We start from the raw sequence: 46,800 nt of genomic DNA on the forward strand, positions 1-46,800 counted from the left end.
AAATAAAAAAGTGGGAAGGCGTATTCAAAATTTTGTTGAATCCTGCAGATCATTTCTCAAATCATTTTTCCGGTCTGCTTATGGCTTTTTTCATTTTTTGACTACTTTTTCAAAGCATTCGAATATCGCGAATCAGTAACGCTTAAATATCGGAAACAGGATTAATTATTTATAGGGAAGGCAGGAAGATGAGGGATGTTGTTGGTAAAGCTCACTTCTTATTGTGTGGATTAACAGTATGTATGTTGTTATTTAGTATGATTATATTTGAAAATTATGGAAATTCTTCACAGAATTTGCAATCTGGTGAGTGGATTCCATCTAAAAATACTTCGTTTTCTGGTGGTCTTGGAGAAGCAGTAGTTGGTACAGGGGATTATATTTATGTCATGAGGAGTTATAGTAGTGGTTCTTCTGTTTTTTGGAGGTATCCCATAAACAATGATTGGGAAAAAGTTAAACAGTGGAGCGATTTAGTTGAAAGTGATTTACCGAGACCTAAGAGCGGAACAGCTCTCGCTTGGGATCACAACGACTATATTTACGTTATGTTTGGAAGCGCAGGAAGTGATATTAACAGGGAATACTTTTATCGCTACAACATTACAAATAATAGTTGGAAAAGATTAACAGACACTCCCCATACACAGGGAGCTGGAGATGCCATAACGTGGTGTGGGTATGATGGTTACGTTTATGCAATAATGGGCAGTAATTGGTCTAATCACGATGGGGCGATTTTTGCTAAGTATAATCCTAATACCAATATGTGGGGGAACATAGCCCTAAACCCCAATTGGGGAGATGTTACTGACGACGGAGTTTCTTTAGTATGGACAGGGGGAGAATACTTGTATGCTCTACATGGAGAATACGAAGAAACTATTCCAAACGGTGATTTTGCTAGATACCATATTCCCGCACAAACCTGGGAAGATTTAACCTCAATGCCTGAAGTTAACTATGGTGGAGTTGGGGATGGTGCCTCTTTACTTTGGATAGGGAATTGGTTGGATGAATATGAGAATTGCATTTTTGCTTTAGGCGGGGGCGGCTGTTATCCAGAGAATCCTGGCTATAATTTCTATTGCTATTATATTAACAACGATACATGGGAACCATTGGAAGATATCCCATATCCAGTAGGTTGTTGGGTTGGAAATAGATTGGGATTTGCAAATGGACATATCTATTACTGGCAAGGAGCACCATCTACATGGGAAGGGGAAGGAAATAGATTTTGTATGTATAAATTTTCAAACACCCCACCCATTGCAGACTTTACATACTCTCCATCATCTCCAACTACTCAAAATATAATTCATTTCACAGATTTATCAAGTGATGAAGATGGAAGCATTGTCTCGTGGTATTGGGAGTTTGGTGATGGGACAACATCAAGCTTGCAAAATCCACAGCATCAATACGAAGATGATAGAACATATTGCGTAAATCTCACAGTCTGGGATAATGATTTTGCAACTAATACAACATCAAAGCAGATAACTATACTTAAAAGCCAATACACTCTCACAACATCCGTTAATCCATCTGGAAGCGGGTATGTTACTTTGAATCCATCTGGTGGAACATATGATGAAGGAACTGTTGCGACTGTAAACGCTCATGCAAACAGTGGCTATGAATTTGATCATTGGTCTGGAGCTAAAACTGGAAGCATCAATCCTGTCCAAATCACAATGGATAGTGATAAAAGCATAACTGCTCATTTTGTTGCAAGTATTCCACCAGATCAACCTCCAACTGTCACAATAACCCATCCATCTAATAATGCAACCGTTTCTGGAACCGTAAGCATTGTAGGAACGGCAAGCGACGATATTTCTGTTGAAAAAGTGGAAATAAAAATAGACAGTGGAAACTGGATAACTACTACTGGAAATATATCATGGGGTTATTCATGGGATACCACCACTATTGCAAATGGAAATCATACCATATATGCAAGAAGTTATGATGGCGAGCTTTACTCAAATATTTCGTTTATAACGGTAAATATTTTTAACAACCATAAGCCAACAGTGGATATAATCTTTCCATCAGATGGGACAGAGGTAAAGAAAACATTTACTATTCACGGAATTGCAGATGATGTTGATGGAAATGAAACAATCCAAAAAGTAGAGATAAAAATTGGCGATGGAAACTGGACGGTCGTCAACGGAATAACAGCATGGAACCACACATGGAATACGACAAACGTTACAAATGGTGATTATGTTATACAGGTAAAGGCATATGATGGGTATGAATATTCAGGTATTGATTCAATAACGGTGAAAGTGAATAATAAAAAAGGTGATGGTACTCCTGGCTTTGAAATGATTGCTTTGATTGCTGCTTTGGCTGCTGTGCTGTTATTGAGGAAGAGGGAGCGCAGAAAATCCTAATCTTTACCTCTTGTACCCTATCTTTCTCAAGAATTCATTCCTTTCTTTTATGTCGTCTTCGCTTTCCACACCTTTTGGTATGTATCCGTCAATAACTCCTATTATTGCTCTTCCCTTTTCATTTTCTATGTTACTTTCAGCAATCAGAACTTTTACGGGATTTGCCGTTGCACAGTAGATACTGCAAACTTCTGGAACATTTTTGATGGCATTGAGCACATTAACAGGATAGCAATCTTCCATTAAAATTATGAATGAATGGCCCGCGCCTATGCTCGTCGCATTATTTATAGCCAATTTTTTCAACCCCTCGTCGTTTCCATCTGCCCTTACCAGGCATGGCCCTGAAGCTTCGCAGAAAGCAATACCAAATTTTGCATTCGGGACATTTATCATTGCTTCGTACAAATCCTCAACGCTTTTTATAAAATGAGTTTGCCCGAGAATAAAATTCATATCCTCCGGTTTTTCAATTTCCACTTCCTTTATTTCCATTTTATCACCATAAATGTATCTCTTTCAGGTTTTTAAAAGCGACGAAATCATGGTAGGTATTCTTCCATAATCTTTACAACCTCCCTGCTTGTTCCCGCATTTCTGTATCTCTCCAACGGTTCTCTATTCAATTCCAAAAAATGCGGCCCCCACTTAAATTTATTCATTAGCTCATTAGCTCCTTCAACGTCGTCCAATATGTAGAGGGCGGCAGCAAAAGCCTCGGCTGTTGATAGCTTGGCCGCCTTCCCATAATTTACGGGATTTGCCGCAAGCAGGAAAGGCAGTGCCCTGCTCATCATTTTTTTTCCAACTTTAAAGAATACCTCATCAGCCTTTTTCCATGAACAATCGATTGCAACGATGTCTTTAACACGGCTATCTTCCCTCGACAAGGCCTTTTCTGCTTCTGGGTTTAGCAAAACTGCATGTTGTGGCAATCTGTTCATTCTTTTTACTATTTTTACCAAGCTAAATTTTGCAAGCTTTTTTGCTGTGCATCTTTTTGGGTCATCTTGGGCAAGGTGGTAAACAACAAGGTTGTATCTCTTTTTCACGTTTTTTTTAATGGGCATGGCTTTATTAATCCTGCGAATCGTGCTTAAATATCCCCTAGAATTGGTAACGTAAAGAATTTTACTGCCGAGATGCGGATGTGTATTAAGAGAAAAAATTGACTAAGTTATCACATATCTGGGTAGATGTTGCAAATTTCGGGAACGTCATTGGACGAAAAAGTTTTAGTTATCGCAAATATTACAAAAAGGGATAACATGGGAAGTGTGTTTGTATTTAAAGTGGCTTTGAAGCATCGAAAGGGGATCTGGCGTCGTATCGAGATTAGAGGCAGCCAGATGCTTAAGGATTTTGATCAAATCATTCGTGAAACATTCAAGCATGATACAATGGATCATTTGGGCGAATTCTTTAGAGAACAGTGGCCACACGGGGGATTTGGAGAAATTGATCCTTTTGGGGGAGGGAATGGAGCCAGAAAACGAATAGAGCAACTCGGTTTAACTGAGGGCGATAAGCTGGGATACATTTATGACTTTGGTGACAATATCCAGCATATTGTTACTTTAGAAAAGGTTACAGAACCAGAAAGCGGAGTTGAATATCCTCGCATCGTTTCCCAAAACGATCCTAAATATCGCTACTGCGAGACATGCAAAAAGCGAGGAAAGAAGACAATTGCTACTTGGATTTGTATCACATGTTCAAATGAGAAGGGAAGAGAAGTGCTTTTATGTGAAGATTGCGTGAGTAAAGAGCACGATGACCACTATGCCGAGGAGATGGTTTACTGATATATCTTGAGAAAAATCCATTGAAGGGAGTTCTGGCGGTACAGTCCTGTAATCCATATTAAAGTTGTAAGATGGCAAAATCGTGCAATTTTGGCAACCGTTAGCTATACCTCATATCCCATCTCTGCAAGCTTTTCCGGCAGATATTTATCTGTTACGTAATCCAGGCCGTACTTCGCTAAAGCCTGCTGTTCCGACTTCTTTTTCATTTTAAGCTGCAGTTTTATCTCGCTCTCCCAGAAATCATCGCGGAAACGGGGATCGGAAAGTTCCGCCTTCAGGGCGGATACGTCTTCATTCGTAAGGTCATCTGTTGGCAGTTCGTAGTTAAGAATGTCTGATGGTGTTATCCCTAAAAATTCTGCAGAAGGTGTTGCAAGGTATTCTGAAATGTGTGCGGTTTTTATTGCCCCGTATGCAACCGAGGCAAATATGCGATATGACCATGGATCACCATCTGTAAATACGATAATGGGCAGCTTTTTTTCTTCATTGAGCCTTTTTATGAATCTTCTTGTTGAGCGTGCCGGTTGTCCCTTGAGATGGACGAGTATGGTGTTTTTGTTCTCATCAAACCCGTTTTCTACAAGTCGGTCAAACATACCGCCAGTTTCCACAGCCATTACAATTTTGGCGTTCGTTCCTTTGATCTTTAATTTTTCTTTTTCCACGTTATAAGGTATGGAGTAGCCGCTGTCACCAACATCATCCTGGCAATGTATTATCCTTTTTTCTCCCTTTCTGGTTATTTCTTCTATTACCAGATCGCCCATCACTCTTGCTCCGTCCTCCTCCGGCCTAAGACTCATGTCCTCTCTCAGTTTCTTTGTAAGTATTTCTAGGTCTTCTGCAAGTCGGTCGGAATCGCCCTGTGAAGAAAATTTTCCTTCGCCCCATCCTTCCGATATGTAGTACAGTTCTCTCAGAGTTGATGACTTATTTTGTTCTATCATCTTTTTAATAAAATCTATGGTATAAGTGGTTCTAAGAAGCATGTACGCCCCTGATAAAGATACGACAGAGCGGGTGGACATGTTATTTCCATATTTCCATACCCTGTATTTTCCATCAAATGCGATATTGGATTTTGTCCTTGAGGGAACTTTAAGCTCTGGTATCCTCGAGTTGTTAAAATCCTCATATATTTCCTCGGCTATTTTCATCATTTCTTTTACAGCAGCCTTCTTGCGTTCTGCCATCGTCATTTTAACTTCCCTCCCATTTCTCGGCACCTATTACATTCACGGGATTAATTCCCTTTACATACAAACTATTTTCATCAAAATCTCCTTTTTCCATACCCAATATCTGGAAAGATAACTCTCTCCTCTCCGCAGGCTTTATCCCGTCTATTTTCCACATTATGTACTCCTTATTTACTTCACTTACTTCGGGTTTTATTTCCCCAATTTTTCCTTCATCGGGAATGGCGGCATACAACTCAAAACTCTGCATTTTATTTTTGTAATTTGTAATCGAGATGGTACTGATTATTCTGCCATCCATGTACTGAACTTCATCGTCAATCCAGACGATATTCATTATTTTTATTATGACATCATCTATGGAAGGAACTGGTTTTCCAAGCATCTCTGAGGATTTCTTTGCAATTTCAGGCAAAATTTTGGAAATGAGCGTAAATTTATTCTTTATTTTCACCTTTTTCTCTTTCTTCGAGAGATGGCTTTTCATCTTTCTGGCACATTGTTGCAGCGATAGTTTTATCTCTTTCTCTATTTCTTCGACATGGGCAATTGCTTCCTTTGATTCCGACGTGAAAGGAATGTTTACTGATGAAACGTGAACCAGTATTATCGCTGGGCCGAATGGAATGCCTTTTCCCCCTCTCTGCTGAAGCCCGTACCTGCGCCACTCCATATTTTTTATTCCTTTCGTTATAACGCAGTCCCCCTCCTGGTACAGTAAGGGAACTCTGTTTGCAAATCGCAGAATTTCCACTCTCTCTTCCGATGGCAGGTTGCCGCCATAGACAATGCCCGTCTCGACCAGGAATGGAATGCCGGAATGCACGTCTGGATTTCTCTTATCCGTTGAAATGAATTCGGGCGATATCGCTTCCATCTCTTTTCTCAATCCTCTCTTTATCAAAATCTCTCCAATCGGGGATAGGCAGTCCGTTGGGGGTGCCATCAATTTTACTTTTTTGAAAGCGTTAACTACTTTTCTCGCATCTTCTAGGGAAAGGTTATTGGGATTAAGAGAAGGGCTGAGGCCTGCTAACCCGACAATTTTTTTTGCTTTCTGAAGGCTGACGGAGGAAAATTCATTTGAAAAGAAGGAGGTGAGTTTTCTTGCTTTTGTCTCTTTGGCCATTTTTATGAATGTCCCGAGCTCTATCCCATACGGGTGGGGTTTTATTTCTCTTGGCTGCGGCGGTAATTTATCTGTCACTCTTTCGAAAACAGTTCTATTGCCATTGGGTTCAACGAACGTTATTTTGGCATGGGGGTTCACTATGGCCGTACTCCTTATATATTCATAAACAGACTGCTTTCTGTTCCTTACATACGTTCCCTGTATTGCCATTTCTATTCTTGTCCCACTGCTTTTTTCCCAGTGCATCATATCATTGTATACCGTTTCGGGTCTGTTCGTTTTTGTATCAATAAGAAGACTGCACCGATGCGCCGGAAAACCGTCCCCGATTTTTGATATTACAACAGTTGGCTTGCCAGTAGTCAGTTGCGAATAAAGGACAGCAGCGGATATTCCTATGCCTTGCTGTCCTCTCGACTGTTTGAGTGAATGAAAGCGGGAGCCGTAGAGAAGGCGGGCAAAAACATGGGGTATCTGCTTTTTTACTATCCCCGGGCCGTTATCCTCAACGATTATAAGGTACTCGTTATTTTCAATCTCTCTTATCTCAACAAAGATATCGGGCAATATGCCCGCCTCCTCGCAAGCATCTAGTGAGTTATCAACCGCTTCCTTTACTGAAGTTATCAAAGCCCTGGTCGACGTATCAAAGCCCAGTATCTGTTTGTTGCGTTCAAAAAATTCTGCTATAGATATCTTCCTTTGCTTTTTGGCGAGTCCCTCTGCTATAGAATGCATCCGCTGATATAACCATATGTTTTATAAAATCTTTACTACTCTGTCAATCCTTCAGGGGGTTTAAGTTTGCTGAACGCATAAGACGCTTTTTCCATATAATCCCTGTTATTTCTGAACCACTCTTCCCAGCTCTCAAGTTTTTCTTTTGTTTCCTTCAGCTCTTTATCCAAATCTTCATATACCTTGTAAAGTTTTGCCAGCCTTTCCTGTTCTTTTTTATAGAGTTCTTCCATTTCATCATATTTTTTCTTGTATTCTACATAATTCTTTAGCGGTTTCAGTTCCTCCACTCTCCTCCTCAAATTCTCTGCTTCTTTTTTGTATGGCAAGTACTTACTCAAATTTTCAACTTCTTTTTCTAACTCCATTTTCGCCGCTTTTTCTCTCTCCAGTTCTATCTGCAATTTTTCCTTATTAGACTTATATTCCTTCAATTCCTCTTCAAGTCTCTCAACTTTTTCTCTGTCTTCTTCAAGTTCTTTCAACGTTTTTACCTTTTTCTTTAAATTCTCAATTACATTTTCCTGCTCTGATAACTTACTTTTCAACTCCCCTGCCTCTTTTTTTTCTTTTGATATATCATCTTCCTGTTTTTTGTAGGCATCCCACAATTTTTCAAGGCGTGCCCGTTCCATCTCCATCTCCTTTCTGTATTTTTCCATATCGCGAAAGGCGGTTATAGCCCTCTCATCTGCTTCTCTTGATATCTTTTCCATTGAATCCAGCATTTGGAAAAGCCGCTCTATCCTATCTATATCAATTAATTCCCTGAGCCTTTTAAAAACCTCTTTCTCTTTGTAAGAACTCTGAGCAATGGAATCGATTTCTGATAAAATCTCTTCAAAATTACTTTTCATCTTCTCTACATCCCTACTATGAATAATGCTTGCTTCAGTCATTTTATCAGTCACCTAAAGAATGATATTCTGCATATTTAAATCTTCCTTAGCCACTTTCTCTTATATACCTCTTTAAGCCCCTTTCTGCCCATCAGATACGGCCGAATTGCCTTTATTGTATAAATATAGATGAATGCTGAATAAATTATCGCTATTATCACTACATATCCAGACGATCTGAAAAAAATAATGGGCCAGACTGCAAGCCCCATTAAGGAAACGATGGCAAGGTATTTCATTCTTTGTTTTCTTTTAATGCCCACTCCTATCCACGTGCCGGTGGAGCAGCTTAAAAATAAAATTGATATCGCAAGTACAGCCACGTAAAATCCCTGCATCGAAAATAGAGACGGCACGTTTCTCATCAATACTGCTCCAGATGGCGAGGCAAAGCCAAGACCGATTGAGGCACCATACAATATAATGCCCTCCTCATGCTGGAACTTGGGCAGGTTAAGAACAACCAGTTTGGTGAGGTTTTCAAAAAAGGCGAAGATGAAAGAAACGATGAGGATAACGTCTATTGCCTGCAGCATTACATCATACTCAAAAATAGTGAGAAACCATATTTCCATAAAGTATACCAATGTCCCTATCGCTATTCCCCCAATGAATGTGAGGAAGATGTACGAGCCTTTGAATTTGTTTTCATATCCCCCGAGCGTGAAGTAAAGGATGAAAAGTGCAGGTATTATTCCAATCGGCAGTAAAGCCGAGCCGATATCCATGGTGTGGTAACATGCAATATTATTTAGTAATTTTTGGTGATTGCTTAATAATAAATATAAATAATACAAAATATATTACCCTATACGATGCATGATAAGGAATTGATAAAAGATTTGCAGAGAAAAGCTCTGCGCATAAGAAAATATGTTATTGATTCTGTTTATAGGGCTGGCTCAGGCCATCCGGGCGGGAGTTTATCAATAGCGGATATATTATCATGTCTCTATTTCCACGAGATGAGGCATGATCCAAAAAATCCCGGATGGCCTGATAGGGACAGGCTTGTTTTATCTAAAGGTCATGCCTCGCCAGCCCTATATGCTGCCCTTGCCATGGCAGGATACTTTCCTGTCAGCGAGTTAAAAAATTTGCGTAAGACCGGGCATTTTTTGCAGGGCCATCCTTGCATGAGAAAAGTTCCGGGAGTTGACATGTCCACAGGCTCATTAGGCCAGGGACTCAGCGTAGGAATAGGCATGGCGCTCGCGGGAAAACTGGATAAGAAAGATTATAGGGTTTTTGTGATAATGGGGGATGGGGAAATAGATGAAGGACAGGTATGGGAGGCTGCCGCATCTGCATCCCATCATTCTCTGGATAATATCATAGTTATTCTCGATAGAAACGGGTTACAAATAGATGGGCATACGGAGGAAATACTCAATCTGGAACCCATTCAGTGGAGGTGGAGATCTTTTGGATGGGACGTGATAGAAATAGATGGGCACGATATCGATGAAATTCTTAATGCACTTCACGAAGCAGATAAAAATGATAAACCAACACTTATAATCGCATGTACTATAAAGGGTAAGGGTGTTTCATTTATGGAAGGGACTTTATCCTTTCACGGGAAGCCGCCGTCTGATGATCAGTATGTAAAGGCTATGAGTGAACTTGGACAGGTAGAGGAGGAGTTAAATGGTTGATGCTAAAATTACGGATAAGATGAGAAATTTAAGGGATGGCTACAGCTCTGCATTGATAAAACTTGGATACGCTAATGAAAATGTTGTTGTTCTGGATGCAGACCTTGCTCTCTCAACAAAGACAAAGCGTTTCGGTACAATTTTTCCGGAAAGATTCTTTGACTGTGGCATATCGGAAGCAAATATGATGGGTATGGCTGCTGGCCTTGCTACCTGCGGGAAAATATCATTTGCATCATCATTTGCGGTATTTGCAACGGGAAGGTGTTACGACCAGATAAGGCAGTCCATAGCATATCCGGAATTGAACGTAAAAATTGTTGCGACACATGCAGGCATATCTGTTGGCGGCGACGGAGCAAGCCATCAAATGCTGGAAGATATAGCATTGATGCGCGCCCTGCCAAACATGCGCGTGATTGCCCCAGCAGATGCAGTAGAGGTGGAAGATGTCATACCTGCCATTGCAGCTGAGCCAGGACCATTTTATGTAAGGATGGGGAGGGCAGACACTCCCATAATTTTCAGAAGGCATATGAAATTCAGGGTGGGGAAAGCAAAATTGTTGAGGGGAGGAAATGATATCACCATAATATCGACTGGAACGATGACAGCCGAGGCTTTGAAAGCGTATGAATTGCTGAGGAAAGACGGTGTTGAGGCGAGAGTAATTCATATGCCCACTGTAAAACCCGTAGATAAAAGGGAGGTAATGAAGGCAGCTAAGGATACTGGTTGCATAATTACATGCGAGGAACATTCGGTAATTGGGGGGCTGGGGGGAGCTGTTGCAAGGGCTATGGGAGATAACCCCGTTCCAATGAAAAGAATAGGCATTCATGATGTATTCGGTGAATCGGGAGATGCATGGGAACTCATGGAAAAGTATGGCTTAACGGCAGAAAATATAGCAAAAACAGCAAAGAAGTTGATAAAGGAGAGAAAATGAAAATATTTATCGATACAGCAGACCTGAACGAGATAAAAGAGGCGTATTCATGGGGAATCGTTGATGGTGTAACGACCAATCCTTCCCTTATAAAAAAGGCGGTTGGTAAACTGAAGGGCAAAGGAAAGGCTGTTACGATGGAGGAATACATCAAAGAAATATGCCTTGCCGTCGACGGGCCTGTAAGCCTGGAAGTTAAGGGAACAGAGGCTAAAGGAATTATAAAAGAGGCTGAATTATTATATGAAAAATTTAACCCGGTAAATAACAACGTTGTCATCAAAGTGCCGGTCAATACCGCCATGGATAGGCAAGACGAAAACTTTGAGGGGGTAAAGGCGATAAAATGGCTTGAGAGCAGGAGAATTCCAACGAATGCAACCCTTGTAATGACGGCTGAACAGGCATTGATGGCAGCTAAAGCCGGAGCAAGTTATGCAAGCCCTTTTTTGGGAAGAGTAGACGATTATATAAGAAAAAATATGGGTATTGAATTTGAAAAAGGGGATTATCATAACGCCGCCATCATAAAAAAAATCGAGGAAAGAAGAATAGGCGAAAAGATGAAAAGCGGTACATCACAACTGTATCGAAAATTAAGCAGCCTTGAATGTAATGACAGGGGCATGTACAGCGGCGTAGAACTCGTGGAAAGCATCACAAAGATATACAGGGCATATGGATTCAAGACAAAAATCATCGCAGCGAGCATAAGAAATGCCCGCCAGGCGAGGGAGGGGGCGGAACTGGGCGTAGATATTGCCACGATTCCTTTCAACGTTATAAAGGATATGATGACGCATTACAAAACAACGGAAGGAATGAAAAAATTTACAGATGATGTTGTTCCAGAATACAGGGCATTGTTTGAATAGGCGCTCTATTCTGTTGAATCCGCGCCCTTTCTTATTTTTACTATTTCATCCCTGAGGATATCCTTACAATATTCAGCAACGCTGGTATACCCCAGCTCAGGATTTTCTTCAATTATTCTTTTTATTGCATCATGCATCCCTTTGGGTAGTGACACAGAGGTATGTTTTGTCATGTTAGACATAATTATGCAATAGGAATATATAAATTGTCATGCCAGAACAATTTTGTTCTCACAGAACAACAAAACCAGTCTTGTAAAGTTTGTAAAAAGTAATTTTAATATATATATATCATAAAATTGTTATAAGTAACATTTAAATAGCGATTTTGCATTAACATTATTGGTGAAAGAATGAATGGGAAATTGAAAATAAATAAAATGGCCGGGGCAATTCTTGTGGTAGGTATACTGATGGCGGCAGGTTTTGTTACTCCAGCTTTAGCAAAAGACCAAGACAATGGTGGCGAGGAAGAGAACACTTTAAAGGAAGCGAGAAGTTTACTGCAAGGATGGAGAGATAAGTTGGCAACAGAAGGTGCTACTGCAGAGGAAGTAAAAGAAGTTATAGGAAAAATGGAGGATTATAAACAAAGTCTGGAAAAAGAAGCAAAAAATATGGCAGAATTGGATAACATAAATTTTCAAGAAATGGGCAGGGCATGCGAAGTAGTAAATGAGCTAGACGCTCGAATAGAATGGGAAAAATATTTTTTGGAGGAGTGCAAAAAAGCACAGAAGGAATATAGAGAAGCGGGAGAAAAATTTAACGTGGAAAATTTAAATCCCTTATCGATCATGACTGTTTATCCCACTGGCGGATGGAAAAAAACGAAACGAACAAGCGGTACTGGGGGTGTATATGAAGCAGATTATAATGTAAATCAGAGGAAAGGATATGCATTTTCACGTTCTGATAACTACAACTCAGGATATGGTAAATCTGCACTTTACTGGGAAACTTGGTGGTCAGCCATACCGTTACACTGGCAGGTACAATATAATGGCCAGTATTGGGGATATAGTAGTGGACATATCACATTTGCAGGATGGCCCCCTCTAGGATGGAATATGGGAAAAGTTGATATAACCTATTATGTTTGGGATACTTATAATGGTATAAAAGTAAGGGAAACAAGATTTGACGGTTATATAGCCAATTCACTTAATATGCAGTATCACGGAAATAGTTTCCATCCAACAACAGACTTTTGGCTTGGGAACAACCGCATTGAAAAATGGGAGATAGGTGTTAATTTTAAGGCAGACAGCCTTGCATGGGGTTTAGCGGATATGACTGTTAACCACTACCTTCCTCCTAACATGTGCTGGCAGTTGAACTCTATACAGATTACAACACTTTAACTTTGATTACATCTCTTTCTCTCTTTTAATTTTTATAAATCTTTAAATTAGAACAAAGGTTTATTAAAACGATGAAAAAAATAACAGCTATTTGTGTTGTGGCAATATGTGTCTTTCCCTTGGTTAATGCATCTACCCTTGAAAAGCCAGAGTGGAAAGAGGGGGATTATTGGCAGTATGCAATGGGAATGGTTGGAACTGAAGGCGAAAAAATGGCATCGACGACCATTTTGGGGGTGGAAAATATTACAATTGGTAATACCACTTACCACTGCATAGTTGCAAGACAAAAGGATAATGCATCAGAAAATTTGGTGTATTATGATGAAGAAAGTTTGGCCTTTGTAAAAGAAACAATTTATAGTAATGAAACTAACAAAACCGAAGAAAAAATTTATGATCCGCCTCTCTCTCTTTTCCAATACCCAATATTTATCGGAAAGAAATGGAATACAACAATTGAATGGATGAATACTTCTACAACTATACAGCTTGAATGTAACGGAAAAAAGGAGATATCAACAAGAGCAGGTAAATTTGATTGTTATGTTATAAAAGCGAATTATGGCCCCAACGAGACCGTCAATCCTTATTTTTATCAAGTTCTTTATACCTCAGGCATGGTGGGAAATATTGCGAAGGCAGAAAGTTATGCAAATGGTACCCTTGTGGCCTATACAGAATTATTGTCTTTTCATTATAATGCCTGCCCTAAAGAGCAGCAGAATTATGCAATTATACTACTATTAATTGCCATTGTTATCTTTATTTCATTGCTTGTTTTATACAAATTTAAACGTAATAGGTAAGAGATATGTATAGTAATCCTTGCTCTTTGCCAAATATTAAAATGGAGGAAGTTAATTTGTAAAAACAATTATTTGACTAAACCAAAAATAGGAATACATATCTACATCTATCCCATTCTTTTTTATGCCTCTGCGTATATGTACCATTGACGAAATCGTTGAAAATACCCCAATTCACAAAACATTTTATTTTGAGGATGAGGAATGCAGGAAGGCAAAGCCTGGGCAGTTTGTAATGGTCTGGATTCCTGGGGTGGACGAAATGCCCGTGTCTCTTTCCTTTATACAAGAAAAACAGGCCGTCACCGTTGAAGTCAAAGGAGAGGGGACAAAAAAAATGCATGAAACGAAAGTGGGAGATAAAATAGGGATAAGAGGGCCGTATGGAAACGGCTTCTCCACCCATGGTAATAAACTTTTATTCGTTGCGGGAGGCACAGGCATTGCCCCTCTGCTTCCATTAATAAAAATGGTGGAGGGCGAGAAAACCGTGATTCTGGGTGCCCGCACCTCCTCGCTTTTACTTTTTGAGAAAGAACTGAAAGATATGGGCGTGAAATTGTACATATCCACGGATGACGGTTCCAAAGGGCATCAAGGTTTTGCCACGGATATATTTGAGAATTTAATTGAAGAGGATTTTGACACGGTTTATACATGTGGGCCAGAGACAATGATGAAAAAAGTGCTTGGTTTATGTCTCAAAAAAAATGTACCGATGCAGGCAAGCCTTGAACGGTATATGAAATGCGGAATTGGCATATGCGATTCCTGTTCCATTGACGGTTATCACGTCTGCAAGGATGGTCCTGTTTTTAGCGGGGATATCCTTAAAAAAATGGGTGAATTTGGGAAGTGGAAAAGAAAGCCGTCTGGAAGAAAAGAGTCCATATGATTACTTGCCATATGTCTCAATAAATTTTTCCAACGAGCGGTCATATGTTCTTTCCACATCTTTTGGAAAAAGACAGGCTGGCAGCTCTCGCCTGCTCCAGTGATAGCGTATGCACTCGCAGCACATGCCTTTTCTGTTGCACACTTCCCATGTGCACGGGCAACTTTTCAAGTTTTCCTCTTTTTTGCATTCCATGGATGTAAAAGGAAAAAAGATTAAGAAGTTTTGTGTACGGCGTCCCGCACTATCTGCGCATGGTCAAATGCCAGGGGTGGCAATGCATTCAAATCAAAGAATTTTGTGTCGGATGCATCATCTCCTCCTTTGGGCAATCCTTTTTTGACCGAAAGAAGATAAGCAATTGACACTGTATGCCCTCTTGGGTCCCTATCAGGGTCTGAATAAACTCCCAGCAGTGATTGCACGGTAGTTTCAAGCCCTGTCTCCTCCTTCACCTCTCTCACCACCGCCTCCTCTACCGTTTCGCCATATTCGACGAAGCCGCCCGGCAATGCCCACCGCCCTTTGAATGGGTCATTTTTTCTCTTTATCAGCAGAATTTTTTTGTCTTTGATTACCACACCGTCAACCGTGAGTTTTGGAGATTTCATGGTATGCAATTATCTTGGCAAATAAAAATGCAACCCCTGTTATTTGAGTAAGCAAAGACTGCAGTCAAAAACTCTATAGTTCTATACTTTTGTTCTTATTAGATTATACTATACTAAACTATGCAACAAATGAAAAGTTTAAGAACCAAATCGCGATACCATTATGTGAGAAAATGCCCGTAATAAGAATATCGGAAGAGCTTTATGGGACTATAGGGAAATTGGGATATGGCCACGAAAAGGTAGAAGATATCTTGTGGCGAATATTAAAATACACAGATATAACAAGACTAATAGAAGATCTGACAAAGGACAGAGCAATCTCTATAGAGCCACCTGTAAAAGAGTATAAGGGGGGCAAAAAAATCTTGGGGAAAAATAAACTGGATAAATTACTTATAGGGATAAAATTGCGACATAAATTCAGAGATAAGTTCGGAGATGGGAGAATTGTTTATGCTACGGTAAAGGATGGCTATATCCTTTTCGAGGGAGAAAAATACTCATCTCTATCAGCTGCTGGTTCTAAAGCAGCGGGATATTTAGTTAATGGGTGGAAGTTCTGGGAATACTATGATGAAGATGCAGGGGGATGGAGAAAAGTAGATGAATTCAGGAAGAGTGAATGAAAAAATTTGTAAAGCGTTTTCCCGAGCTTGTATATTTGGTATATTAAATATATTATAGATAAATAGTATAATAAAGATAAAAAAGATAAAATTTATATATCCTAAACGTTATTCAGTATTGGTTGGATAAAATGAATAAGAAAAAAGATGAAGAGAACGAACTTGAAAATAAAGAGCCTGAATTGAAAAATATTAAGGTTACAATGGCAGTAAAAAATTGGCTTGATGGACATGGGAATAAGGGCGAGACTTACGATCAGATATTGAGACGATATTTACTTCACGAGGGGAAACACAGTAATTTGGAGGATAAAATTGAAACGTGTGCAAAGGAAAACAAGATAAACAAATGGAAAATCGGACCGAACAACTACCGTAATATTGCCGGATATATCTACAACATTGGCTATGAAAATGATGATGTGGAGGTGACCATCCGAAAAGGTATTATGGGTATGGGTAACAACTGGCTTTGTTACACTGTGAATGGTGTAACATTTGCTAAGATAAGTCCACAGTGTGATAGTGTTTCCGTAGCATGGCTTGCTGAAATAGAAGGTAAATTAGTTTGGCGAGGTCCTTTCCCACTACGCAAAAGTGATGATTTCGATTTTCGTTTTTATAATGAATTTTCAGATGATATAAGGAAAGCTTACCGTCTTGCAAAAAGTATAGTAAACGGATTGGGGGATAGATATATTGCTCTTGTTAGTAAGATAACAATGATAGAGGAATCCATTAGAAAACTTCAGGGTGAATTAAAAACAATAAAAAGGTGAAAAGTGAAATGAAGGAAATAACATTAAAGGTTGTTGAAGCCCCTCCACAAGACGTGAGATCTGGAAGGGTAAGGTTATCTGAAAAGGTAGCAGCAGAACTTGATATATCCTACGGAAGTATTGTTGAAATAGAGGGTAGTAAAAGAACTGGTGCAGTGGTATGGAGAGCCCACCCGATAGATGAGGGAAAAGGAATAATCAGGATAGACAACTTCACTAGAAAGAACGCTGGAATTGAAATAGGGGACAAGGTAATAGTTAGGAAAATAGTTCCCAAAACAGCAAAAAAAGTGGTAATGGCTCCGGCAATTTCTCAGGGGCAGAAAATCCAATTCAGGCAGGACATAGAACATTTAGTTAAAAGAGGACTGCTGAAGAGGCCCGTGAGTATGGGAGACACAATCGTTATACCCGGCATAGCTTTATTCGGGAATAGTTTACCTTTCTCTGTGTGTTATACAAAACCAAGAGGAATTGTAGCTATTACAGGAGAAACAAATGTTGTTGTTAATAAGGAGCCTGTGGAATATCCATTCCAAGTATCTGGGAAAGACGAAATTAAGATTTTGGAGAAATTTATCAAGGAAAACCCAAAATTAGATAAAAATGTAATAGTGGCAATACAACAATTAATTCCTATCATAAAACGCTTAAAAGAAGTGAGGAAAGATGCAGAAAGAATAAAAAAGGATTCTATTGATTTATGCACCAGAATGGATATGCTATTAGAAACATTAGACTATCCGGAGGATGATAAAGATGAATAGTGCCGATAAGTTTGAATTTTTTGCATCCGAGAAAAGGAGAAAAGGCAAACCCAAAGATTTTTTATCTGAGCTAGCAGATAAAATAGATGTAGTCATACTGAAAAATATTCAAAAACAGTTAAAACTTCCAGGTATGTCAAATTGGATCTCGAAGTATTATGGTAGGTTGCTTTCATTACTTATGGATGAAGTTCCTCACAATTATGAAAGAGTTTTTCTCGAACCAGAAGAATTAGTCAATAATCTAGAGAAACTAGAAATGATAAAAGAGAATCTATCCCTTATCATGATAAGTTGTATAGGCGTGGCGAAAACCCTTAAAATAGATCTTCATAATTCTCTTGTGGAAACATTGAAAAGAATTGAGGGGGATTGTTAAGTTGCTTGGGTTTGATCATATAAGGTGGTATCATGTCGAGAAAAGCAGGTTTAAGTAAAAGGGCAGGGAAGAACTCAGTAAAAGAGGTGTTAGAATTAGGTTATTTAGGGGTGAAAATAATGGATGATAATGACAGAAAATTTTTTACAGAAGAAAAGAAAAGAATAATAGGAATTTACAGAGCATGTGAGAAAGAGCAAGAGAGATTATCCAAAGAAAAGGAGATTAGCCCTGAATTGGACATTGACAGGCTTATAGACAACGAGCATCACAGGATTGGGCTGAAAAACTTTTATGGGGCATTTGGCATTAATTCGCACTTTTATAGAGGAGGATATGAAATAAACGACAGGGAATTCATTGAGCAAATAAAGATAGGGCTGGCAAAAGAACTTGTGGGGATAGTAGAAGAAGAACTTGAGTGGGGAGAAAAATGAAAATTCTTCATGTGGCTGATACGCACATAGGCTATTCGGCATACCATAAAGTTAATGATAACGGGCTTAATCAGCGGGAAGTGGATGTCTATGACGCATTCAAACAATTTGTTGATTATGCAATCGAAAAAAAGCCGGATTTAATCGTCCATTCCGGTGATTTATTCGATACGGTTCGGCCTACAAACAGGGCTATAACCTTTGCCCTCCAGCAAATCATAAGAATATCCAATGAAGGCATACCCATGGTTATACTGTCTGGAAATCACGAAACTCCCAAATTGAGAGAGACGGGAAGCGTATTCAGGATTTTCGAGCATCTTGATTGCATATACCCCGTGTATAAAGGGGCATATGAGAAATATGAATTTGATGATGTTACGGTGCATGCAATACCTCACTGCAGTACTGGAGATGATCTAAAAAGAAATATAGAAAACCTGGAAATAAGCAAAGGCAGCTTCAATTTGCTTATGATGCATGTTGGTGTGGCTGGCGTAAAAGAATTTCGGACCGGGGATTTCAACGAGCAGGTTATACCAAGCGGATACCTCTCCCCCGATTTTGATTACATCGCTCTGGGGCACTACCACAAAAAAACGAGGGTTGCAGAGAATGCATATTACTCCGGTTCGACAGAGCATCTCTCGTTCAAGGAGGCTGATGAAGGGAAGGGATTTTTTGAGATAGATACTGCAGGTAACACGGTAAATTTCATTCCTTTGAAAATCAGGGCCATGCTGGACGTCGGCGTCATCGATTGTTCTTCCATGACATCTGATGAGATAAGTGATGAAATCGTTGGGCGGCTGAAAAACGTTGGTACGGAAGGAAAGATTTTAAGAATAACCCTGAGGAGGATAGGCAGGAACGTATACAAAGGGCTAGATTTTCATGCAATCAGAAAAATAGCATCTAATGTAATTCACTTTGAACTTTCATACGAACTTAAAGAAATGGAGCAGGAGTTGGTGAGCAAGGGAAGCATCGGCTCTCTTATGGAAGAATGGAAAGATTACATCTCTAATATCGCCATTGATGGCAAAAGAGAGGAGATAGAGAAAATCGCCCTTAAATATCTCTCAGAGGTGAGCAGTTGAAGCTGCATTCGTTAGTGCTCCACAACTACAGAAAATTTAAGCATGCCGAGATAGAATTTCCGGATGGCATTACGGGAATTATAGGAAACAACGGCTCGGGGAAATCCACCCTGATAGAGGCTGTCGGATGGGCGATATACGGCAATAAAGTTGCCCGCACCAATAAGGAAAACATAAAAAGACAGAATGCAAATCCCAGTGAGGAATGCTGGGTTAAACTAACATTCGAGATTGGAAGAGATGTTTATGAAGTCACCAGAATAATGGGAGGCAGTTCTCTTTTAACAGATGCAAATGTTAAAATTAATGGATTGGTGGCCGCCTCCTCCGCCACGGGCGTCACCCAGCTGCTGGAGAAAAAAATAGGAATGGATTATGACGCATTTTTTACATCGCTGGTTGCCCGTCAGAAGGAAATAAATGCACTTTCGAGCAAGACCCCCGGGGAGAGGAAAAGGAGCATGCTGAGAATGCTGAAAATCGATGCCATTGAAGATGCTGTCAGGAAAGTCAGAGAGGATAAAAAGGAAAAGGAAAATGTTGTGGAGGGGATGAGGTCCGCTCTCAAAGATATCGATGGATTGAAGGAGGGCATGAATGAAGGTAAGGCAAAAAAGGAGGAATTGTCTTCTAGGTTGCATGATGTAGAAAGTGCCATTTCATCACTTGAAAGCAAGGCCAGGGGGCTGGAAGTTAGGAGGGATAGGGAAAGGAAAAAGTTTGAGAGGTACAATGGATTGGAGAAGGAAAGGGAATTGCTTGATGAGAGGATAAAATCAAAGGAAAGGCAGATGGAAGAGAAAGAGAAGGAAAAAAATGAGCTTAAGGAGAAGAAAAGCAGATACGGGCAGATAGAGCCGCTGGAAAAGGAATACGACAATGTTAAGAAAGAAAAAGAGCGGATGGAAAAAGTGAGGGATAGATATCTTTCCCTAAAGAAATTGAAAGAGGATATGGTCAACCTTCAAAGCGAGGTTAAGAAACTGGATGATACTATTGCAGAACTTGAAGAAAAATTAAAGGAAAGAAAAAAAATAGCGGATGAACATGAATCGTTAAAAGCCCAGGAAAAAGCGCTTGCAGAGAAAAAAAGGGAGACAGAAAGTTCGATAAAAATAAAGAATGTTCAGATAAAGGCATCGAATGAAAGAATGGAAGAGTCAGAAAAAGAAAGAAAAAAAATAGCGGAAAGAGGGCCAGAGAGCAGTTGCCCCACGTGTGGCAGGCTTTTGAAGGACAGATATGAAAAAATACTCGAAAATTTTGCGAAAAAAGTAGAAATCGAGAAAAAAAAGATAGAAGAATTTATGGCAGAGCGAAACTCTCTCGAAAATAAAATTGTTGAAACTGATGCAGAAAAAGAAGCATTGAAGGAGAAAACGGAAGAGGTTGAAAAATTGATGGACGAAACGAAAAAAATGGAGCAGAAGTTGATTTATGTTGTTGAAAACAAAAAAGAAAAGGAGAAAAAAATAGAAGATAATAAAAATAAAATTGACGGAATGGGCGAGATAGAATTCGATGAGAAGGCGTATGAAGAGCATGGAAAAAAGGTTGGGAAACTGCTGCCGATAAAGGAGGAGATAATCGTTTTGAGAAGCGAAATTAAAAAGCTGCCGGATGTGGAAAAGCATATTTCTCAATTAAGGGAGGATATAGATGTGCTGGATAAAAGAAGGAGCGATATATATCATGAAATCGAAGAACTGGACTTCGACAAACAAAAGTATGAAATCATCGAGAAAAAATACGAAGAAAAAAGAAACGAATTGCAGAAAATGCGGGAGGAAAGAATACACATCGCCGGGAAAATTGGTCAGATAAACTCGGAACTTGAAAGAATTGCAAGGGAAATAAATGAGCAGAAAGAAATGGAAAATAAAATAAAGGAATTGAGAAAGGAAATACAGCAGTTGGACATGCTTGCAGGTGACCGCGACACGGGTCTTCTCAATGATTTCAGGAGGTATCTCATATCAAAAATTGGGCCCACGCTTTCGTATTATGCTTCCAATTTCTTTAACGTGTTTACCGCCGGAAAGTACAGCCAGATAGAAGTGGATGACAACTACGACATATACATCTACGACGATGGGGAAAAATTTGGTGTAAATCGCTTTTCAGGGGGGGAAGAAGACTTGGCAAATTTATCTTTACGCCTTGCCATTTCTCAGGTTATAGCACAGCGTTCCGGCAATCTTGAATTCAATTTCATAGTACTCGACGAAATTTTTGGTTCCCAGGATAATGAGAGGCGAACCAATGTTTTGAGTACTCTGGGAGAGTTATCACATCAATTCCAGCAGGTTATACTCATCACGCACATAGAGGAAATAAAAGATGCCATGCAATATGTGATAAGAACCTTTGAGGATGAGGAAGGCGTATCTCACATAAGGATTGAGTGAAAAAGGCGAGAGCAAAATATTAAATCTGTTTCTTCATACGACTATGGGGCCGGTAGATCAGAGGAAGATCACTTGCTTCGCAAGCAAGAGGCCACGGGTTCAAAGAAGGGATTGCACTTAGAAAGGCTGCAATCTCTTTGAACATCCCGTCCGGTCCATATTTTGTATTATCGGATATTCTTCAAATCCTATCTGACTGTGATTTTTGGGTTAGATATTTTTATAAATAATGTTTTGTTATATACTGTATTGGGGTGAAAATGCATAATGGGAGGTTTGTAAAAAATGTATTGGTTGGTTGCACCATCTGCATTCTACTCGGAGGAATTGTTTATGTGATAGCACAGCCAATTACAGCAGAAAATATTTCAGGTCCACCATGGTTTATGATATGGAAACCAAATCACTCTCTATATATCGCTAATAGACAGGTTTTGCCCCTTCCGATAAATATCTCCATTATAATAGGAAAGATAACATGTAAAGCATCAGCAACATGGAATGGAGATGGGAGCATTAACTATGTAGAATGGAGATTAGACGGTAAAGTAGTCAAAATATGTAATAAAACAGAAAATTATTCCTATGTATGGGAATGGTATGAAAAAGCAACGGGCTATCATATAGTTGAGGCGACTGCATATTTTGTTAATGGAAGCGTAGTTTCTGATGAAGAAAAAGTATTGATATATAATCTCTAATTCACTCTTCGCTAGTATTAAAACATAGACGACAAACAGGCCAACATTGAGGACGGATCGTGTTTCTAGTGGTACGAAAATCTATTGGGCCAATGGCTAAATGGCGTAGAGATGGTCACATAAGCAAACTTTAGTCCTCCTTGGGGGTAAGATTTATAAAGAAAAATGTAATATTATTTTTTTAGGATGATAAAAATACAAAAAATAGGAAGTAAGACATTGGCATGTTTGTCGACAGTGATGCTTTTTTTGATGCCATTATCAGTAGATAAAGGAAATCTTGAAGAAATCAAAGTATAGGATATTTTCCATGGAAATAATAGTGAGTGGAATAAGACCTTCGGCGGAGGAGGAATGGACAATGGCTATTCTGTCTGGCAGACCAATGATGGCGGCTACATTATCGGAGGACGTACGGATTCATTTAGTAATGAAACAGATTTTGATATGTGGCTTATTAAAACAGATGGGAATGGTAACGAACAATGGAATAAAACCTTTGGTGGGGTAGAGAGGGAAAAATGTCGTTGCGTAAGGCAAACTACCGATCATGGATACATTCTGGCAGGATCAAGATACATTATAGAAGAAGATGCGCATGCATGGGTGGTTAAAACCGATAAGAATGGAAGGGAGGAGTGGAATAGAACCTATGGAAATTGGAGCAGTGGGAATTGCATTCAGCAAACAAATGATGGTGGCTATATTATTGTAGGAAATGTCTGTGGGCAGAAGTATGAGGATAGCGATATTTTGCTTGTGAAAACCGATGAATATGGTAATGAAGAATGGAATAAGACTTTTGGAAGAAATAAATATGAGGGAGGTGCGACGGTTCAGCAGACCGATGACGGCGGTTATATAATAGGAGGAGATACTAACTGTCTTGAATGTTACCCTAATGCACTTCTTATAAAAACTGATGAATATGGTAATGAAGAATGGAATAAGACTTTTGGAGGAACGCTCTCCTCCGTTCAGCAAACCAAGGATAGCGGATATGTTATAGGAGGAAGTATCAGAAAATGGAACAGATGGCTATGCTACACTCATCCAGATATCTGGATGATAAAAACAGATTCCATGGGAAATGTGGAATGGGAAAGGAGTTTTGGTACCGGCCGCCATGAGGCGGGGGAATATGCACAACAGACCTCAGATGGGGGATTTATAGTTGTAGGGGAAACCTATCACGTGAGGTCATTTGTAGGCTATAATGGTGATGATGAGTTTGACATCTGGTTGATAAAAATTGATGATAACGGCAATGAAGAGTGGATTAAAAAACTGGGAGAAAAAGAAAACTATGAATATACCTCCGAAGTACATCAAACTTTTGACGGAGCATACATCATCGTTGGAGGAATATATCCTTGGGGTACAAGGGACTGTGATGTCTGGCTGATTAAAACAGCGGAGCCAACCATAAAAATAGAGTTAACTGGCAGTGGTTTGGGTGTATCGGCACTTATCAAAAATACCGGGAAAGAAGATTTACACGACATAAACTGGTCGATTTATGTAGAAGGCATAGTGTTCACTGGTGGATATACGCACGGAGTCATTCCCTTATTGCCCGCGGGAGGTCAAACAACTGTTAGTAGTGGCATCGTGCTTGGTGTTGGCCCAATAACGATTAAAATAACTGCGGAAGAAGTAGCGTTGATTTTGAATTTCCTCCTACTTGCCTATCTTATGCTGCCCATGTAAAGCAGATCCAAACAAACTCTAAATTCACATCTGATAGTATAGTTATTGTATATGTACCTTTAATAATGCAAAGAGACAAATCTCAAAATCTCTCTCGAAAAACTTATGACTTACCTAATGGATGAAAATGCTTCATATGAACCAGAGCAGTTTCCCGGACTTATATTTAAAGATGGGAGAGCCAGTTTTCTACTTTTCCATAGCGGAAAGATGATCCTACAGGGGCTAAAACTTTAGATGACGCTAAAAAACACCTTAGGACATTTAAAGACAAGATTGAAAAATACAATTTGAAGTAAGAAATATAGAAAATGTATGGGATTGTTTAAAGCAACTGCAAACTATCTATGCTATTTAATCAGGATATTCCGCCGAATATTTTTTAGAAAGGAATTGCCGGATTAACGGGAACGGCTTCATTCAAATTTTAATCAGATGATTAGCAAGTAAACTGTGATATAAAAATGCAAATAATGCAAATGATTTTAAGACAGCAAACCATTTATAAACGGTTAAAATGAATGACAAGAAAAAAAATACCTGTTTTGGGCATGGAGGAAAAGACCTATGGAATGATATGGGGCACGGTAGCGATTGTTTTAGGACTGGTCATACTTCTATTTGTCTTCTCCCAAGCGTACGAAATTGTACAGAATCCCTCGGAGAAACTCGATGAATGGGTACCAAAGGAGATAGAAGGCCCAACTGCATCATTTAGTTGGGTATCTCATGACACCTCTGTTACCTTCAATGATGATTCTAAGGAGGGAGACGGAAAGATAACGAGTTGGCACTGGGATTTTGATGACAGCTCCTCTAGTAATGAGAGAAACCCCCGTCATGATTATTCCGACTATGGAGAATATACCGTATCTCTAGAAGTTGAGGATGAGAACGGCAAGAGCAGCAGTGTAGATACAATTATGCATTTGGAGGAGGGTTCCAACAATGGCCATACCGAAGAGGGTTTTCCTTTTGACCTGGGCATTATTGGCAATGTACTCGAAAGGTTTGTCATTGTAGGTCTTTTGACAGGTCTCTTTGCTGTTTTGGTCATGATTGGTGGGAGAATCACCATGGCCGGTGTTCATCTCCTGAGACCAATGCCAAAGACCTTCAAAGTTAAAGTGAAACCCAGGGATATGGAGGTTGAGATTCCGAGCAAACAGATAGAAGAAAATCAACCAGAAAAACAAACATAAGAAAGATAAAAAATTACGATATTGGAGTTGGTCTTATCTGGAAGAAGGATTTGCTGGGCTTATGGGAATGAATTTATTTTAAATCCTAGAATCCGAGTCTTACTCAAATTCCCAGCCAACATTTATATGAGGATATAGCGCCTACGAAATCTCAAAATAAACAGAATACCACCAACTATAAATATCATGAGGGGCTATAGGGACGACGACATGTAATTTAATTTTAAGGGGCATGGATGGATTTACTTGATTTGTTTGGTTTGCTCTTTTTTGTTAATTGCTGTTGATACAAAGTAAACAAACAAAGGTAAAAAAATGAAAAAAGAAACAATTACAAAATCATGCAATATATATCATAGATGTATAAGAAGTACATGTAAACAGATTTTGGAGGCATAATATGAAATTTGAAGAGTTAGAAATGAATACAATGTTTCTCAAGAAGATAAGGGAGCATGGATTCAAAGAACTTACTTATATTCAGGAAAAGTGCATACCTGAAATATATAAGGAAAAAGATGTGGTTGGCCAGGCGGAAACCGGTTCGGGAAAAACTCTTGCTTTTGGTCTCCCCTTACTTGACGGAGTTATTTCCGGCAAGGGAATTCAGGCGCTCGTTCTTACCCCGACAAGGGAACTTTGTGTACAGGTAACGGAAGTTTTGCAGGATTTCGGAAAACCGCTTGGCATAAAGACAACGAGCGTATACGGCGGTGTAAGCATAGAACCCCAAATAAAGAATATACGCAGATCCGATATAATCGTCGGCACTCCGGGCAGAATACTCGACCATCTCGGCAGGAATACAATAGACTTCAGCAATTTGAGATTTCTCGTGCTTGACGAAACTGATAGAATGCTTGATATGGGATTCATAGACGATGTTAACAAAATCATATCCCACACACCCAGGAAACGACAGACTCTGATGTTCAGCGCCACAATATACGAGGACGTTCACAGAGTCATGAACAGATATCTGAGAAATCCGACGATTGTGAAGACCCGCTCTCATGTAGATGCGAGCAAGTTGAAGCAGGTGTATTATGACATATTCCAGCAGAATCTCAAATTTTCCCTTCTCGTTCATCTGCTCAAAAACAGCACTCCTGGCCTTGCGATAGTTTTCTGCAGCACGAGACAGGAATCAGATATAGTTGCAAAAAATCTCAGAAGGCAGAGCGTAAATGCTGTGGCGATACACGGGGGGATGAGCCAGAACAAAAGATTACAGTCGCTCAATTCACTGAAAAACAAAAGAACCGATGTGCTTGTTGCAACTGATGTGGCAGCCAGAGGGCTTGACATAAAGGGTGTCACCCACATATACAACTATGATACGCCAAAGACAGCCAAGGATTATGTCCACCGTATAGGAAGGACTGCACGTGCCGGAGAGAATGGCAATGCAGTCACCCTTCTCACAAAGCGCGACCACGACAACTTCAGGCGAATACAGAAGGAATATAAAATGGAGATAGAACGGATGGATATGCCCGATTTCAGGAGAGTTGCATTCACAAGGGATTCTGGTAGGAAGTCCGATAGGAGATTCAATAAGAGACCTGACGGAAGGTCTGATAGACGGGAGAGTCGATTCAGGGGGTATAGCAAATACCCGCCTTCCCGCAGTCATGCGTCCGTAAAACCAAGGTATCACAACCGATGGTAAATGCATCATCTCCTCTTCATCCATTCCGTTTTTAATCCCGGACGCATACCAGAATAAATAGAAAAAGCAAAAAATGCGGGAAGGTTAATTTTCAATGAAAAAACCGTACATTGCTCTTTCCATTTCAGTCATTTCGGTTTCGTTCGCCGCAATATTCATAGTGTCAGCAAATGCCCAGCCCCTCGCCATAGCTTTCTACCGCCTGCTGTTCACAACACTGTTAATATCTCCGCTTATATTATTGAACAAAAAATACAGGAAGGAAATAGTAACGCTTCACCGCTCACAGATAATTACCATGGTGGGGATAGGAATAATTCTCGCCGCCCACTTCGCTTTCTGGATTTCTTCTCTCGCAAAAACCTCGGTAGCAAGTTCAGTAATACTTGTGACAGCCCATCCAATTATGGTCACGCCTCTTGCATATCTTCTGTTTAAAGAAAAACCTTCTATTGTGAACACGGCTGGCATACTTTTATCCATTTCGGGGGCAATCATCCTTCTTTTGGGAAATTACGGCATTCAGTCATCAACACTTGAGGGAAATCTACTTGCAATACTCGGAGGGGCAGCCGCCGGCTTGTACATACTGGGCGGAAGAAAGATGCGAAAATCCGTCTCAACAATATGCTATGCTTTTGTGGTGTATGCCATTGCTTCCATAACGTTGTTGATAATGTGTCTTTTGTTTGATTCTCCTGTTTACGGTGTTGGCATGAGAGACTACGTAATAATTCTATTGATGGCTCTGGTCTCTGGAATATTCGGGCATACGATGTACAATTGGTCGCTGAAATATGTACGGGCAGCATTCGCATCGGTGTCTTTGCTTGGCGAACCGCTGTGCTCTTCACTGCTTGCATTTGTCCTGCCGTGGATTGGGCAGGTGCCGACTTTTTATACAATTCTGGGTGGCTCTTTCATTCTTATCGGCATATATCTGGCGTCGAGAAATGTGGCAGGATATGCAGAATATATATGATAGAAAGGTGTGTCATAATTTTTTCAAAATTTACGTGAGCTAAAATATTTTTTAAAGAGGATTTATAAGTCGCTGGCATATGCATGAAAAACATGAGGGTTGCAATAACAGGTGCAGCAGGCTATTTTGGGCGGAGAATAATAGAGAGACTTGAAAAAAATGAGGAATGCGAGAAAATCGTTGGCATTTCAAGAAGAAAATTTGACCACTCTTTTAAAAAGCTGGATTATTATCAGATGGATGTCAGGAGCGACAAAATCGGACAGTTATTCAGTAAATATGGGATTGACACGGTCATACATCTTGCATTCGTTTTGAATCCAATTCATGATAAAAAGGAAATGCACAGCATAAATGTTGATGGAGCGAGGAATGTGCTTGACTCGGCAATACGTGCAGGAGCAAAAAAAATTATTGTAACGAGCAGCACGATGACCTATGGGGCCTGGCCAGATAATCCAGAATTTTTAATGGAGAGCAGTCCTTTAAGAGGCCATCCAAAATACTACTACAATAAGGACAAGGTTGAGATTGAAAAATTATGCAGCACTTTTAAGAAAAAAAATCCAGACATTATTCTTACGATATTGAGGCCGTGCCTGGTTCTTGGGCCTAACGTAAATCATTTTTATTCCCGCATTATTAATTGGCCGATCCTTCCATTGGTCGGTGGGGCTAACCCGGATATGCAGTTTATTCACGAAGACGATGTTGCAAAGGCTTATGAATTTTTTTTGATGAATGATATGGATAGCGTTTTCAACATTGTGGGGGAAGGAACAATGAAATGGAAAGAAGTTATTGAAATGGCAGGGAAAAGAGCCGTTAAGATACCGGGCTTTATTGTCCATTCCCTGCTTAGCCTTCTATGGAATCTACGTTTAACAGAAATACCCTCTGAAATTCCGGATTTTGTAAAATACAGGTGGGTTGCATCCGGGGAGAAAGCTAAAAAAGTCGGCTTCATTCCAGACTACACATCAAAAGAGGCCCTCTATTCCTTCTTGAAAAAGTAGAAAAACTTTTTACCTCTTTCAAGTTACGATACTTTCCTGGGCCCGTGGGGTAGCTTGGTATCCTTCCAGCTTGGGGTGCTGGTAACCCGAGTTCAAATCTCGGCGGGCCCATTCCCTCATTTTTCGGTGGTCATGTACGGAATTCCATTTTTTATTTTATATTCGGCTTTACATTTTGTGCATGTAAGCAGTCCTTCCATGACATCATCATCTCTCTTTTTCTCTATTTTCAGCTCTAATTCTTCACGGCATGACGGGCAGCACATCAGCTTCATGAATTTCTCTCTCATCATTATGTCATAAACAAATTAAATAAAAAGGTGATTATCATACATGCGTCTTGCACTGAAAATTGCCTATGACGGGACGATGTACCATGGGTACGCCCGCCAGCCTGGTGCCATTACAATTGAAGGAGAAATCATGAAAAAATTGCTCGCCATGGGGGCGATTGAGAATGAAAGGGATGCACATTTTCAGGTTGCATCGAGGACTGATAAAGGGGTGAGTGCTGCGGGAAATATAATCGCTTTTAATACAGATATGGAAGCTGGATCTGTGGCAAACGCTCTCGCCCATTCCGTGAAAGGCATATGGGTGGCGGGTTTTACGGAGATGCCATATAATTTCAACCCACGTTACGTCAGAAGTAAAACATACAGATACTACCTATATAACGACAATTTCAATATCGATGCCATAAGGAATGCGGTAGAGCTATTTGTCGGAGAACACGATTTTACAAATTTTGCTAAACTGGATGGGAGAAATCCTGTAAGAAGGATTGACAGGGCAAAAGTTTCGGTAGGAAAAATACTGAAAATAGATTTTGAAGGAAAAAGTTTCTTGTGGAATCAAATCAGGCGTATGGTTGCCGCAGTGGAAAAAGCAGGAAAGGAAGAAATCTCTGTGAAGGATATTGAGGCCGTTTTAGAAAGAAAATGCAAAAAAAATTTCGGTGTTGCACCGCCAGAAAATTTGCTACTGGTGAAAATAGAGTATTCAAAAAAATTAGATTTTTGCCACGCCAGTAAAACGAAACCGTTCATATCAGACGTATTGAAAAGATGCGAGATAAACACGAAAATATTCGAAGACATCGAAAGATTTTTTTCCCTACCGAAATGAATATATATACAATTCCCATTATATCATTCAGGTGATTGTATAATGAAGATAAATGCGATTAAGTTTTGTCTGGTTTTGGGGATGGCAGCACTTTTAATTGTACCGGGAATAATGGTTATGCCAGCAACTTCCAGCAACTCGCCAAAAGTGGTGCCTGTCAATTGTTCTGTTGTAAAACAAAATAAAGTTTCTGCTGTTGCAGAAACATACATAACTGTAGGGGAGGCAAAAGAATTAACCAAGAAATGCAATGAAGCGGCTGGAGCCTTTGAGGTGATTTATAACTCAAATTCTTCCAATACTGAAAAAGACCGTGCATTGGAGATTATAGGGAATACCATTCAGACGATGAAAGAATTGGGAATTCTGCCAGAAAATTATTCTGCAGAGTTGATAACCAATATGCTATTCTGGCCTTTCGGGCCGTCGCACGGCATTGATATATTCACGCCTGTAATCAGTGTAGGTCAGGGTTTCTCATGGATTCCTCTTTATCCCGGAGAGGCTTTCCTGGGCATTATGCTGAGGCCAATATTTGTTCTGTACCCTCTAATTGGTTACACTGCATCCCTTGGCGTTAATCTTCTGCCCCCGAGGATAGAGTACTGGGATTTGGTCGGCCCTCAGGTCTTTATGGCGTGGGGTTTTGCCGGCATATACATTAATTTCGGCAAGATAGGCCTTGGCGTACCAAATACGAACTTCATGCTTGGTTACTCTATTGCTACGGCAGGAATAAGCCTTCTCTAAGGCTGCTTTTTCCTTTTTATAATTTTTATTTTTCGATGCTAAACTTTATTAAGGGCATTTGCATTTGGAATTTAATGGGTGGACAGCTTAGAGCATGGTTGCAATTAGTTAGACCTTTTACTCTTATAGCGCCGTTTATAGCAGTATTTTTCGGGGTCATCATTCAGCTGTCAGTATATAGGGATACGGCAATATTCCTGCCAAATTTGCCGACAATAATTTTTGCATCTCTTGCTCTGTCTGCAGCTCAGGCTGTGGGACAGATTTTGAATCAGGTAGAAGATGTCGAAATAGACATACTAAATAATAAGGATTATCGTCCGATACCAAGCGGAAAAATAAGTGTTGGGCAGGCAGAAATAGTTACATGGACATTGGCAATATTTTCAATATTGGTTGGCTTTGCAATAACTGTTTATTATGGAATATTTATAATGATTTTCATTTTATTTGGCATACTGTACAATCTTGAGCCGTTCAGGATTAAAAAGCGTCTCTGGATGAACACAGCATCACTTGCCGTATCTCGCGGCCTTCTCCCTTTGCCTGCAGCATGGAGCATATTTGGCAATCCTGCTGATGCGGCTCCATGGCTTCTCGGGAGTATAATGGCCGTCTGGGTGCTGGCATGGCAGAACACAAAGGATCTGGATGATATTGAGGGCGATAAAAGTTGTGGGGTGATGACTCCTGTGGTGTATCATAAGCGGAAAACATTGACATTCATAGTGGGCATTTTATCATTCATTACATTCATTCTACTTGCCTTTTATATATCGTCGGGTTGGCTTCCATCCAATATGGTAACTTTGTTTATTCTGTCAATACCAACTGCATGGATGTTCTATAAAATGGTTAAAAATAACATATCTGCAATATCACTGGAAAATAACGAACTATGGGCATCTTTTTATCTTACTTTGGCGGGTTTTTACATAGTTACGGCTGCAGCCTATCTTATAGGGCCGTATCTAACCCTCTTTTCCTAATCCAGATTTTTGCCCATATAGATTCCATCGTTTTGATATCCTAAACTTCTATAATACTCCCTGACGCCTATGCCGCTTAAAACCAGAATTTTTTCTTTTCCCGCCTTTCTTGAAATTTCTTCTGTCTCGTTTACCAACTTCCTTCCATACCCCCTATGCTGCCATTCTTTTCCCGCCTTTTTCCCTATCGGAACAAGGGGCCCACTCACTTTTAATTCTCTTATTATGGCATCCTTTCTGTTAATCTCATGGCGATGTGGCATGGAAGGAAATCGCAACCTGCAGTATCCAATTATCAAATCATTCTCTCTGTTTTCAACTGAGAGAAATATTTCTTTTCCTCCGCCCGCCTTATAATTTCTCCTTACAATTTCAACCTCTTTTATATTTATGTTGTTTTTATACTGCCTATGCCCGACTTCCCTGCATCTTATGCATCCGCATTTCAGTCCCTTATTATCCATGTTTTCAAGAACGAGCTGGCGTAAATTGCTTTTCTTAATTCCTGCATCAATTAAGTTTGCCGGTATGTCTCTCTCCACACGCTGTATTCTCACCCATTCAGGCACGTATCTTTTCATTTCAGAAATTAGTTCGATAGCTTCATCTGTATCCAGCGGCTCGTATTCTCCATTTTTCCATTTTTCGTATAAATCCGAAGGCTTTACCACGAGAGTTGGATAAATTTTGAGCATATCGGGCCTGAATTTTTCATCTCTGAACATCCTCTTGAAAGATTCGTTGTCCATATCCCTATCGCTTCCCGGCAGTCCGGGCATTACGTGATAACATACTTTCAACCCCGAATCCCTGGATATCCTTGTGGCATACGCTATATCTGAGACAGTATGTCCTCTCCTCATTTTGTATAATACTTTGTCGTTCAAAATCTGGGCACCCAGTTCAATCCTCGTTGCACCCATATCCAAAATTCTGTCCACGTGATGCAATCTGCACCAGTCGGGCCTTGTTTCCACTGTCATACCTACGCATCTATGCTTTGTTTTCTCGTTCAAAACTTTTGCTTCTTCCAGCGTTGTCGCTCTTTTTCCATTCATAGCATCATAGCAATTCTTCACAAACCATTTCTGGTACCAAAAATCTCGGGCTGTAAAAGTTCCGCCCATTATTATCAGTTCGATTTTATCTGTCGGATGCCCCACAATTTCCAGTTGCCTTATTCTATTTGCAGTCTGTTCAAAAGGGTCATAGCCATGCATGATCGCCCTCTGCGCTGCTGGCTCCCGGCCCGTATAACTCTGCGCGGAGAAGGGGGGTCCTCCAGGGCATGGAATGCATCTTCCGTGAGGGCATGCATGTGGTGACGTCATTACAGCAACGACTGCCACCCCAGACAGTGTTCTGACGGGCTTTTTTTGTAATATTGTTTCCACCTCATATTTTTGACCATCTGGAATATGCATAAGAATGTCTGCATTTGTAGGCATTTTAATGAGGCCGTGCTTCTTGCAAAATCTTTTTTTGAATTTTTCTAAAGATTGTCTGTTATTTATCTCTCCTTTCTTTGTGGCTCGTAATATTTCCTCTGCCATTGAGCGATTATATTCTTTCATTTACGTGTATGCTATACCATTCCCGCCATCCACATTTTCATCATCTGGATAGTATTCGATGACGTCATCCTTATCAACAAACGTTTCCTTCAATCGTGTTATGCATTTCTTAAATTCGCTATCCCGGATGTCCATCTCTTCATAAATTTTACTTACAAGTTTTACTAAATCGGCAAATATCGGGACTAACGATTCCTGAAATTCATAAATCTCTTCGAGCATGGCTTCATTATACCTAAGCTCGTCCTCTAGCTCCTTAATTTTGCGGGAAATATCTTTATTTGTCTTCATAATATCATCTCTTGGAATTGTGAAAATAGGGGTAATTATTAAACCTTCGCATTCCTCCTTTTTTTCGTTAAAACCATTGCAAGTAGTACGCTCACAAACGGGATCACCACTTCAAATCCGGGAGTGCTCTTGGGACTAATTTCTATAACCTTTGTTATCTCGCTTTCTCCCCCATCTCCATCCTTTACGGTAAGTGTTATTGTATACTTTCCACTTTCCTTGTAGGTATGCTCCGGATTCCGTTTATTTGATGCCGTTCCATCCCCGAAGTCCCAGTGCCACTCGGTTATTCCTCTGTCGTCACTTGATACGTCTGTAAAATTAATTTTTTCTCCCCCAGATGCCTTTTCAGGGATGAAGAAAAATGCTGCAGTTGGTGGAGTATTTGCTATTGTTATTTTCTTTGTTGTCTCTGTTTCGGCCCCGGAATTATCGGTTACTGTAAGTGAAACAATGTATATGCCGTTGTCGTTATATTTATGCTCTGGATTCCTTTCCCGACTGCTTGTTCCATCGCCAAAATTCCATGTCCAGTTTACAATACTGCCATCACTATCCTTGCTTAAATCGGTGAATTGTATCCTATCCTGGGTGGTCGGATTCTGTGGAGAGTATGTAAAGTTTGCTGCAGGGGGATTATTGAACACTTCTATGCTTACATTGCATTCATCTTTTTCTCCACTCATGTCTTCCACTACAAGTGAAACATTGTAAATGCCGCTGTGTGAGTATGCATAGTTTGGATTTCGTTTATTCGATGTATTCCCGTCTCCAAAGTCCCAGTACCAAGACTTTATGTCAACCTCTCCATTTGGATCTGTAGAACAATCAATAAAAATAATTTTATCACCTGAAAACGGGCATGTGGGATAATATAAAAAGAAGGCAGTCGGGGGGCTGTTTGGAATGGCCGATGCATCTTCGCACATATCCATAAGCGGATAGTTGTCCATGTTTTTACCTCCAGATATTTTATACGGTATGTCTCCTATTCCGTCGCTGCCAGAAATATTCTGTGAAACCCCCGTATACTTATCTATTCCTGCATAATCGCTCCAGTAATTGCCGCCGGACAGGTAGCCATTGTCCCATGAGTTATTACTCCCTTTATCTAGAGCATTTTCTACATTGTATGCGAAATTGTTGTGGTATATCCTGTTATTCATGCCTTTTTCAATACTCACCCCATATACGTTTTTCCAGAAGGAACAATTGGATACATCATTGTTATCAGATTTTATATCCAATCCGTGCAGATTGTGGTGGATAAGCGATTTTTTAATCATATTTGATTGGGATGCATTTACAATAACGATGCCGTTTGTGTTATTGTATATGAGGCATCTATCCATACTGCTATTCGATGAGGATTCGGCAAATAAGCCGTATGCATTCCCGAAAATTGAGCAATTCTGTATCTCTATGGATAAAGAAGAATTTGCAAATATTCCATATGTATTGTTATATATCCCCTTCCCAGTGCAATTTATAATGCTTGTGTGATTTGATTGATACAAGAAAATGCCATATTCATTAATCGCGAATTCACATCTGTCAATTATTGAATCGGAAGAAAATGAACATATCCCATAAGTATTATTTGTGAATGAGCAGTTTACCAGGTTGAATGAAGATTTGTCGCCTACCGCGCCGTTAATGTTGTTATAAAACCTGCAATTATTTATATCGGCATCAGAGCCCTTGTTTAACAGTCCGGTATTGCTATCATTAAACATGTTTTCGTACATTTTTACCATATGTGAATCCGAGAGGTAAATGCCCTCATTGTTTTTCCATATGGCGTTTCCTGAGATATTGATCGATATGGAGTTTATCGCATTAATGCCACACCCATTACTGTAAATTTTGTTATTGGATATGCTATTGTTATCCGACCCGAATAAACGAATTCCGCTTTTTTCATTATCTGAAAATGTAGTATTTTCTATTGTATTGGTATGCACATTTTCAACATTAATACCCAGCCAGTTAAGGTATATTCTGCTGTCTTCTATTATAAATCTCCCATTTTTCGGTCCAATACTGTATGCATTTATACCTCGCTGTTCATTTGAAAAAATATCACAATTTGTTATTGATATGTCTGAGGAAGATTTGAATATTATGCCGTCGTTGGCATTGCCAGAAATTGTTGAGTTTTTTATGTTCCCGCCATGGGATAAGATAAGCACCATGCCATCAATATTGTTGGAAAAATTGCTTTCAACTATGGCACAATTGCTTGAGTTTACTATGAGCATGCCTTCCCCATTACTTTCTGTTGTAACTCGATAGACGGTCATATTAACACAGTTTATCAATGCAAGGTAACCAACTCCACCGTTTACGGCCTTATCCGATTGGCCTATCAAATAGTGTATGACCATTCCATTTATCTCATTTGACACATCTATATCTTCATAAAAGTGCTCACTTTTCCCTCCTTCCATATCTATGTTGTAATCATTTATGTTGAAAATATTATCAGTAAATATGTTGTGCGGAGAGTAGGAGAGCAGTAAACCAATATGATTCTCTTCTATTTCATTTTTTGAAATCGTATTATATTTGCTATTCGCTATTTCAAGGCCTATCGTATTGTTCTGTAGAGTATTATTCCCCGCTCTATTATTTGATGAATTCGCCAGGGTAACGCCTTTTTCATTGTGTGCAAATGTACAATTGGTAATATTGTTGCAATAGGAATTTTCCAAGTATAATCCATAATTATTGTTTGAAAGCGAGGAATTTTTAAGAATGCTAGCCGATACATTGCATAGATATACTGCATGTTCATTTCTAAATATGGATGTCTGCATCTCCAGATTTGCTGAATTGGCTGCGTAAATTCCATAGATATTATCATGTATATTGCACTCATATAACGTACCATTTTTTCCATAGATTTTCAGTCCAAAATCGTTTTCGTATATGTCTGAAGTTTTGAGTGTAATATTGTCTCCGCATACCGACAAACCAGCATCATTCTCCCAGATAATGCAATTTTCTATGCTTACCTGCGAATCTGTTATATTTATGCCGTAATTTTCCCCGGTATAATTGCAGGATTTTATTTCTATGCCCGAAGAATTTTTAACGTTCATTCCTCCAGTGTTTCCGGAAAATGAGCAGTTAAACAGCTCTACCTGTGAGGAATTTTGAGTATATATCCCATCGGTGTCCTGCAAGTCGAATTTGTTATTGCTTATGTTTATCAAATCACTGTTGTCAATATACACCCCGTATGTGTTACTGAAGAATGAGCAGCCATGCACCAAAATGTTGTGCGATGAAACAATTTTTGTTCCGTTACCATTCTGGGTAATGTTGCAGTTTGCTACCTCATTTTCATCTCCTTCAATAAGAATTGCTATCGTATTAAATTTTAAGGTATTGTTGTTTACAAATGTGTTTCTGGAGAACAATCTTATCCCGTTTCCATTTCCCACAAGCTCATTATTGGTTATTAGGCACGTGCCATATGTACGGACGTCAATTGCATATTGATTGATATAAAATCCATTTTCATTTATTTTATTCCTCTCTCCATTTTGAATTTCTATCGCAAAAATGTTATCAGTGAACGTATTCGATGAAATCTCATTCCCATTTCCATTCAATACTATACCGCTGGGATTCTCAATCTCATTATTTTTTATGGTATTATCCGAGCCGTCTACTATTATGCCTTTTCCGTTACCTCTCATTTCGTTGTTTGAGACATTGATATAATCTCCACGCAAATATACGCCAATTTTGTTGTCCGTGAATAGACAATTTTCTATAGTTGCGTTATCTCCGTCTGCATCTATCCCTACACTATTTGAGGCATTTGTTATCACGAAATTTTTGATTTCAGTATTATCCGATGTTATAGTTATGGCATTCCCCGCACCCATCCCATCTATGGTTGCGTTATCTCCTCTAAGCATAACAATCTTGTTAATCACAGCATTTTCCCTGTAGTTCCCATCAAGCACATATATATGGTAACCATAACTTGCCTTATTTATGCCTTCCTGTATGGTGCGAACGTGCCTTTCATCATACCATTTAATGGGTGCATCATCATCAACATAGATGTTTGCTATGGTTATGTCACAAACCTTGCTTGACGATGCTCCATCATCATCAATAACTGTTAAATTAACGCGGTATGTTCCACTTTGTGAAAAGGCATGACTTGCATTTCTCTCATAACTTGTATTGCCGTCTCCAAAATCCCACGTCCAGTTTACGATGTTGCCGTCTAAATCGGATGAATTGTCTGTAAAATTAATTATTTCTCCATCAGTGGGATATTGGGGTTCCCACGAGAAATTTGCTATTGGAGGTGCATTCACTACTTTAATATCCTTGGAATGGGATGCAAGTGCATATCCTGCATCTATAACAGTCAATGTTACATTGTACGTTCTCTTTTCAGAGTACTGATGCGCAGGATTCTGTTCATAACTTGTATTGCCGTCTCCAAAATCCCACGTCCAGTTTATCAGTTCGTCTATATCCGAGGAAATATCGCTGAATTGAACCGTGTCCAGTATCGTGGGCTCTAGGGGAGACCAGAAAAAGTTGACATATGGAATTTGGTTTAAGGTATTGATTTTTTTTGTTATAATACCGGTAGCTGAATCATCATCTTTTATGGTCAGGATAACGTTATATGTTCCATAATGGCTGTAATTATGCGATGGATTCTGGTCATGGCTTATGATTCCATCGCCAAAATCCCACGTCCAGTTTACAATGCTGCCGTCCAGATCGTAGGAATAATCAAGAAATTTTATTGAATCGTATTCTTTTGTCCAGTAAAAATCTGCAATTGGCGGAACATTGAATACAATAATCTGTTTTGTTACACCATTTCCGCCACTTGAATAGTCCTTTACGAATAAAGTTACATCATATCTTCCATTATCCACATATCTGTGAGTCGGATTTTTTTCGTAACTTATGCCCCCGTCTCCGAAGTCCCATGTCCAGTTATATATGTCTCCATCGGGGTCGCTTGAATTATCCCAGAAGTGCACAATATCCTGGGTAGTAGGTGTCTCTGGTTCCCAATAAAAATCAACTGTTGGTTTTCCTCCGTCCAATAGATTGAGATATCTGGAAATAATGATGTCCTCATCACCCTTTCGCATTGTCAATGTTATGGTGTAGTTTTTATCTTCACTATATATGTGCTTCGCCTCTTTTCCATAGCCTTTTTCTCCATCTCCGAAATTCCACGTGTAGTTGGTGATATCGGAGCCTATCGCATTGAAGTCCACTTCTCTGCTCCCGTTATTGTAAGACCAGGTAAAATCTGTTTGCTTTCCTTCATAAGAGGAAGATAAACCTTCACTTTCCTGCATTTCGGTCATAGCTATTAATACCAATGAAGCCGTAAGCGTTAGTACAAAAATTGCTTTTGCATTTGCTTTCGTTAACATTTTTTCCCCCAGCTTTATGTTTTAAAAATGAATATTGTATGCTTATTTATAAATTTGTATACTAAATGCTAAAGCTTTGCCTCTTGAACTTTATATCTACTGGCTACTGACAACACTTTTTATGAATAAAACGTACGAGTAGGACATTTTACTTTCATCTTCATTTTCTTCATCGCTATTAGGCGGCGTGTTATCCTTTTGAATTTATGCTATTTTTGGCGGTATACTGCTTATATCTCCTGCATGAATCTCTCCATTTTTTACATAAGCCCTGCATATCTTTATGGTATCCCCTTCCTCAAATTGCTGGAGCATTCTTGCCATTTCGTCCCACAAAATTATTTTTCGCTCGCCGCTTTTATCTTCAGCAATGATTGTTGCCGCAAACCTCTCCCCATTTTCTGTGAAAAATATTTTGGTTGGATAAATTTTTTTTATTTTTGCTTCTATGCCAACAATGCCTTTTCTTATCTCTTTCAATTTTTTGATTTTTATTTTGCTATCCATGTCCGGTACATCTTTTGGTTCAATTTCCACGAGTCCCCATCTGCCAACATTTATCTCTATTCCGTAATATCCCTCCTTGACATACCCATTTATTATTTTTATTATCCGTCCTTTTTCAATCTTTTCATCTTCGATAAGCCTCACGTCATTATCCCACAAGACCAGGATGCAACTGCCCGTATCATCTGAAACGACCATATTCGCTACCCTGCCGCCGTCAAATTCTCTTGTATCTCCCAAAAATTCCACTCTTGCATATAATGTCACCTCTATAGAAGGCTCGAGATCTGCTATTTTGACAACATTGAAGAAATTCTTCTTGAGTTTGTCTACAACGATCATGGCTGCCGCACCCTCATCTATAAGCTCCCCATATTTTTTCCTCTCCTCTTCCAATCTTTCCTCGAATTCTTCTTTGCCGAGCAAGTCCTTTACAGCTTCATACAATTCCTCTTTTCTGTAATTCTGCATTAGTTATGGATTGTTTCACCATTCATATTCTTTTCGTGATAGATTTTTATATGCCCGCTGAATTAAAAGCCATGAAACCCGTTTTGCAGGTAGCATTGGATTTGATAAATGCTCATCGTGCCATTCAGATAGCGAATGAAGCCGTTGCGGGTGGGGCAGACTGGCTGGAGGCAGGCACGCCTCTAATAAAATCCGAAGGGATGGATGCTATACGTCAATTAAAAAAATTTGGCAAAAAAATCGTGGCTGACATGAAGACCATGGATGTTGGGGCTGTTGAAGCGGAGGTGGCATCAAAGGCTGGGGCTGATGTAGTCTGTATACTTGGCCTGGCAAGCGATGAGACGTTGATGGAAGCCATAAAGGCTGCCCACAGGTACGGGGCGGAAATAATGGTTGATTTAATGGGCGTGGAAGATGCTGCAGAAAGGGCGATGGCGGTAGAAAAAATGGGGGCGGATTATATCTGCGTCCATGTTTCAATAGATGACCAGATGGCAGGTATGGAGCCATTCGAGGGTATAAAGCAAGTTGCGGAAAGCTGTAATCTGCCGGTAGCTGCTGCCGGCGGGATAAATAGTGAGAGCGCCCATATCGCAGTCGAAAATGGTGCGAGCATTGTGATTGTAGGGGGTGCAATTACGAAGGCGGCTAATGTGACTGAAGCGACGATGAAGATAAAAGGGGCTATTGATAGCGGCAGGGCCATAAAAACGGCTTTGTTCAAGAAATACGGTAAAGAAAATCTGCGGGAGGCGTTCAGCAAAGTTTCAACGTGCAATATCTGTGATGCCATGCATAATAAAGGTGCGATGCGGGATATTTTTCCGCTAAAAAAAGGTTATCACATGGTCGGAAAAGCATTGACGGTAAAGACAATAGACGGTGACTGGGCAAAAGTGGTGGAAGCCATCGATGCTGCTGATGAAGGAGGCATCATTGTCGTGCAGGCGGGCGAGGGCCGCAGGGCGGTATGGGGTGAGTTAGCCACTTGGAGCAGCGTGAAAAATAGGATAGGGGGGATTGTCATAGACGGGGCTGTTAGAGATATTCACGAAATTATGAAGAACGACATTCCCGTTTATACAAAAAAGATTGTTCCAGAGGCAGGTGAGCCCGAGGGATACGGAGAAATAGGGAGTGAAATAATTTGTGGCGGGCAGACTGTCAGGACTGGGGACTGGATAGTTGGGGACGACAGCGGTGTTGTTATTGTCCAAAAAGAAAGGGCGCAGGAGATAGCAAACCGTGCCCTCAATGTTCACGAAAGGGAAAATAGAATAAGGGAGGAAATAAAAAGAGGCAGCTCGCTGGGAAAAGTTCTGGAACTCAAAAAATGGGATAAAGTGAGATAGCTCTTTTCAGTAGCGGGTACCGGCAAGGGCAATTAAGTTTTCTTGTGAAGGGACCATAACTATTGAAGAAATATGCGTTGGATATTTTTCTAGTCATACCAGAGAATGACCATATATCCTTTCATTCATCCGCAGAAGCTGTTTGAAAGTTAACTTTAAATGCAAACAATGCATTAAAAATTACATGAAGGCTAGAAGTAATTGGTCATTCACTTTTCCCAAGCCGGATGAAAATATGTGCATTATTTGCACTACTTGTTATGATGACAAATCGCTGTTAAAATGATAAAATGAAAGCCAGATTTCTAGCAATTGTGATAATCGCTTTTTTCGTTATTCCAAACTCAGATGCGTCTGATCATACTTCCGTAAATGTTGTCTCGCAGGAGTTTGCATCAGTGAATGAATATTTCTGTGTAAATATCTCTATCTATCCAACCACATCCGTTGGAGGTGCTCAGTGTGACGTTTTATTCGATTCTTCTATCTTGGAAGCACAGAATGTTGGTAATGGCGGGATGTTTGAGGAATGGTGGAACATGAGCCTTGAAATAGATAACATAAATGGAACAATAAAAAATATTGTGGCGTTTAATTTTGGCGGGAATGGAACATCTTCTCCTGAAATTTTTGCCATCATCACATTTAAAGCAAAAGCATTGGGAACATCATACCTGAATCTAACCAATGTGATTGTGTCTGATGAATATGGGGAAGCGATTCCTTTTACAATTTCAAATGGCAGTGTTACAGTCGCAAACGATACAATACCACCTTCATTGTCCTATTACCTCAATCCTTCCTTACCAGACGGAGACAATGGTTGGTACATAAATAATGTCGAAGTTACACTTACAGCGTATGATGAGCATGATATTTCAGATATGAAATATAGAGTAGACAACGGCAACTGGCAGGGTTATTTCTCACCATTTAATATTACAGATAATGGAGAGCACGTTATAGCCTTCCATGCAATAGATAGCTTAGGAATCAGCAATTCCACATCCTTCACATTTAAGATAGATAAAACAAGTCCTTCCCTTTTGCACAACCTTGCAGGAACAGAAGGAAACAACGGATGGTATACAGGCAATGTTGAAGTAACGTTGACAGCAACAGATTCAATATCCGGAGTAAATGTTACAAAGTACAGGGGAGATAGTGGAGCATGGCAGGTGTACAACACACCATTCACTCTTTCATCAAACGGCAATTACCAGGTGGACTACTATTCCATTGACAATGCAGGAAATAATGCATCTGGAATGCCTTTCTCACTCAAAATAGATAAAACCAAACCATCGTCATCGTCATCTCTTTCAGGAACAAAAGAAGGAGGCGTATATAAAACAAGTGTTACCGTATCTATTTCAAGAAATGATGCAACATCGGGCATTGCATATACGAAATACCGCATCAATGGAGGAGCATGGACAACGTACAGCAATCCTTTCACGTTAACCCAAGATGACACGTATACCGTTGATTATTACTCCGTTGATAATGCTGGCAATACGGAAACAACAAAGACAACGACATTCGAGATACTTAAAAACCGACCGCCGGTAGCATCGTTTACTTACACCCCTCTAAATCCAATTGAAGGGCAGACTATATTTTTTGATGCCTCTTCTTCGTATGACCCCGACGGAAGCATTGCCTCGTATTCTTGGAATTTCGGGGATGGTTCCGGCAGCGGGAAAAATGTGCAGCATTCGTATCCAGCAGGCGGTTCATATACTGTTACATTAACAGTTACCGACAACGACGGAGCAACTACATACGTACAAAAAAATCTTAAAGTAGGTACAGAAAAAAAATTGCCCGTTGCCAATTTTAGTTATATGCCTTTACATCCGACAGTATCCAGTATCCTTCAGTTTACCGATTTATCATATGATACAGATGGCACAATAACAAACTATATATGGGATTTTGGAGATGGCAATATCAGTTATGAAAAAAACCCGACCCATACATATAATAAAGATGGTACGTACATAGTCGCTCTGGCCGTTACTGATGACGATGGAGCAACCGGCAACATTTCAAAAACCATAGAAATTTTACCGTCGCTTCCCGACTTGATTTTGGAAGATGTGAAATCTTCTATCTCGAAAAATGGAAATGCCAAAGTCACTGTAACAATAAAAAATGGTGGGAGCGAAGATGCAAGAAGTTTTTCTTGTACCCTTACAGTGGACGGAGAACTCTATAACCCAGAGTTTATTGACAGTCTCCGTCCAGGTGGCGAGATAAATGTATTTTTTTATCCTACTCTGTCAAAAGGGGCACATTTGCTTAATACTTCAGTTGATCCTGGCGACATTGTGGAAGAAAGCAATGAAAGTAATAATTATAAGACTTATTCCATATTTGTTTCATCTCCATCTCCCTGGAAAATTGATTGGAAAGTTGCCGCGCTGATTGGTATTCTTGTAATAGGATTGGTTGCCGTTTTGTTGTCGAATAAAAAGAAAAAAATTCAAGGGACAGAGAAAGACAACAAAAAGGTTTTGGTAGAGCCGGAGGAGGAAGTGAACAGATGTTTTGTCTGCCTGGGGAAAATAAAGCAGAGTTCATCGTTCACAAAATGTGATTGCGGTGCCGTTTTTCATAAAACATGTGCAGAGCGCATAGAAAAATGCCCAAATTGCGGAAAGGAACTGAGAGAGAAAACTACTTAAGCAGAGTTTGGATGTTTTGATAATGGAAAGAGTAGGTAGGTATAGGGATAAATTAAATTTGATATCTAAAAGGGCGGAGGAAATAGAGAAATGGATAATGGGCTATACGAGAGAAAAATTTGTTGGGGATGAAAAAACTAAATTAGCTGTTTATAAGGCATTCCAGGAGATTGTTGAGGCTGAAATGGATGTAATTGCCATGATATGCAAAGATTCTGGATTGGCACCGAAAGACGATTATACCAATATAGAGGCTTTAGAAGATAACGGGATTATTGATGAGGGAATGAAATCTTTCCTTATCGGATCAAATGGTTTAAGAAACAGGTTGGTGCATCTTTACAATAAATTGGATGATGTCATAGCGTTTAAAGGCATAAAGGAATTGATGCATGTACCGAGAGCATTTGTTAAAATGGTGGAAGGATGGATAGCAGCAAAATTAAGAAAATAAAGAAAGATTTTAACTTCTTGCACGAGCGAGTAATGGCTGTTCTCTTATTTGGCTCTTTTGTAAAAGGAGAAGAAAGCACGAGAAGCGATGTTGACATATGCATTATTGCCCCCTACGAAAAGGACAAAATAAACTTTTTAGGAGAGATTATGTCAAAAACCTGGGGATACGATGTGAGGCTATTTGAACTGATGCCGTTGTACATGAAGATGGAAGTTATAAAAAACCATAAGATTATTTATGCAAGAAATATCAGTGAGTTGTATGAGTATTTCTATTTTTACAGGAAGTTGTGGAAAGACCAGGAACAAAGGCAAAGAATAACTAAAGAAGAGGCGATACGCCTTTTTGAATGAAATTGCATTCATCTGCAAGTTTTATAAAATAAGAATTCCTTATATTTTTATGGAAACTTACGTTAGTAAAGTAACAACGGCTGGTCAGATAACTCTTCCCAAGACGTTGAGAAAATTTCTTAAAGTGGAAGATGGGTCATTCATTCAATTTGAAAAAGTCGGTGATGCGATAGTTCTAAGGAAGCTAGATGCTGAAGAGCATATTTTGGCTTCTCTCAAAAAAAAGATCAAAAAGAGCGGTGTCACCAAAGAAAAGATTGCCGAACTAATTGAAGAATCATCGAAAGAGGCTTGGAAGGAGACTTATGCTAAGGATTTTTCTTGATGCGAGAAGGAAATGAATCTTTACTTCTCGAATGTGGAAAGTTAAGATTGTGCAAGCTTTGTTCAAACAAATACGTATTGAAAGAAATAGAGAAAGTTCTTCACAAGCTTGGATTAAATGATGAAGAAATCCCTGAGACATTAACCTACTTATTTAGGTGTGTAACGATAGTAGAAGATCCATTGTATAGTGAGATTAAAAGCGCTTTTGAAGTACTCAACGATAAAAAAGATGCGCCAGTTTTGGCTGGAGCGTTAAATTTTGATTACTTCGTTACCGGAGATAAAGAATTATTGAGACACAAAGAAGCGAGGGCTGTGAATGCAAGAATCATACTCGAAAAATTGGGACTGCTCTAATTTGTACGAATCATTTTTCTTGTCTGAATATAATGAAATCTAAGCGAGAAAACCCAGACCTTTAGGTTTGGGATGAATCGCCTCTTTCATATCACTCACAAATGCGCCAGAACCCGTTAAACGATCCACTCCGGCAGAGTAAGCAGGAATAGGTCTCAATCTCGGAAGAAACAAGTGGATGGGATTGATAGAACAATCTCTCTGAATTTTCTACATATACAACAGAAGAAAAAATTACAATAAGTTTTATATACCCTTGTTATATTGTAGATTTTGAGAATAAATTACCGTATGGTGGAACGATAGTTCTTTAGGTCGTATGACCCACCATACGGGTGATATTATTTTTTATTTATATTAGGTTTCTGTTCTATTTTATCAATATAATCATCTAAAAATATAGTAATATCTGAGTTATATTTATAAACGTGTGAAAGTGTACTTTTGAATGATACAACATGTATTTTCTTTCCTTCCCTCTTTCTAAGCATTTTGACAATTGGTAAAAAATCTTGGTCACCAGATACTAAAATCCCTTCATCATAGGTATCACAAATATCTAACATTGTAGAACCAAGCAATATATCAATTTTTTTGGATTTATGTGGTGGAAGACTGATAACTGCCCCACAATTATCGCATTTTGGTTCAACTACAGTTTTGCAATTTGGGCATATCAATTGTCGTTCTCTCTCTACAATTGGTTCTTTAATGACAATTATCCCTCTACGTTCCAATGATTCAAAAAATCTTGATTGACCTTCATTTTCTGGATTTTCTGGAGTGAAATAATATGTATGAACTATATTATTTTCACAAAACATTTCTGTTAAAAGTGAAATTAGATTCTCTGGTCTTACCTTTATATTATATAAGTTACGTGCAGATATGTATATATTAGATGAGTCAATAAAAATGAATGTTTTAGGCAAATATTTATCAGTCATTATAGCCACCTGTGATGAATGTAAAGCCCTATTAGT

General features: G+C 39.5%; 46 protein-coding genes and 2 tRNA genes. 33 read left to right on the forward strand and 15 right to left on the reverse strand.

The genetic code is table 11. The features are described 5' to 3' along the window. The first annotated feature begins 257 nt into the window (after positions 1-257). Positions 258-2,411, forward strand: coding sequence for an Ig-like domain-containing protein (locus tag U9O96_00955; GenBank protein MEA2053679.1), 2,154 nt, complete (start codon positions 258-260; stop codon positions 2,409-2,411). A 3-nt stretch (positions 2,412-2,414) separates the two neighbouring features. Here the strand turns inward: U9O96_00955 and U9O96_00960 are convergent, their stop codons facing one another. Continuing rightward, positions 2,415-2,906 carry an adenosine-specific kinase gene (locus U9O96_00960; protein MEA2053680.1) on the reverse strand — a complete coding sequence of 164 codons (492 nt, stop codon included), beginning with the start codon at positions 2,904-2,906 and terminating at the stop codon, positions 2,415-2,417. A gap of 47 nt (positions 2,907-2,953) precedes the next feature. After that, positions 2,954-3,481, reverse strand: coding sequence for a DUF367 family protein (locus U9O96_00965; protein MEA2053681.1), 528 nt, complete (start codon positions 3,479-3,481; stop codon positions 2,954-2,956). Between the two features lie 126 nt (positions 3,482-3,607). Between U9O96_00965 and U9O96_00970 the strand changes: the two genes are divergently transcribed. Next, positions 3,608-4,216 (forward strand): hypothetical protein, encoded by a 609-nt coding sequence (locus U9O96_00970; protein MEA2053682.1) that lies wholly within the window; start codon positions 3,608-3,610, stop codon positions 4,214-4,216. A 104-nt stretch (positions 4,217-4,320) separates the two neighbouring features. Here U9O96_00970 and U9O96_00975 read toward each other — a convergent pair whose 3' ends face one another. From U9O96_00975 to U9O96_00990, 4 genes are read right to left on the reverse strand one after another with little or no spacing between them, the layout of a single operon-like run. Then, positions 4,321-5,415, reverse strand: coding sequence for a DNA topoisomerase IV subunit A (locus U9O96_00975; GenBank protein MEA2053683.1), 1,095 nt, complete (start codon positions 5,413-5,415; stop codon positions 4,321-4,323). A gap of 7 nt (positions 5,416-5,422) precedes the next feature. Continuing rightward, positions 5,423-7,291: a DNA topoisomerase VI subunit B gene (locus U9O96_00980; protein MEA2053684.1), complete on the reverse strand. Its 1,869-nt coding sequence runs from the start codon at positions 7,289-7,291 to the stop codon at positions 5,423-5,425. Between the two features lie 35 nt (positions 7,292-7,326). Further along, a complete protein-coding gene (locus U9O96_00985) occupies positions 7,327-8,202 on the reverse strand; it encodes a hypothetical protein (GenBank protein MEA2053685.1) in 876 nt (291 codons plus the stop codon). 23 nt (positions 8,203-8,225) lie between these two features. Then, positions 8,226-8,918, reverse strand: coding sequence for a hypothetical protein (locus U9O96_00990; protein ID MEA2053686.1), 693 nt, complete (start codon positions 8,916-8,918; stop codon positions 8,226-8,228). 87 nt (positions 8,919-9,005) lie between these two features. On the opposite strand from U9O96_00990, the gene U9O96_00995 reads away from it, so the two are divergent. Genes U9O96_00995 through U9O96_01005 form a run of 3 tightly spaced genes read left to right on the forward strand, consistent with a single transcriptional unit; the run spans position 9,006 to position 11,672 of the window. After that, positions 9,006-9,848: a transketolase gene (locus U9O96_00995; protein MEA2053687.1), complete on the forward strand. Its 843-nt coding sequence runs from the start codon at positions 9,006-9,008 to the stop codon at positions 9,846-9,848. Further along, a complete protein-coding gene (locus U9O96_01000; GenBank protein MEA2053688.1) occupies positions 9,841-10,797 on the forward strand; it encodes a transketolase family protein in 957 nt (318 codons plus the stop codon). Before U9O96_00995 ends, U9O96_01000 begins: the two co-directional genes overlap by 8 nt. Continuing rightward, positions 10,794-11,672: a transaldolase family protein gene (locus U9O96_01005; GenBank protein MEA2053689.1), complete on the forward strand. Its 879-nt coding sequence runs from the start codon at positions 10,794-10,796 to the stop codon at positions 11,670-11,672. Before U9O96_01000 ends, U9O96_01005 begins: the two co-directional genes overlap by 4 nt. 5 nt (positions 11,673-11,677) lie before the next feature. Here the strand turns inward: U9O96_01005 and U9O96_01010 are convergent, their stop codons facing one another. Further along, complete coding sequence (locus tag U9O96_01010) at positions 11,678-11,854, reverse strand: ribbon-helix-helix domain-containing protein (protein MEA2053690.1); 177 nt, start codon at positions 11,852-11,854, stop codon at positions 11,678-11,680. A 171-nt stretch (positions 11,855-12,025) separates the two neighbouring features. Here U9O96_01010 and U9O96_01015 point away from each other — a divergent pair, with 171 nt between their 5' ends. The 3 genes from U9O96_01015 to U9O96_01025 all read left to right on the forward strand — a co-directional run bounded on the left by U9O96_01015 (position 12,026) and on the right by U9O96_01025 (position 14,740). Further along, entirely contained in the window at positions 12,026-13,036 is a 1,011-nt protein-coding gene (locus tag U9O96_01015) for a hypothetical protein (GenBank protein ID MEA2053691.1), read from the forward strand. 71 nt (positions 13,037-13,107) lie between these two features. After that, the gene (locus U9O96_01020) at positions 13,108-13,845 is read left to right on the forward strand and encodes a hypothetical protein (protein ID MEA2053692.1); all 738 of its coding nucleotides are present in this window, start codon (positions 13,108-13,110) and stop codon (positions 13,843-13,845) included. Between the two features lie 124 nt (positions 13,846-13,969). After that, complete coding sequence (locus tag U9O96_01025) at positions 13,970-14,740, forward strand: dihydroorotate dehydrogenase electron transfer subunit (protein ID MEA2053693.1); 771 nt, start codon at positions 13,970-13,972, stop codon at positions 14,738-14,740. Here the strand turns inward: U9O96_01025 and U9O96_01030 are convergent, their stop codons facing one another. Continuing rightward, positions 14,741-14,935, reverse strand: coding sequence for a DUF6485 family protein (locus tag U9O96_01030; protein ID MEA2053694.1), 195 nt, complete (start codon positions 14,933-14,935; stop codon positions 14,741-14,743). It abuts the gene before it with no gap. Between the two features lie 20 nt (positions 14,936-14,955). Beyond that, complete coding sequence (locus U9O96_01035) at positions 14,956-15,351, reverse strand: NUDIX hydrolase (GenBank protein ID MEA2053695.1); 396 nt, start codon at positions 15,349-15,351, stop codon at positions 14,956-14,958. Positions 15,352-15,524: 173 nt separating this feature from the next. Here U9O96_01035 and U9O96_01040 point away from each other — a divergent pair, with 173 nt between their 5' ends. From U9O96_01040 to U9O96_01115, 16 genes are all read left to right on the forward strand, one after another. Continuing rightward, the gene (locus U9O96_01040) at positions 15,525-15,980 is read left to right on the forward strand and encodes a hypothetical protein (protein ID MEA2053696.1); all 456 of its coding nucleotides are present in this window, start codon (positions 15,525-15,527) and stop codon (positions 15,978-15,980) included. A gap of 131 nt (positions 15,981-16,111) precedes the next feature. Continuing rightward, complete coding sequence (locus tag U9O96_01045; protein ID MEA2053697.1) at positions 16,112-16,759, forward strand: hypothetical protein; 648 nt, start codon at positions 16,112-16,114, stop codon at positions 16,757-16,759. A gap of 8 nt (positions 16,760-16,767) precedes the next feature. Continuing rightward, positions 16,768-17,526, forward strand: coding sequence for a hypothetical protein (locus U9O96_01050; GenBank protein MEA2053698.1), 759 nt, complete (start codon positions 16,768-16,770; stop codon positions 17,524-17,526). Beyond that, positions 17,519-17,905 carry a hypothetical protein gene (locus U9O96_01055; GenBank protein MEA2053699.1) on the forward strand — a complete coding sequence of 129 codons (387 nt, stop codon included), beginning with the start codon at positions 17,519-17,521 and terminating at the stop codon, positions 17,903-17,905. Before U9O96_01050 ends, U9O96_01055 begins: the two co-directional genes overlap by 8 nt. 32 nt (positions 17,906-17,937) lie before the next feature. Further along, positions 17,938-18,342 carry a hypothetical protein gene (locus U9O96_01060; GenBank protein ID MEA2053700.1) on the forward strand — a complete coding sequence of 135 codons (405 nt, stop codon included), beginning with the start codon at positions 17,938-17,940 and terminating at the stop codon, positions 18,340-18,342. After that, positions 18,339-19,442 carry an exonuclease SbcCD subunit D gene (locus tag U9O96_01065; GenBank protein ID MEA2053701.1) on the forward strand — a complete coding sequence of 368 codons (1,104 nt, stop codon included), beginning with the start codon at positions 18,339-18,341 and terminating at the stop codon, positions 19,440-19,442. Before U9O96_01060 ends, U9O96_01065 begins: the two co-directional genes overlap by 4 nt. Further along, positions 19,439-21,850 carry an SMC family ATPase gene (locus U9O96_01070; protein ID MEA2053702.1) on the forward strand — a complete coding sequence of 804 codons (2,412 nt, stop codon included), beginning with the start codon at positions 19,439-19,441 and terminating at the stop codon, positions 21,848-21,850. The genes U9O96_01065 and U9O96_01070 overlap by 4 nt, the downstream gene beginning before the upstream one ends. Positions 21,851-21,896: 46 nt before the next feature. Beyond that, positions 21,897-22,008 (forward strand) — tRNA-Ala (locus tag U9O96_01075). Positions 22,009-22,110: 102 nt separating this feature from the next. Next, complete coding sequence (locus tag U9O96_01080; protein ID MEA2053703.1) at positions 22,111-22,551, forward strand: hypothetical protein; 441 nt, start codon at positions 22,111-22,113, stop codon at positions 22,549-22,551. A 354-nt stretch (positions 22,552-22,905) separates the two neighbouring features. Then, the gene (locus U9O96_01085) at positions 22,906-24,261 is read left to right on the forward strand and encodes a hypothetical protein (protein ID MEA2053704.1); all 1,356 of its coding nucleotides are present in this window, start codon (positions 22,906-22,908) and stop codon (positions 24,259-24,261) included. A gap of 87 nt (positions 24,262-24,348) precedes the next feature. Then, a complete protein-coding gene (locus U9O96_01090; GenBank protein ID MEA2053705.1) occupies positions 24,349-24,498 on the forward strand; it encodes a hypothetical protein in 150 nt (49 codons plus the stop codon). Between the two features lie 284 nt (positions 24,499-24,782). After that, positions 24,783-25,463 carry a PKD domain-containing protein gene (locus U9O96_01095; GenBank protein MEA2053706.1) on the forward strand — a complete coding sequence of 227 codons (681 nt, stop codon included), beginning with the start codon at positions 24,783-24,785 and terminating at the stop codon, positions 25,461-25,463. A gap of 400 nt (positions 25,464-25,863) precedes the next feature. Then, entirely contained in the window at positions 25,864-27,135 is a 1,272-nt protein-coding gene (locus U9O96_01100) for a DEAD/DEAH box helicase (GenBank protein MEA2053707.1), read from the forward strand. Between the two features lie 94 nt (positions 27,136-27,229). After that, positions 27,230-28,117 (forward strand): DMT family transporter, encoded by an 888-nt coding sequence (locus U9O96_01105; protein MEA2053708.1) that lies wholly within the window; start codon positions 27,230-27,232, stop codon positions 28,115-28,117. A gap of 83 nt (positions 28,118-28,200) precedes the next feature. After that, positions 28,201-29,133 carry an SDR family oxidoreductase gene (locus U9O96_01110; GenBank protein MEA2053709.1) on the forward strand — a complete coding sequence of 311 codons (933 nt, stop codon included), beginning with the start codon at positions 28,201-28,203 and terminating at the stop codon, positions 29,131-29,133. A 38-nt stretch (positions 29,134-29,171) separates the two neighbouring features. Further along, a tRNA-Pro gene (locus U9O96_01115) sits at positions 29,172-29,244 on the forward strand. A gap of 5 nt (positions 29,245-29,249) precedes the next feature. On the opposite strand, the gene U9O96_01120 is transcribed toward U9O96_01115, so the two are convergent. After that, complete coding sequence (locus U9O96_01120; GenBank protein ID MEA2053710.1) at positions 29,250-29,408, reverse strand: Trm112 family protein; 159 nt, start codon at positions 29,406-29,408, stop codon at positions 29,250-29,252. 58 nt (positions 29,409-29,466) lie between these two features. On the opposite strand from U9O96_01120, the gene truA reads away from it, so the two are divergent. From truA to U9O96_01135, 3 genes are all read left to right on the forward strand, one after another. Then, positions 29,467-30,261, forward strand: a complete 795-nt coding sequence (gene truA / locus U9O96_01125; protein ID MEA2053711.1) for a tRNA pseudouridine(38-40) synthase TruA — start codon at positions 29,467-29,469, stop codon at positions 30,259-30,261. Positions 30,262-30,303: 42 nt separating this feature from the next. Further along, positions 30,304-31,011 (forward strand): hypothetical protein, encoded by a 708-nt coding sequence (locus tag U9O96_01130; GenBank protein ID MEA2053712.1) that lies wholly within the window; start codon positions 30,304-30,306, stop codon positions 31,009-31,011. Positions 31,012-31,085: 74 nt separating this feature from the next. Beyond that, positions 31,086-32,000, forward strand: a complete 915-nt coding sequence (locus tag U9O96_01135; GenBank protein MEA2053713.1) for a UbiA family prenyltransferase — start codon at positions 31,086-31,088, stop codon at positions 31,998-32,000. Here the strand turns inward: U9O96_01135 and U9O96_01140 are convergent. The 4 genes from U9O96_01140 to U9O96_01155 all read right to left on the reverse strand — a co-directional run bounded on the left by U9O96_01140 (position 31,997) and on the right by U9O96_01155 (position 40,278). After that, complete coding sequence (locus U9O96_01140) at positions 31,997-33,574, reverse strand: tRNA uridine(34) 5-carboxymethylaminomethyl modification radical SAM/GNAT enzyme Elp3 (protein ID MEA2053714.1); 1,578 nt, start codon at positions 33,572-33,574, stop codon at positions 31,997-31,999. The genes U9O96_01135 and U9O96_01140 overlap by 4 nt on opposite strands. Beyond that, positions 33,575-33,865, reverse strand: a complete 291-nt coding sequence (locus U9O96_01145; GenBank protein ID MEA2053715.1) for a hypothetical protein — start codon at positions 33,863-33,865, stop codon at positions 33,575-33,577. It abuts the gene before it with no gap. A 38-nt stretch (positions 33,866-33,903) separates the two neighbouring features. Continuing rightward, positions 33,904-39,300 (reverse strand): PKD domain-containing protein, encoded by a 5,397-nt coding sequence (locus U9O96_01150; protein ID MEA2053716.1) that lies wholly within the window; start codon positions 39,298-39,300, stop codon positions 33,904-33,906. Between the two features lie 204 nt (positions 39,301-39,504). After that, positions 39,505-40,278, reverse strand: a complete 774-nt coding sequence (locus U9O96_01155) for an OB-fold nucleic acid binding domain-containing protein (GenBank protein ID MEA2053717.1) — start codon at positions 40,276-40,278, stop codon at positions 39,505-39,507. A gap of 71 nt (positions 40,279-40,349) precedes the next feature. On the opposite strand from U9O96_01155, the gene U9O96_01160 reads away from it, so the two are divergent. The 6 genes from U9O96_01160 to U9O96_01185 all read left to right on the forward strand — a co-directional run bounded on the left by U9O96_01160 (position 40,350) and on the right by U9O96_01185 (position 45,817). Next, positions 40,350-41,633 carry an orotidine 5'-phosphate decarboxylase / HUMPS family protein gene (locus tag U9O96_01160; protein ID MEA2053718.1) on the forward strand — a complete coding sequence of 428 codons (1,284 nt, stop codon included), beginning with the start codon at positions 40,350-40,352 and terminating at the stop codon, positions 41,631-41,633. A 290-nt stretch (positions 41,634-41,923) separates the two neighbouring features. After that, positions 41,924-44,323 (forward strand): PKD domain-containing protein, encoded by a 2,400-nt coding sequence (locus U9O96_01165; protein MEA2053719.1) that lies wholly within the window; start codon positions 41,924-41,926, stop codon positions 44,321-44,323. Positions 44,324-44,345: 22 nt separating this feature from the next. After that, positions 44,346-44,777: a DUF86 domain-containing protein gene (locus U9O96_01170; GenBank protein ID MEA2053720.1), complete on the forward strand. Its 432-nt coding sequence runs from the start codon at positions 44,346-44,348 to the stop codon at positions 44,775-44,777. After that, positions 44,750-45,133 (forward strand): nucleotidyltransferase domain-containing protein, encoded by a 384-nt coding sequence (locus U9O96_01175; GenBank protein MEA2053721.1) that lies wholly within the window; start codon positions 44,750-44,752, stop codon positions 45,131-45,133. Before U9O96_01170 ends, U9O96_01175 begins: the two co-directional genes overlap by 28 nt. Positions 45,134-45,182: 49 nt before the next feature. Further along, positions 45,183-45,458, forward strand: coding sequence for an AbrB/MazE/SpoVT family DNA-binding domain-containing protein (locus U9O96_01180; protein MEA2053722.1), 276 nt, complete (start codon positions 45,183-45,185; stop codon positions 45,456-45,458). After that, positions 45,458-45,817, forward strand: coding sequence for a PIN domain-containing protein (locus tag U9O96_01185; GenBank protein MEA2053723.1), 360 nt, complete (start codon positions 45,458-45,460; stop codon positions 45,815-45,817). The genes U9O96_01180 and U9O96_01185 overlap by 1 nt, the downstream gene beginning before the upstream one ends. Positions 45,818-46,158: 341 nt before the next feature. Here the strand turns inward: U9O96_01185 and U9O96_01190 are convergent. After that, positions 46,159-46,800 (reverse strand): NYN domain-containing protein (locus U9O96_01190; protein ID MEA2053724.1); only part of this gene is annotated, 642 nt, incomplete at its 5' end.

The organism is Candidatus Thermoplasmatota archaeon (genome assembly GCA_034660695.1).
Lineage (GTDB): Archaea > Thermoplasmatota > E2 > UBA202 > DSCA01 > JAYEJS01.

Coding starts and splice junctions, on each gene's coding strand:
- U9O96_00955 (MEA2053679.1), top strand. CDS start 258: ATGATTATATTTGAAAATTATGGAAATTCTTCACAGAATTTGCAATCT.
- U9O96_00960 (MEA2053680.1), bottom strand. CDS start 2,906: ATGGAAATAAAGGAAGTGGAAATTGAAAAACCGGAGGATATGAATTTT.
- U9O96_00965 (MEA2053681.1), bottom strand. CDS start 3,481: ATGCCCATTAAAAAAAACGTGAAAAAGAGATACAACCTTGTTGTTTAC.
- U9O96_00970 (MEA2053682.1), top strand. CDS start 3,608: ATGTTGCAAATTTCGGGAACGTCATTGGACGAAAAAGTTTTAGTTATC.
- U9O96_00975 (MEA2053683.1), bottom strand. CDS start 5,415: ATGGCAGAACGCAAGAAGGCTGCTGTAAAAGAAATGATGAAAATAGCC.
- U9O96_00980 (MEA2053684.1), bottom strand. CDS start 7,291: ATGCATTCTATAGCAGAGGGACTCGCCAAAAAGCAAAGGAAGATATCT.
- U9O96_00990 (MEA2053686.1), bottom strand. CDS start 8,918: ATGGATATCGGCTCGGCTTTACTGCCGATTGGAATAATACCTGCACTT.
- U9O96_00995 (MEA2053687.1), top strand. CDS start 9,006: ATGCATGATAAGGAATTGATAAAAGATTTGCAGAGAAAAGCTCTGCGC.
- U9O96_01000 (MEA2053688.1), top strand. CDS start 9,841: ATGGTTGATGCTAAAATTACGGATAAGATGAGAAATTTAAGGGATGGC.
- U9O96_01005 (MEA2053689.1), top strand. CDS start 10,794: ATGAAAATATTTATCGATACAGCAGACCTGAACGAGATAAAAGAGGCG.
- U9O96_01010 (MEA2053690.1), bottom strand. CDS start 11,854: ATGTCTAACATGACAAAACATACCTCTGTGTCACTACCCAAAGGGATG.
- U9O96_01015 (MEA2053691.1), top strand. CDS start 12,026: ATGAATGGGAAATTGAAAATAAATAAAATGGCCGGGGCAATTCTTGTG.
- U9O96_01020 (MEA2053692.1), top strand. CDS start 13,108: ATGAAAAAAATAACAGCTATTTGTGTTGTGGCAATATGTGTCTTTCCC.
- U9O96_01025 (MEA2053693.1), top strand. CDS start 13,970: ATGCCTCTGCGTATATGTACCATTGACGAAATCGTTGAAAATACCCCA.
- U9O96_01030 (MEA2053694.1), bottom strand. CDS start 14,935: ATGGAATGCAAAAAAGAGGAAAACTTGAAAAGTTGCCCGTGCACATGG.
- U9O96_01035 (MEA2053695.1), bottom strand. CDS start 15,351: ATGAAATCTCCAAAACTCACGGTTGACGGTGTGGTAATCAAAGACAAA.
- U9O96_01040 (MEA2053696.1), top strand. CDS start 15,525: ATGCCCGTAATAAGAATATCGGAAGAGCTTTATGGGACTATAGGGAAA.
- U9O96_01045 (MEA2053697.1), top strand. CDS start 16,112: ATGAATAAGAAAAAAGATGAAGAGAACGAACTTGAAAATAAAGAGCCT.
- U9O96_01050 (MEA2053698.1), top strand. CDS start 16,768: ATGAAGGAAATAACATTAAAGGTTGTTGAAGCCCCTCCACAAGACGTG.
- U9O96_01055 (MEA2053699.1), top strand. CDS start 17,519: ATGAATAGTGCCGATAAGTTTGAATTTTTTGCATCCGAGAAAAGGAGA.
- U9O96_01060 (MEA2053700.1), top strand. CDS start 17,938: ATGTCGAGAAAAGCAGGTTTAAGTAAAAGGGCAGGGAAGAACTCAGTA.
- U9O96_01065 (MEA2053701.1), top strand. CDS start 18,339: ATGAAAATTCTTCATGTGGCTGATACGCACATAGGCTATTCGGCATAC.
- U9O96_01080 (MEA2053703.1), top strand. CDS start 22,111: ATGCATAATGGGAGGTTTGTAAAAAATGTATTGGTTGGTTGCACCATC.
- U9O96_01085 (MEA2053704.1), top strand. CDS start 22,906: ATGGACAATGGCTATTCTGTCTGGCAGACCAATGATGGCGGCTACATT.
- U9O96_01095 (MEA2053706.1), top strand. CDS start 24,783: ATGACAAGAAAAAAAATACCTGTTTTGGGCATGGAGGAAAAGACCTAT.
- U9O96_01100 (MEA2053707.1), top strand. CDS start 25,864: ATGAAATTTGAAGAGTTAGAAATGAATACAATGTTTCTCAAGAAGATA.
- U9O96_01105 (MEA2053708.1), top strand. CDS start 27,230: ATGAAAAAACCGTACATTGCTCTTTCCATTTCAGTCATTTCGGTTTCG.
- U9O96_01110 (MEA2053709.1), top strand. CDS start 28,201: ATGAAAAACATGAGGGTTGCAATAACAGGTGCAGCAGGCTATTTTGGG.
- U9O96_01120 (MEA2053710.1), bottom strand. CDS start 29,408: ATGAAGCTGATGTGCTGCCCGTCATGCCGTGAAGAATTAGAGCTGAAA.
- truA (MEA2053711.1), top strand. CDS start 29,467: ATGCGTCTTGCACTGAAAATTGCCTATGACGGGACGATGTACCATGGG.
- U9O96_01130 (MEA2053712.1), top strand. CDS start 30,304: ATGAAGATAAATGCGATTAAGTTTTGTCTGGTTTTGGGGATGGCAGCA.
- U9O96_01135 (MEA2053713.1), top strand. CDS start 31,086: ATGGGTGGACAGCTTAGAGCATGGTTGCAATTAGTTAGACCTTTTACT.
- U9O96_01140 (MEA2053714.1), bottom strand. CDS start 33,574: ATGAAAGAATATAATCGCTCAATGGCAGAGGAAATATTACGAGCCACA.
- U9O96_01145 (MEA2053715.1), bottom strand. CDS start 33,865: ATGAAGACAAATAAAGATATTTCCCGCAAAATTAAGGAGCTAGAGGAC.
- U9O96_01150 (MEA2053716.1), bottom strand. CDS start 39,300: ATGTTAACGAAAGCAAATGCAAAAGCAATTTTTGTACTAACGCTTACG.
- U9O96_01155 (MEA2053717.1), bottom strand. CDS start 40,278: ATGCAGAATTACAGAAAAGAGGAATTGTATGAAGCTGTAAAGGACTTG.
- U9O96_01160 (MEA2053718.1), top strand. CDS start 40,350: ATGAAACCCGTTTTGCAGGTAGCATTGGATTTGATAAATGCTCATCGT.
- U9O96_01165 (MEA2053719.1), top strand. CDS start 41,924: ATGAAAGCCAGATTTCTAGCAATTGTGATAATCGCTTTTTTCGTTATT.
- U9O96_01170 (MEA2053720.1), top strand. CDS start 44,346: ATGGAAAGAGTAGGTAGGTATAGGGATAAATTAAATTTGATATCTAAA.
- U9O96_01175 (MEA2053721.1), top strand. CDS start 44,750: ATGGATAGCAGCAAAATTAAGAAAATAAAGAAAGATTTTAACTTCTTG.
- U9O96_01180 (MEA2053722.1), top strand. CDS start 45,183: ATGGAAACTTACGTTAGTAAAGTAACAACGGCTGGTCAGATAACTCTT.
- U9O96_01185 (MEA2053723.1), top strand. CDS start 45,458: ATGCGAGAAGGAAATGAATCTTTACTTCTCGAATGTGGAAAGTTAAGA.